This is a genomic window from Brevundimonas sp. EAKA, assembly GCF_000698025.1.
Classification (GTDB): Bacteria; Pseudomonadota; Alphaproteobacteria; order Caulobacterales; family Caulobacteraceae; genus Brevundimonas; species Brevundimonas mediterranea_A.
Window position 1 is genome coordinate 1 of the sequence record NZ_JMQR01000007.1, and the last position, 52,340, is coordinate 52,340.

59 protein-coding genes and 1 other RNA gene are annotated in these 52,340 nt (G+C 66.3%); 38 read left to right on the top strand and 22 right to left on the bottom strand.

All coding sequences use genetic code 11. The annotated features are described in order from the left end of the window. Positions 1-66 precede the first annotated feature (66 nt). The gene (locus ER13_RS19225; RefSeq protein ID WP_052004739.1) at positions 67-528 is read right to left on the bottom strand and encodes a 2-C-methyl-D-erythritol 4-phosphate cytidylyltransferase; all 462 of its coding nucleotides are present in this window, start codon (positions 526-528) and stop codon (positions 67-69) included. A 93-nt stretch (positions 529-621) separates the two neighbouring features. Between ER13_RS19225 and dusB the strand changes: the two genes are divergently transcribed. The 8 genes from dusB (at position 622) to ER13_RS02075 (ending at position 10,353) form a co-directional block, all read left to right on the top strand. Next, positions 622-1,677, top strand: a complete 1,056-nt coding sequence (gene dusB, locus ER13_RS02040) for a tRNA dihydrouridine synthase DusB (RefSeq protein ID WP_035305946.1) — start codon at positions 622-624, stop codon at positions 1,675-1,677. Beyond that, the gene (locus tag ER13_RS02045; protein ID WP_008264243.1) at positions 1,674-3,941 is read left to right on the top strand and encodes a PAS domain-containing sensor histidine kinase; all 2,268 of its coding nucleotides are present in this window, start codon (positions 1,674-1,676) and stop codon (positions 3,939-3,941) included. The genes dusB and ER13_RS02045 overlap by 4 nt, the downstream gene beginning before the upstream one ends. 10 nt (positions 3,942-3,951) lie before the next feature. Beyond that, positions 3,952-5,358: a sigma-54 dependent transcriptional regulator gene (locus tag ER13_RS02050; protein WP_008261747.1), complete on the top strand. Its 1,407-nt coding sequence runs from the start codon at positions 3,952-3,954 to the stop codon at positions 5,356-5,358. Further along, positions 5,358-6,221, top strand: a complete 864-nt coding sequence (locus ER13_RS02055; RefSeq protein ID WP_035305949.1) for a D-amino-acid transaminase — start codon at positions 5,358-5,360, stop codon at positions 6,219-6,221. Before ER13_RS02050 ends, ER13_RS02055 begins: the two co-directional genes overlap by 1 nt. Before the next feature lie 9 nt (positions 6,222-6,230). Continuing rightward, a complete protein-coding gene (locus tag ER13_RS02060; protein ID WP_052004741.1) occupies positions 6,231-6,992 on the top strand; it encodes a trans-aconitate 2-methyltransferase in 762 nt (253 codons plus the stop codon). 157 nt (positions 6,993-7,149) lie between these two features. Beyond that, on the top strand, positions 7,150-7,395 hold the full coding sequence (gene hfq / locus ER13_RS02065; protein WP_003164861.1) for an RNA chaperone Hfq: 246 nt from the start codon (positions 7,150-7,152) through the stop codon (positions 7,393-7,395). Next, positions 7,396-8,709, top strand: coding sequence for a GTPase HflX (gene hflX, locus ER13_RS02070; RefSeq protein ID WP_035305951.1), 1,314 nt, complete (start codon positions 7,396-7,398; stop codon positions 8,707-8,709). A gap of 3 nt (positions 8,710-8,712) precedes the next feature. Continuing rightward, the gene (locus ER13_RS02075; RefSeq protein ID WP_008263971.1) at positions 8,713-10,353 is read left to right on the top strand and encodes a Na+/H+ antiporter; all 1,641 of its coding nucleotides are present in this window, start codon (positions 8,713-8,715) and stop codon (positions 10,351-10,353) included. 3 nt (positions 10,354-10,356) lie between these two features. Here ER13_RS02075 and ER13_RS02080 read toward each other — a convergent pair whose 3' ends face one another. The 3 genes from ER13_RS02080 to ER13_RS02090 are packed head-to-tail and all read right to left on the bottom strand — an operon-like array spanning position 10,357 to position 13,180. Then, entirely contained in the window at positions 10,357-11,013 is a 657-nt protein-coding gene (locus ER13_RS02080) for an HAD family phosphatase (RefSeq protein WP_052004742.1), read from the bottom strand. A gap of 8 nt (positions 11,014-11,021) precedes the next feature. After that, on the bottom strand, positions 11,022-11,816 hold the full coding sequence (mazG, locus tag ER13_RS02085; RefSeq protein ID WP_081836087.1) for a nucleoside triphosphate pyrophosphohydrolase: 795 nt from the start codon (positions 11,814-11,816) through the stop codon (positions 11,022-11,024). Beyond that, entirely contained in the window at positions 11,813-13,180 is a 1,368-nt protein-coding gene (locus tag ER13_RS02090; protein WP_008260614.1) for an MFS transporter, read from the bottom strand. The genes mazG and ER13_RS02090 overlap by 4 nt, the downstream gene beginning before the upstream one ends. 124 nt (positions 13,181-13,304) lie before the next feature. Here ER13_RS02090 and ER13_RS02095 point away from each other — a divergent pair, with 124 nt between their 5' ends. The 4 genes from ER13_RS02095 to ygiD all read left to right on the top strand — a co-directional run bounded on the left by ER13_RS02095 (position 13,305) and on the right by ygiD (position 16,069). After that, positions 13,305-14,174, top strand: coding sequence for a D-alanyl-D-alanine carboxypeptidase family protein (locus ER13_RS02095; protein WP_197019700.1), 870 nt, complete (start codon positions 13,305-13,307; stop codon positions 14,172-14,174). Next, on the top strand, positions 14,150-14,608 hold the full coding sequence (locus tag ER13_RS02100) for a hypothetical protein (RefSeq protein ID WP_035305959.1): 459 nt from the start codon (positions 14,150-14,152) through the stop codon (positions 14,606-14,608). Before ER13_RS02095 ends, ER13_RS02100 begins: the two co-directional genes overlap by 25 nt. A gap of 95 nt (positions 14,609-14,703) precedes the next feature. After that, positions 14,704-15,306: an NAD(P)H:quinone oxidoreductase gene (gene wrbA / locus ER13_RS02105; protein ID WP_008258668.1), complete on the top strand. Its 603-nt coding sequence runs from the start codon at positions 14,704-14,706 to the stop codon at positions 15,304-15,306. A 4-nt stretch (positions 15,307-15,310) separates the two neighbouring features. Then, on the top strand, positions 15,311-16,069 hold the full coding sequence (ygiD, locus tag ER13_RS02110; protein ID WP_081836088.1) for a 4,5-DOPA dioxygenase extradiol: 759 nt from the start codon (positions 15,311-15,313) through the stop codon (positions 16,067-16,069). Positions 16,070-16,074: 5 nt separating this feature from the next. Here the strand turns inward: ygiD and ER13_RS02115 are convergent, their stop codons facing one another. Further along, on the bottom strand, positions 16,075-17,628 hold the full coding sequence (locus tag ER13_RS02115; protein ID WP_052004744.1) for an AMP-binding protein: 1,554 nt from the start codon (positions 17,626-17,628) through the stop codon (positions 16,075-16,077). 171 nt (positions 17,629-17,799) lie between these two features. On the opposite strand from ER13_RS02115, the gene lipA reads away from it, so the two are divergent. The 15 genes from lipA (at position 17,800) to ER13_RS18225 (ending at position 30,970) form a co-directional block, all read left to right on the top strand. Beyond that, positions 17,800-18,762, top strand: coding sequence for a lipoyl synthase (gene lipA, locus ER13_RS02120; protein ID WP_008262283.1), 963 nt, complete (start codon positions 17,800-17,802; stop codon positions 18,760-18,762). 7 nt (positions 18,763-18,769) lie between these two features. Beyond that, entirely contained in the window at positions 18,770-19,222 is a 453-nt protein-coding gene (locus ER13_RS02125; protein WP_008260691.1) for a type II toxin-antitoxin system RatA family toxin, read from the top strand. Further along, the gene (locus ER13_RS02130; RefSeq protein WP_035305962.1) at positions 19,219-20,334 is read left to right on the top strand and encodes an NAD(P)/FAD-dependent oxidoreductase; all 1,116 of its coding nucleotides are present in this window, start codon (positions 19,219-19,221) and stop codon (positions 20,332-20,334) included. Before ER13_RS02125 ends, ER13_RS02130 begins: the two co-directional genes overlap by 4 nt. Continuing rightward, positions 20,331-20,891 (top strand): sugar O-acetyltransferase, encoded by a 561-nt coding sequence (locus ER13_RS02135; RefSeq protein WP_304412771.1) that lies wholly within the window; start codon positions 20,331-20,333, stop codon positions 20,889-20,891. Before ER13_RS02130 ends, ER13_RS02135 begins: the two co-directional genes overlap by 4 nt. Continuing rightward, the gene (locus ER13_RS02140) at positions 20,888-21,412 is read left to right on the top strand and encodes a GNAT family N-acetyltransferase (RefSeq protein WP_035305964.1); all 525 of its coding nucleotides are present in this window, start codon (positions 20,888-20,890) and stop codon (positions 21,410-21,412) included. The genes ER13_RS02135 and ER13_RS02140 overlap by 4 nt, the downstream gene beginning before the upstream one ends. 145 nt (positions 21,413-21,557) lie before the next feature. Then, complete coding sequence (gene rpmF, locus ER13_RS02145; RefSeq protein WP_035305966.1) at positions 21,558-21,740, top strand: 50S ribosomal protein L32; 183 nt, start codon at positions 21,558-21,560, stop codon at positions 21,738-21,740. A gap of 109 nt (positions 21,741-21,849) precedes the next feature. Then, positions 21,850-22,467 carry a hypothetical protein gene (locus ER13_RS02150; protein WP_035305967.1) on the top strand — a complete coding sequence of 206 codons (618 nt, stop codon included), beginning with the start codon at positions 21,850-21,852 and terminating at the stop codon, positions 22,465-22,467. A gap of 89 nt (positions 22,468-22,556) precedes the next feature. Then, positions 22,557-23,834 carry a phosphopyruvate hydratase gene (gene eno / locus ER13_RS02155; protein WP_035305968.1) on the top strand — a complete coding sequence of 426 codons (1,278 nt, stop codon included), beginning with the start codon at positions 22,557-22,559 and terminating at the stop codon, positions 23,832-23,834. Positions 23,835-23,973: 139 nt separating this feature from the next. After that, on the top strand, positions 23,974-24,273 hold the full coding sequence (locus ER13_RS02160) for a septum formation initiator family protein (RefSeq protein WP_035305970.1): 300 nt from the start codon (positions 23,974-23,976) through the stop codon (positions 24,271-24,273). 133 nt (positions 24,274-24,406) lie between these two features. Then, positions 24,407-25,435 carry a pyruvate dehydrogenase (acetyl-transferring) E1 component subunit alpha gene (gene pdhA / locus ER13_RS02165; protein WP_008260859.1) on the top strand — a complete coding sequence of 343 codons (1,029 nt, stop codon included), beginning with the start codon at positions 24,407-24,409 and terminating at the stop codon, positions 25,433-25,435. 3 nt (positions 25,436-25,438) lie between these two features. Next, positions 25,439-26,818, top strand: coding sequence for a pyruvate dehydrogenase complex E1 component subunit beta (locus tag ER13_RS02170; protein WP_035305975.1), 1,380 nt, complete (start codon positions 25,439-25,441; stop codon positions 26,816-26,818). Beyond that, entirely contained in the window at positions 26,815-28,110 is a 1,296-nt protein-coding gene (locus ER13_RS02175; RefSeq protein ID WP_035305978.1) for a pyruvate dehydrogenase complex dihydrolipoamide acetyltransferase, read from the top strand. The genes ER13_RS02170 and ER13_RS02175 overlap by 4 nt, the downstream gene beginning before the upstream one ends. A gap of 15 nt (positions 28,111-28,125) precedes the next feature. Further along, positions 28,126-28,605, top strand: coding sequence for a glutathione peroxidase (locus tag ER13_RS02180; RefSeq protein WP_008258900.1), 480 nt, complete (start codon positions 28,126-28,128; stop codon positions 28,603-28,605). Positions 28,606-28,607: 2 nt separating this feature from the next. Next, on the top strand, positions 28,608-30,014 hold the full coding sequence (gene lpdA, locus ER13_RS02185; RefSeq protein ID WP_035305980.1) for a dihydrolipoyl dehydrogenase: 1,407 nt from the start codon (positions 28,608-28,610) through the stop codon (positions 30,012-30,014). Positions 30,015-30,205: 191 nt separating this feature from the next. Further along, positions 30,206-30,970, top strand: a complete 765-nt coding sequence (locus ER13_RS18225; protein ID WP_155988056.1) for a hypothetical protein — start codon at positions 30,206-30,208, stop codon at positions 30,968-30,970. Positions 30,971-30,976: 6 nt separating this feature from the next. Here ER13_RS18225 and ER13_RS02190 read toward each other — a convergent pair whose 3' ends face one another. The 3 genes from ER13_RS02190 to ER13_RS02200 form a co-directional block, all read right to left on the bottom strand. Next, on the bottom strand, positions 30,977-31,159 hold the full coding sequence (locus tag ER13_RS02190; protein WP_035305982.1) for a DUF3606 domain-containing protein: 183 nt from the start codon (positions 31,157-31,159) through the stop codon (positions 30,977-30,979). A gap of 80 nt (positions 31,160-31,239) precedes the next feature. Continuing rightward, positions 31,240-32,331, bottom strand: a complete 1,092-nt coding sequence (locus ER13_RS02195; protein ID WP_035305984.1) for a PLP-dependent cysteine synthase family protein — start codon at positions 32,329-32,331, stop codon at positions 31,240-31,242. A gap of 81 nt (positions 32,332-32,412) precedes the next feature. Further along, positions 32,413-34,791 (bottom strand): ATP-dependent helicase, encoded by a 2,379-nt coding sequence (locus ER13_RS02200; RefSeq protein ID WP_197019701.1) that lies wholly within the window; start codon positions 34,789-34,791, stop codon positions 32,413-32,415. Between the two features lie 100 nt (positions 34,792-34,891). On the opposite strand from ER13_RS02200, the gene ER13_RS02205 reads away from it, so the two are divergent. Further along, the gene (locus ER13_RS02205) at positions 34,892-35,146 is read left to right on the top strand and encodes a hypothetical protein (protein ID WP_035305990.1); all 255 of its coding nucleotides are present in this window, start codon (positions 34,892-34,894) and stop codon (positions 35,144-35,146) included. On the opposite strand, the gene ER13_RS02210 is transcribed toward ER13_RS02205, so the two are convergent. The 3 genes from ER13_RS02210 to ER13_RS02220 are packed head-to-tail and all read right to left on the bottom strand — an operon-like array spanning position 35,127 to position 36,509. Next, positions 35,127-35,846, bottom strand: coding sequence for an SIMPL domain-containing protein (locus ER13_RS02210; protein WP_035305993.1), 720 nt, complete (start codon positions 35,844-35,846; stop codon positions 35,127-35,129). The two genes, ER13_RS02205 and ER13_RS02210, sit on opposite strands and share 20 nt — an antisense overlap. Positions 35,847-35,871: 25 nt before the next feature. Beyond that, entirely contained in the window at positions 35,872-36,096 is a 225-nt protein-coding gene (locus ER13_RS02215) for a ribbon-helix-helix domain-containing protein (RefSeq protein ID WP_035305995.1), read from the bottom strand. Further along, positions 36,093-36,509, bottom strand: a complete 417-nt coding sequence (locus ER13_RS02220) for a YbaY family lipoprotein (RefSeq protein ID WP_035305998.1) — start codon at positions 36,507-36,509, stop codon at positions 36,093-36,095. The genes ER13_RS02215 and ER13_RS02220 overlap by 4 nt, the downstream gene beginning before the upstream one ends. Positions 36,510-36,616: 107 nt before the next feature. On the opposite strand from ER13_RS02220, the gene ER13_RS02225 reads away from it, so the two are divergent. After that, a complete protein-coding gene (locus ER13_RS02225) occupies positions 36,617-37,507 on the top strand; it encodes a DMT family transporter (protein WP_035306001.1) in 891 nt (296 codons plus the stop codon). A gap of 4 nt (positions 37,508-37,511) precedes the next feature. On the opposite strand, the gene ER13_RS17845 is transcribed toward ER13_RS02225, so the two are convergent. Together ER13_RS17845 and ER13_RS02230 are read right to left on the bottom strand one after the other, a co-directional pair. Beyond that, positions 37,512-37,688, bottom strand: coding sequence for a DUF4169 family protein (locus ER13_RS17845; RefSeq protein ID WP_008264174.1), 177 nt, complete (start codon positions 37,686-37,688; stop codon positions 37,512-37,514). A 2-nt stretch (positions 37,689-37,690) separates the two neighbouring features. Beyond that, the gene (locus ER13_RS02230) at positions 37,691-38,935 is read right to left on the bottom strand and encodes a patatin-like phospholipase family protein (RefSeq protein ID WP_008263692.1); all 1,245 of its coding nucleotides are present in this window, start codon (positions 38,933-38,935) and stop codon (positions 37,691-37,693) included. 229 nt (positions 38,936-39,164) lie between these two features. Here ER13_RS02230 and ER13_RS02235 point away from each other — a divergent pair, with 229 nt between their 5' ends. Beyond that, positions 39,165-39,551, top strand: coding sequence for a YccF domain-containing protein (locus tag ER13_RS02235; RefSeq protein WP_008263259.1), 387 nt, complete (start codon positions 39,165-39,167; stop codon positions 39,549-39,551). Between the two features lie 2 nt (positions 39,552-39,553). Here ER13_RS02235 and ER13_RS02240 read toward each other — a convergent pair whose 3' ends face one another. Both ER13_RS02240 and fumC read right to left on the bottom strand, forming a co-directional pair. After that, a complete protein-coding gene (locus tag ER13_RS02240; protein WP_008259977.1) occupies positions 39,554-40,291 on the bottom strand; it encodes an AAA family ATPase in 738 nt (245 codons plus the stop codon). Positions 40,292-40,295: 4 nt separating this feature from the next. Further along, positions 40,296-41,687, bottom strand: a complete 1,392-nt coding sequence (gene fumC, locus ER13_RS02245; RefSeq protein ID WP_035306008.1) for a class II fumarate hydratase — start codon at positions 41,685-41,687, stop codon at positions 40,296-40,298. A 105-nt stretch (positions 41,688-41,792) separates the two neighbouring features. Between fumC and ER13_RS02250 the strand changes: the two genes are divergently transcribed. Further along, positions 41,793-42,149, top strand: a complete 357-nt coding sequence (locus tag ER13_RS02250; RefSeq protein WP_008262420.1) for a RusA family crossover junction endodeoxyribonuclease — start codon at positions 41,793-41,795, stop codon at positions 42,147-42,149. Positions 42,150-42,153: 4 nt separating this feature from the next. Here ER13_RS02250 and ER13_RS02255 read toward each other — a convergent pair whose 3' ends face one another. The 3 genes from ER13_RS02255 to miaA form a co-directional block, all read right to left on the bottom strand. Beyond that, the gene (locus tag ER13_RS02255) at positions 42,154-42,624 is read right to left on the bottom strand and encodes an SspB family protein (protein WP_008262374.1); all 471 of its coding nucleotides are present in this window, start codon (positions 42,622-42,624) and stop codon (positions 42,154-42,156) included. A gap of 90 nt (positions 42,625-42,714) precedes the next feature. After that, positions 42,715-43,082: a transfer-messenger RNA gene (ssrA, locus tag ER13_RS17850) on the bottom strand. 10 nt (positions 43,083-43,092) lie between these two features. Continuing rightward, positions 43,093-43,965, bottom strand: coding sequence for a tRNA (adenosine(37)-N6)-dimethylallyltransferase MiaA (gene miaA, locus ER13_RS02260; protein ID WP_035306012.1), 873 nt, complete (start codon positions 43,963-43,965; stop codon positions 43,093-43,095). A 74-nt stretch (positions 43,966-44,039) separates the two neighbouring features. On the opposite strand from miaA, the gene ER13_RS02265 reads away from it, so the two are divergent. Both ER13_RS02265 and ER13_RS02270 read left to right on the top strand, forming a co-directional pair. Beyond that, positions 44,040-45,116 (top strand): Mrp/NBP35 family ATP-binding protein, encoded by a 1,077-nt coding sequence (locus tag ER13_RS02265; protein WP_035306015.1) that lies wholly within the window; start codon positions 44,040-44,042, stop codon positions 45,114-45,116. 75 nt (positions 45,117-45,191) lie between these two features. After that, entirely contained in the window at positions 45,192-46,289 is a 1,098-nt protein-coding gene (locus ER13_RS02270) for an NADH:flavin oxidoreductase (RefSeq protein ID WP_035306018.1), read from the top strand. Between the two features lie 34 nt (positions 46,290-46,323). Here the strand turns inward: ER13_RS02270 and ER13_RS02275 are convergent, their stop codons facing one another. From ER13_RS02275 to ER13_RS02290, 4 genes are read right to left on the bottom strand one after another with little or no spacing between them, the layout of a single operon-like run. Continuing rightward, the gene (locus ER13_RS02275; protein ID WP_035306021.1) at positions 46,324-46,644 is read right to left on the bottom strand and encodes a YbjQ family protein; all 321 of its coding nucleotides are present in this window, start codon (positions 46,642-46,644) and stop codon (positions 46,324-46,326) included. Positions 46,645-46,653: 9 nt separating this feature from the next. Further along, on the bottom strand, positions 46,654-47,181 hold the full coding sequence (locus ER13_RS02280) for a dihydrofolate reductase (protein ID WP_035306024.1): 528 nt from the start codon (positions 47,179-47,181) through the stop codon (positions 46,654-46,656). Continuing rightward, on the bottom strand, positions 47,178-47,489 hold the full coding sequence (locus tag ER13_RS02285; RefSeq protein WP_035306028.1) for a phosphoribosyl-ATP pyrophosphohydrolase: 312 nt from the start codon (positions 47,487-47,489) through the stop codon (positions 47,178-47,180). The genes ER13_RS02280 and ER13_RS02285 overlap by 4 nt, the downstream gene beginning before the upstream one ends. Then, positions 47,489-48,334 (bottom strand): thymidylate synthase, encoded by an 846-nt coding sequence (locus ER13_RS02290; RefSeq protein WP_035306049.1) that lies wholly within the window; start codon positions 48,332-48,334, stop codon positions 47,489-47,491. The genes ER13_RS02285 and ER13_RS02290 overlap by 1 nt, the downstream gene beginning before the upstream one ends. 253 nt (positions 48,335-48,587) lie before the next feature. Here ER13_RS02290 and hemA point away from each other — a divergent pair, with 253 nt between their 5' ends. The 5 genes from hemA to ER13_RS02315 form a co-directional block, all read left to right on the top strand. Continuing rightward, a complete protein-coding gene (hemA, locus tag ER13_RS02295) occupies positions 48,588-49,814 on the top strand; it encodes a 5-aminolevulinate synthase (protein ID WP_035306051.1) in 1,227 nt (408 codons plus the stop codon). A gap of 7 nt (positions 49,815-49,821) precedes the next feature. Further along, positions 49,822-50,001, top strand: a complete 180-nt coding sequence (locus ER13_RS02300) for a hypothetical protein (RefSeq protein WP_035306053.1) — start codon at positions 49,822-49,824, stop codon at positions 49,999-50,001. A gap of 83 nt (positions 50,002-50,084) precedes the next feature. Then, positions 50,085-51,368 (top strand): serine hydroxymethyltransferase, encoded by a 1,284-nt coding sequence (gene glyA / locus ER13_RS02305; protein WP_035306030.1) that lies wholly within the window; start codon positions 50,085-50,087, stop codon positions 51,366-51,368. A gap of 8 nt (positions 51,369-51,376) precedes the next feature. After that, the gene (gene nrdR / locus ER13_RS02310; protein ID WP_008264203.1) at positions 51,377-51,862 is read left to right on the top strand and encodes a transcriptional regulator NrdR; all 486 of its coding nucleotides are present in this window, start codon (positions 51,377-51,379) and stop codon (positions 51,860-51,862) included. Further along, on the top strand, positions 51,862-52,340 hold a 479-nt coding region (locus tag ER13_RS02315; protein WP_035306032.1), incomplete at its 3' end, for a RibD family protein. The genes nrdR and ER13_RS02315, both read left to right, overlap by 1 nt.

The window sequence follows — 52,340 nt, forward strand, 5'->3', positions numbered from 1 at the left end:
GCCGCGCGCCTGGAGGGTGCGGAGGAAGTCGGATTTGAAGGCTTGTTCGGTCATGGCGGGGCTCCGCTAGCAGGGATGGCGGCGGGGGGCCTTCCTTTTCCGAGAGGGGCGCGCCCCCGGAGGGGGCGGGCGGGGGCCGGGCGCCCCCCTCCCACCGGGGGGGAGAAAGGCCGGGGGGGGGGGCGGGGGGGGGCACGGGGGGCCCCCGAAAGGGGGGGGGGGGGCGGCGGCATGGATCACCCCCGGCCCGTGGGGGCCGCTGGTGAGGGCCGCAAGACCCGCGCTGACCGACTCGGCTCGGACGGCGCCGCCCGCCACGGTCCGCCAGTTCGACAGGCCGGCAAGGGTTTCGGCCGCGCGGTCTTCGGCGCCGGCAGCCACCACGACCACCAGCTCGTCGGCGCCGGCGTTCAGCAGCGCCTCAGCCGACCAGCGCAGCACGGGCTTGCCGCCCAGGGCGCGCCACTGTTTGTCGCCGCCGGCGCGCGAACCGGATCCGGCCGCGACGATGATGCCCGAGAAACTCATGCCGGCCTTCTAGAGCGCGCCGTCGCGCGACGAAACATCAATCCGCCGCCGTCAGGCTTGACGAGGGGGTGTTGGATGCTGCGAAAGGCGCGAATGGCCAAGACTTTACAGATCGGCGACGTGACCGTGCCCGGCCAGGTGCTGATGGCGCCCATGACGGGCGTGACCGACCTGCCGTTCCGCGTGCTCGCATCGCGGCTGGGCGCGGCCTATGTGGCGACCGAGATGGTGGCGGCCAAGGAGCTGGCGCGCGAACGCCCCGACGTGGTGCGACGCGCGGCGGTGGGCGCCGGCCTGCCGCTGACGGTGATCCAGTTGGTCGGGCGCGATCCGGGCCAGATGGCCGAGGGCGCGCGGATGGCGGAAAAGGCGGGCGCGGACATCGTCGATCTGAACTTCGGCTGTCCGGCCAAGGAGGTCACGGGGTCGGCCGCCGGCTCGGCCCTGATGCGGACCCCGGACCTGGCCTGTCGCATCATGGAGGCGGCGGTCCAGGCGACCAGCCGGCCGGTGACGGTGAAGATGCGGCTGGGCTGGGACGACGACAGCCGCAACGCGGCCGAACTGGCGAAGCGGGCTGAAGAGATCGGGGTCAGGGCGGTGACGGTCCACGGCCGCACGCGCAAGCAGTTCTATACCGGCGTGGCCGACTGGGCGGCGGTGGGCGAGGTCAAGGCGGCGGTCGGCATACCGGTCATCGTCAACGGCGACATCACCACGGCGGAAGCGGCCCGCCAGGCCCTGGCCCAATCGGGCGCCGACGGCCTGATGCTGGGGCGGGGCGTCTATGGACGGCCATGGCTGGCGGCCCACCTGGAGCGGGCGCTGATCGACGGGGTTTCGCTGGATGAGCCGGGGCCAGAGGCGCGACTTGGGATTGTCGTCGAGCATTTGCGGGCGTCGGTGGAATTCTACGGACTCCCGCTGGGGCTGCGTATGTTCCGCAAACACCTGGGCTGGTACATCGAGCAGGCGCCCTGGCCGGCTGATCCGCAACACCGCCGCGAGGCCAAGGCAATAATTTGCCGTCTGGATGAGCCTCTGGCCGTCGAGGCGGCGATGGCGGATCTTTGGCGCGAAATTTTGCCGAAGATGAACAAGTCGGATGTTGAAGATGAGCCACAGTTAGTGGACACTGCTGTGGCATGACGGATACGCCTTCACCTGCGGCCTCTTCAACCGACACCGTGTCGGTGGATGAGTCGTTCTGGGGGCGTTTCGACGCGGAACGGGCCCGGGCGGGGTTCGGTTTCGCCTATTTCATCGCGGTCGTCATCACGGCCGCGGCGGTCTGGCTGGTGGCGGCGGCGCCCGGTGCGACGTCCGGCACGGCGCGGGGATCGACCAGCCAGGCGGTGCTGTTCGTCCTGCTGGCCAATCTGGCGCTGATATCGGGTCTGGCCTTTATCGTCGGGCGACGGGTCCTGGCCCTGGCGCGCAGCACGGGTGACGCGGGGTCGCGGCTGCACCTGAGGTTCGTCGCCCTGTTCTCCATGGTGGCCGTCGTTCCGGCGGTGTTGATCGCCCTGGTGTTCGGCCTGCTGGTGACGCGGGGCGTCGACCAGTGGTTCAGCCAGAATGTCCAGGCTTCGGTCGAGAACGGCGCCGTGGTCGGGCGCGCCTATATCCGGGATGTCGCCACGACGGTGGACGCGGATCTGGTGACGATCTCCGATCAGCTGGATAGCGCACGCGGCCTGTTCGACGACCGGATCCAGTTCAATGACGCCCTCGCCCAGGTCGGGGAGATTTTCGGCTATCCCGCCATCTACATCCTGAATGGCGACGGCCAGGTTCTGGCGCGCGCGGAACGGCCCGACGCGCCGCCTTATCTGGCGCCCCCCCGGACCTATCTGGAGGACGCGGCCCAAGGTGGAGAACCGCCGACCGACGTGACGCAGAACCCCGACACGGTTCGATCCATCATCGCCCTGCCGGCCTATGGCGACGCCTATCTCTATCTGGTGCGGCCCCTGCAAGATGGGCTGGTCGCGCGGATGAACGCCTCCATCCAGTCGATCGAAGCCTATCGCGAGGCCCAGGAAAGCCGGTCGCGGATCCAGTCGGCCTTCATCCTCAGCTATCTGGAGACGGCGCTGCTGGTTCTGGTCGGCGCCGTATGGCTGGGCATGTCGGCGGCCAGCAGCATCTCCGCCCCGATCGGGCGTCTCGTGCAGGCGGCGGACCAGGTGGCGGGCGGCGATTTCAGCGCCCGTGTGGACAGCCAGGGCGCCCCGGCCGAAATCGCTTTGCTTTCCGACGCCTTCAATCGCATGACCGGTGATCTTCAGGCGCAACAGACCGCGTTGAAGGCGGCCAGCGACGACGCCCAGAACCGCAGCCGGTTCATCGAGACCGTGCTGTCGGGCGTCAGCGCCGGGGTTATCGGCCTGGACCGGCGTGGGCGGGTTTCGGCGATCAACGACAGCGCTCTGCAACTGCTGCACATCGAAGAAGACGAGGTTCTGGGCCACGAACTGGCAGCGCTTTCGCCCGAGCTGAGCGACCTGGTCGGCCGGGTCGAGGCCCATATCGAAGAAGACATCGATGTCAGCCGCGGCGGCGAGACCCAGAGACTGCGGGTCCGGATCGAGGGCGGGCAGGGCGGCGAGATGGTCCTGACCTTCGACGACATCACCCGGCTGGTCACCGCTCAACGCAACGCCGCCTGGCGCGACGTGGCCCGTCGTATCGCCCACGAGATCAAGAACCCGCTGACGCCGATCCAGCTCTCGGCCGAACGGCTGAAACGGAAATATCGCGACAAGGTGGACGAGGTCGAGATCTTCGACCGCTGCACCGACACCATCATCCGTCAGGTCGGCGATATCGGCCGGATGGTGGACGAGTTCTCGTCTTTCGCCCGTATGCCGGCGCCGCGCTTCGGCTCGGCCAATCCGGCGGAGATGCTGCGCGAGGCCGTGTTCGCCCAGCGGGTCGCCGCCGCCGACATCGTCGTGGATATGGACGAGCCCCTGCCCAAGGCCACGCTGCGTTGCGACGCCCGCATGGTGGGCCAGGCCCTGATCAATATTCTGAAGAACGCAGGCGAGTCCGTCGCCGCTCGCCGTCTGGCGGCCGGGGAAGACGCGGCGTCAGAGGCCGAGGGCATAATCGCCTCCCTGGTCGTTGAAAACGGCACGGCGACCTTCGTGGTCGAGGACGACGGGGTCGGCCTGCCGGCCAAGGACCGCGACCGTCTGACCGAACCCTATGTCACCACGCGCGAGAAGGGCACGGGCCTGGGCTTGGCCATCGTCAAACGCATTTGCGAGGACCACGGCGGCGAGCTGAAGCTGGCCGACGCCGAGACCCTGCGCGGCGCGCGGGTGTGCCTGATTTTTCCCTTGAAACCCCACGGCAAGACCGGCGACGTGACGGAGCGCAAGCTCCAGACCGTCGTCGCCGAATAAGCGAGGCAAGATGCGACCTACCGGTTCCGACATTCTGGTCGTCGATGACGAGGCGGACATCCGCGATCTGGTTTCGGGCCTGCTCGAGGACGAGGGGCACGCCGTGCGCGTAGCCGCCAACTCCGACGAGGCCCTGGCTGCTATCCGCGCGAGGAAGCCGTCGCTGGCGATCCTCGACATCTGGATGCAGGGCGGCGGTCTGGACGGGCTGGAGCTGCTGGAGGTGGTCAAGGAGATCGACCCCGACCTGCCTGTGGTAATGATCTCGGGGCACGGCAATATCGAGACGGCGGTGACGGCCCTGAAGCGCGGCGCCTATGACTTCATCGAAAAGCCGTTCAAGTCTGACCGACTGGTGGTCGTGGTCGAAAGGGCCATCGAGGCGGCGACGCTGAAGCGCGAGAACCGCCGTCTGCGGGCCCAGACGATGACCCCGTCAGGTCTGATCGGCCGATCCCAGGCGGCCCAGGCGTTACGGGGCACCATCGCCAAGGTGGCCCAGGCCAACAGCCGCGTCCTGATCGCCGGGCCGGCGGGATCGGGCAAGGAACTGGTCGCGCGTCAGATCCACGAGGCCAGCCCGCGCGCCCGGGCCGAGTTTGTCGCCATTTCGGCCGCCGGGATGACGCCGGAGCGGCTGGACGTCGAACTGTTCGGAGAGGAAGGCCAGGACGGCCGTCCGCGCAAGATCGGCGTGTTCGAACGCGCCCACAACGGCACCCTGTATCTGGATGAGATCAGCGACATGCCGCGTGAGAGCCAGAGCCGCATCCTGCGCGTTCTGGTCGATCAGCGGTTCCGTCGCGTCGGCGGCGAACAGGACGTGCAGGTCGATGTGCGGGTCGTGACCTCGACCTCACGCGACCTGAAGATCGAGATCGCCGAGGGTCGGTTCCGCGAGGATCTGTTCCACCGTCTGAACGTGGTGCCGATCCGGGTGCCGGCCTTGTCGGAACGGCGCGAGGACATCACCGAACTGGTGGAATATTTCGTCGATACGATCAGCGCCTCGCAAGGCCTGCCGCGCCGCATCATCGGCGATGACGCCGTGGCGGTTCTGCAAGTCCATCCCTGGCCGGGCAATATCCGTCAGTTGCGCAACAATATCGAACGGCTGCTGATCCTGGCGACCGGTGATCCGAACGAACCGATCACCGCCGACATGCTGCCGCAGGAGGTGGCGACGTCGAACGGAGGCTCCTCGAACCTGGGGGCCGAACGCACCATCGCCCTGCCGCTGCGCGAGGCGCGGGAAGTGTTCGAGCGGGAGTATCTGGCGGCCCAGATCATGCGGTTCGGCGGCAATATCTCGCGCACCGCCGCCTTCATCGGCATGGAACGCTCGGCCCTGCACCGTAAGTTGAAGTCGCTGGGGGTCTCGCCGGCCCGCGGTGGAGAAGAGGAAGATCCAGCCTGATGTCCCGCGTCGCCTATGTCAACGGAACCTACAGCCCGCATGGCCAGGCCGTGGTCCATATCGAGGATCGCGGCTTCCAGTTTGCCGACGGGGTCTATGAGGTCTGGTCGGTGTTCGACGGACGGCTGGCGGACTTCGACGGCCATATGATGCGCCTGCACCGCAGCCTGAACGAACTGCGCATCGACATCCCCATGTCGGTGGCGTCCCTGACGCGGGTGCTGCGCGAAACCGTCCGTCGCAATCGGGTGAGGAACGGCATCGTCTATCTGCAGGTCACGCGCGGCACGGCGCGCCGCGATCACCCATTCCCCACGCCGGGCACGCCGCCCAGCGTCATCGTCACCGCCAAGTCGATCTCGCCGGCGCGCGGAGAGGCGCAGGCGCAGAAAGGGGTCGCCGTCCTGACCCAGCCCGACATCCGTTGGGGGCGGTGCGACATCAAGACGGTCGGGCTTCTGCCCAACATCCTGGCCAAACAGGCCGCGCGCGAGGCCGGCGCCTATGAGGCCTGGCTGGTGGACGATATGGGCCTGGTGACCGAGGGCTCCTCGACCAACGCCTGGATCGTGGATGAGCACGGCAAGCTGCGGACCCGCGACACCCAGGCCAACATCCTCAAAGGCTGCACCCGCACCAGCCTGATGGCGCTGATCAAGGAACATGGGGTCGAACTGGACGAGCGTCCGTTCAGCGTCGAGGAGGCCAAGCGGGCGGGGGAAGCCTTCTTCAGCGCCGCCGGCGCCTTCGTCACCCCGGTGATCTCGATCGACGGAACCAAGATTGGCGACGGCAAACCTGGGCCCATCACGCTGAAGCTGCGCCAACTCTATCTTGATCAGGCGCGCCGAGACGCCTTCTGAGGAACGATCATGTTCAAGACCTTGTTCGGTCGGCGCTCCGCAGATTCGACGCCGCGTGATACGGATGCCGACTGGGAAGAGATCGGTCGCACAAATCCCTACTACGGCGTCCTGACGGATCAGCGCTTCAAATCAGACAATTTGACTGAAGAGGCCTTGGCGGACTTCTTTCGGACCGGTGTGGAAGGGGTCGAGTACGAGGCTAACCGGCTGAGGGCGCGCTATCCCGACTTCGCACCAAAATCCGCGCTTGATTTCGGCTGTGGCGTCGGCCGGCTGACGCGCGCCTTGGCCGTCGTTACAGGCGACACGTTTGGCGTCGATATCTCGGATTCAATGCTGGCTGAGGCGCGTCGCAATGTGCCCGCCGGGGCAACGTTCGGCCGTGATCTGCCCGACCGGGCCTTCGACTGGATCGTCTCACAGATCGTCTTTCAGCACATACCGCCAGAGCGCGGGTACCCTCTGCTGAAGGCTTTGATGGCGCGATTGGCGCCGGGCGGGTTCGTCACGCTTCAGTTCGCTCTCTATCGCGATCCGCGTCATGCGTCCGTTCCCGGGGGGCGCATCGTCATGGGCGAGGACTTCACCACGGTCTCCAATGTCAAAGCTCTGCGCAATCTGGCCAAGGGCGAGATGGTGATGTTCGATTACGATCTGACAGTAATCTCTGCGATCTTGTTCGCCGCAGGGGTGACGGACATTGAACTGTCCCATACGGACCATGGAGGCTTCCATGGGGCGTCCGTTCGCGGCCGTCGCACGGCTTGATCGCTCTTGAAGAGCAGCTGCATAGCGACCAACTAGAAAAACCGGTCCTCGACCGTTGCGGGTGTCGATAGGCGGCGTCTAAGGTCGCCTCCGGCCGCCATCCGGCCCCGACGCCGCTCCCTCGGCGACGAACAACCAAGAACAGGAAAAACCTGCCATGTCGCAAGACAAACGTCAGAACCTTCAGGACACCTTCCTCAACTCGGTCCGCAAGACCAAGACGCCGCTGACCATCTTCCTGGTCAATGGGGTCAAGCTGCAGGGTATCGTGACCTGGTTCGACAACTTCTGTGTGCTGCTGCGCCGTGATGGCCAGTCCCAGCTGGTGTACAAGCACGCCATCTCCACCATCATGCCGTCCGCGCCCGTGCAACTGTACGAGCCCGACGCCGAAGAAGACTGATTGACCAGCAAACTGATCGACCACGCCGTCCCGCTGATCCGGGCGGTCGTCATCCATCCCGACCGACGCTCAGACAGCCCTCGGCTGGCAAGCGAGCGCCTTAAGGAAGCCGTGGGCCTCGCCCGCGCGCTGGACCTTGAGGTGCGCGCTGAAGAGATCGTGCGACTGCGTGGAACCACGCCTGCCACCCTGTTCGGAAGCGGCAAGGTCGAGGAACTGGCCGCCCTGGTCCGCGCGGCCGATGCCGAGGCGGTCATTATCGACGACGCCCTGACGCCGGTGCAGCAACGCAATCTGGAGAAGGCGTGGGAGGTGAAGGTCATCGACCGCACCGGCCTGATCCTGGAAATCTTCGGACGCCGCGCGCGCACCAAGGAAGGCCGGCTTCAGGTCGAACTGGCGCGGCTCGACTATGAGCGGTCGCGCCTGGTGCGGACCTGGACCCACCTGGAGCGACAGCGCGGCGGCACCGGCTCGACCGGCGGTCCCGGCGAAACCCAGATCGAGCTGGACCGGCGTCTGATCGCCGACCGGATCGTGCGGCTGAAGGCCGAGTTGGAAGAGGTGCGTCGCACGCGTGGCCTGCACCGCAAGCAGCGCCAGAAGGTTCCGTTCCCGACCATCGCCCTGGTCGGCTACACCAACGCCGGCAAGTCGACCCTGTTCAACCGGCTGACGGGATCCGAGGTCTTCGCCAAGGACCTGTTGTTCGCCACCCTGGACACGACCCAGCGAACCATCCGCCTGCCGCAGGGCCGGCCGGCCATCGTGGCGGACACCGTCGGCTTCATCTCCGATCTGCCGCATGAACTGGTCGAAAGCTTCCGCGCCACCCTGGAAGAGGTGGGCGAGGCCGATCTGATCCTGCACGTCCGCGACATCGCCTCGGCCGACAGCGACGCCCAGGCCAAGGACGTCGAGACGGTGCTGAAACAGATCGAGACCCCCGAGGGCAAGACCCGACGCGTGCTCGAGGTCTGGAACAAGATCGACCTGCTGGACGAAGAGGCGCGCGAGGCCGTGCTGGGCCAGGCCGAGCGTCTGGCGAAGACGGGCGAGGCGGTCGCCGTCTCGGCCTGGACGGGCGAGGGAATCGAGCCTCTGCGCCAGACCATCGCCGGCCTGATCGACGACGATCCCGAGACCCGGCTGACGCTGGCGCCCGACCAGGGCGAGGCCCTGGCCTGGCTGTATGAACACGGCCGGGTGGTCTTCCGCGACACGGACGACGCCGGCCGCACTCACGTCACGGTCAGGCTTCACCCTGCAGCCTTGGGGCGATTCGAGCGTCTGTATCCCGACCTGGCTGACTGACCTATGCATCTGATCGAGACCGTCCTGCTGCTGCTTCTGGCCGTCGTGGTGTCGGGCTCGGTCGCGCGGATCACGCGCATCGCCTTGCCTTTGGTGCAGATCGGCCTGGGGGCCGCCATCGTGCTGGCGACAGGCACGACGGTGGATCTGGAGCCGGACATCTTCTTCCTCCTGTTCCTGCCGCCCCTGCTGTTTCTGGACGGCTGGCGCATCCCCAAGGAGGCGCTGTTCCGCGACCGGGCGGTGATCCTGGAGCTGGCCCTGGGCCTGGTCCTGTTCACCGTCATCGGTCTGGGCTTCCTGATCTGGTGGATGATCCCGGAGATGCCGCTGGCGGTGGCTTTCGCCCTGGCCGCCATCCTGTCGCCGACCGACCCCATCGCGGTTCAGGCCATCGCCGCCCGGGCGCCGATTCCGAAACGGCTGATGCACATCCTGGAGGGCGAGTCGCTGTTGAACGACGCCACCGGCCTGACCTGCATGCGGATCGCGGTGGTTGCGGCCACGACCGGCGCCTTCTCGATCGGCAGCGCCATCGGATCCTTCGCCTGGCTGGCCCTGGTCGGTGTGGTGACAGGGGTTCTGGTCACCATGGCCATCAGTTACGCCAAGGGTTTCGTCAGTCGCCGCTGGGGCGAGGACGTCGGGGCTCAGATCCTGGTCAGCCTGCTGATCCCCTTCGCCGCCTATCTGGTCGCTGAAGAACTGCACGCTTCCGGCATCCTGGCGGCGGTGGCGGCGGGCGTGACCATGAGCTTCACCGAGCGGGGCGGCGGGATCGGAGGCCAGTCCCTGGCCATGACCCGAATTCGGCGCGGCGTAGTTTGGGACACGGTCCAGTTCGTCGCCAACGGCATCATCTTCGTCATCCTGGGCGAACAGATGCCGTCGATCCTGGCGCGGGCGGCCGAGGTGGTGCGGGGCACCAGCCGGCCGGAAGTCTGGTGGCTGGCCGTCTATGTGTTCGCCATCGTCGCCGCCCTGGCGGTCATGCGGTTTGTCTGGGTCTGGACCTCGCTGAAGCTGACCCTGTTCCGACGGCGCCATCGCGGCCCGCCCGCCAAGGTCGGGTTGCGCCTGACCCTGGTGATGTCGCTGGCGGGCGTGCGCGGGGCCATCACCCTGGCGGGCATATTGACCCTGCCGTTCGTCCTGGGCGACGGATCGCCGATGCCGTCGCGCAACCTGGCCATCTTCCTGGCGGCGGGGGTGATCATTGTTTCTCTGCTGGTGGCGACCTTCGCCCTGCCGCGCCTGATGAAGGGGGTCGAACTGCCGCCCGAACCGTCGCAGGAACGGGAGGAGGACCGGGGCCGTGTCGCCGCCGCCTCCGCCGCCCTGCGCGCCGTCGAGGACGCCTCCCACGCCATGGCCGAGGGCAAGACCAACCCCGATCTCTATTCCGATGTCGCCAGCCGGATCATGGAAGTCTATCGCCGCCGCATCGAGACCCATACCCGCACCGACGAGGACGACGCGGTCGTGGCGCGCAAGATCGACGCTGTGGAACGCCGACTGTGGCTGGCCGGTCTGGCGGCCGAGCGAGAAGAACTGGGGCGGTTGGCGCGGGCGCGTCAACTGGACGAGGTCGCCGCGCGCAAGATGATCCGTGAAGTGGATTTGCAGGAATTGCGGTATCTTTAGCGGTCAGCGATCCATGAACGCCGCGACCGCCGCGTAGCTGTCGGCGATGTGGTGGGCGCCGCGCGCCACCAGGCGGTCGGCGTGGCCGTCGCGGATATGGCCGCCGGCGGTCAGGCCGACCACCGTCATGCCGGCGGCGACGCCCGCTGTGACGCCCGCCTCGCTGTCCTCGATCACCAGGACGCGGGCCGGATCGACGCCCATGCTGTCGGCGGCGTGCAGGAAGATGTCGGGGTGCGGCTTGCCGCGCTCGACCACCAGGCCGGTGAAGACGGCGCCGTCGAAATGATCGGTCAGGCCGAACAGGTCCAGGCCGACGCCGATCCAGTCAGGGCCGCTGGACGAGGCGATGCAGCGGGCCTCGGACCGGGCGGCGACGAAGTCGATCATGCCGGGGACGGGCTTCAGATGGATCGGCGCGCGGGCGCGGCAGGTGGCGAACCAGGTGGTGTGGAAGTCCTCGGGGCAGAGCCGGCCCAAGGCGGCTTCGACCGCCGGCCGGTTGTCGCGCCAGCGCTTGCCCGTATAGGCGGCCAAGACGTCGTCCAGGCTGGTCGGCAGGCCGATGGCGGTCAATTGCTCGGCCATGACGGTGCTGTTCAGCACCTCGCTGTCGGCGACGACGCCGTCATAGTCGAAGATGATCAGGTCGTAGGGCATGCGCGGGCTCAGGATGGGGAGCCGGCCTTCTCGGCGACCTTTGCGGCGTCCCAGAGGCGGTCCATCTCCTCCAGCGTCGATTGGTCGGGCGTGCGGCCGTCCTTGGCCAGTTCCGCCTCGATGAAGCCGAAGCGACGCACGAACTTGGCGTTGGTGGCGCGCAGGGCGTCCTCGGGCTCGACGTCCAGCTTGCGGGCCAGGTTGGCCACGACGAACAGCAGGTCGCCCATCTCCTCGCGCGCCTTGGCCATGTCGCCGGCCGCGATCTCGACGCGCAGTTCCGCCACCTCTTCGGCCAGTTTGTCGAACACCTCGTCGGTCGAGGGCCAGTCGAAGCCGACGCGGCCGGCGCGCTTGGTCAGTTTGGCGGCGCGGGTCAGGGCGGGCAGGCCGACGGGGACGTCGTCGAGGGCGCCGGGCTTCTTGCGGTCCTTGCGCTCGGCGGCCTTGATGGTTTCCCAGGCGACGGTCTGTTCTTTCGAGGTGCGCTGGGCTTCGTCGCCGAAGACGTGGGGGTGGCGGCGTTCCAGCTTGTCGGCGATGGCCGTGACTACGTCGTCGAAGGCGAACAAGCCCTGTTCCTCGGCCATGCGGGCATGGAAGATGACCTGGAACAGCAGATCGCCGAGTTCGCCCTTCAGCTCGTTCAGGTCGTTGCGCTCGATGGCGTCGGCGACCTCATAGGCCTCTTCGATCGTATAGGGGGCGATGGTGGCGAAGGTCTGCTCCACGTCCCAGGGGCAGCCGCCGTCCGGGTCGCGCAGCCGTTCCATGACGCCGAGCAGGCGGTCTATCGGTCTCACAGGCGCACCGCCGTCGGTTCGGCATCGCGCGCATCAAGCTTCTCACGGATGGCGTTGTGGCGGGCCTGGGTCAGCGGATAGTCCTTCAGCACCCAGCCGGCCAGGACGAGCAGTACGCCGGGCACGGCGATGAACAGGATCTGCAGCGTCAGCAGCGCGGTCTCGCTGTTGCCCGCTGGGCCCGGAAGGGCGCGGAAGCCGACCTCCTGAAGGATGAAATAGGGGATCAGAGCGGCGACGTGGCCGATCTTGGTCGTCGCCGACAGGATGGACAGCATCAGGCCGGTGCGATCGACGCCCGTCTTGAACCGCTCCTCGTCGCCGGCGTCGGCCATCATGGCGCGGGTCAGGAACAGGCCGGCGGCATAGGGCAGGCCCGCTATGAACATGACCACGGCCGTCAGGGCGAAGTTGCCGCCGGGGACGAGCGTGGCGCCGACATAGAGGACAGCCGAGACGAGGCTGGCCACGGCCAGGCCTCGGTCCTTGCCGACACGGGTGGCGAACCAGGCCCAGAAGGGCGCGCCGCACAGGCCGGCGATGAAATAGACCAGCATGAACAGACCGGCCTGGGTGTGATCATAGCCCCGGACCTGGCCGAAGAAGAAGAACAGCAGCGAACCGGTGATGCCGGGCGCCACGCCGAGCAGCAGGTCCGAGATGAGAAGTTTCCGCACCGTCTTCTGGCCCAGCAGGGACAGATAGGCGCCGAGGCTTCCATGCGGCTGGTCCCCCTTGGTCACTGGTTCGGGCACCACGAACATGGCCAGGCCGATGGTGACGGGCAGGGCGATGACGATGGCCCAGCCCATGATCCGCACGCCGTCGGCGTAGTCGCCGATGCCCGTCTTCACCACGATGGTCGGCAAGACGAGGATCAGCACGACGCCGATGATGTTGAACACCTGCCACCAGCCGTAGACGCGGCTGCGCTGATCATACTGGGGCGCGAGGACGGCGGCCCAGCCCAGTTGGCCCAGGGTGCCGATGGAGAAGCCGAGGTAGAGGAACAGCAGCCAGCCGAACAGATAGAGAGGCGGCGCGCCGGGCTGGACCACGACGAACATCATGAAGGCGGCTAGCATCAGCATCGGCGTCGAGATCGCCATCCAGGGGCGGTAGCGGCCAAACCGGGTCCTGGTCTTGTCCATGCCCCAGCCGATGAAGGGGTCGAAGACGATGTCGATCAGACGCACGGCCATGAAGACGGCCGCGACCACGCCCAGCTCGAGCCCGACGTAGGTGGCGTAGAATTCCGGCAGAGTGACGGGCAGGGCGACGCCGAAGGCCGCCAGCGGCAGGCAGGGGCCGGAGAAGGCGGCGAGCACGGCGTTGGAGCGACGGGGCGCGGCGGCGACGGTCATGCAGCGGGTCCGGAACAGCCCGGATGAGTCGGGCCGGTTCACCATCGCAGCTTTACGGACGGACGCGGAGTCGGATTTGGGCGCTGCGGTCTCTCTGTGCTTGCTCCAGCGACCGGCTTGGGGCTTGCTGTTCGGCATGTGGCGAAACCTTATTGCCTTTCTGTCGGTCTGTTTCGTCCTGGCTGCGGCCGGCGGCGCGCGTGCGGCTGGACCCTGTCACACCAATGCCGACGTCTGGGGCGGACAGGCCCTGGTCAACGCCGCCTCGGCTTACGCGATGGAATGGACCCCGTTCGGGGCGACCGAATGGGGGTGGCGGACCTATGTTCCCCTGATCCAGCGCGAACTGCACTCGACTTGCGGTCCGGGCACGCCGATCTTCGCCTCGCAACTAGCGGGCTTCCAGCAGACCCATGGCCTAGCGCCGACCGGCCTGTTCGATGCGTCGACCTTTCAGGTCCTGCGGGGGCTGTGGCAGGAGCGTCGACCGTTCGTCATGGCCCGCACCCGCCAGGAATGCCCCGACCCGCCGCCGATCAACCAATTGGGCTATCTGGTCGAATCCGAGGAACACGCTGACCGGCTGACGCGCCTGTTGCGACGCGACGTTCTGGACGCCTATCGCCGGATGGTCGCCGCCGCCCGCGCCGAGGTTCCCGAGGTCGCGGCCGATCCCGAACTGCTGCAAATTTTTTCCGGCTTCCGCGATCCAGAGGCGGACGCCGCGCGCTGCGCCCAGCAGGGCAATTGCGACGGCCTGCGCCGCGCCGTCTGTTCGCCGCATCGGACGGGGACGGCGGTCGATCTCTATGTCGGTCAGGCGCCGGGGCGTGGGGTCGATTCGACCGCGGCCGCCAGCCGCGAACATATGGCGCGGTCGGCGACCTATCGCTGGCTGGTCGCCAACGCCGGGCGGTTCGGGTTCGTACCCTATGTCTATGAGCCCTGGCATTGGGAGTATGTGCGACCGTGGGATCCATCATTCGCGCCTTGACCGAAGGGGAGGCCAGCCTGGCGCGTGAGGCGTTCGGTTCGGCGCTTCGTCTGGATCGAATCCGGTTGATCGCCTGGCCCTTCGGGCGCGCCTTCGTCGCCGGCCGCTGGTTCGGGCGCGACTGGATCGTCTGGCCCAGACGGGCGTTTCAGACGGACTTCGGCCAGGCGTCGCAGCAGATTCAAGGCGTGCTGGTGCACGAACTGACCCATGTCTGGCAGGCGCAGCAGGGGGGGAATCTGCTGTTCGCCAAGCTGAAGGCGGGCGACAGCGCCGCCGCCTACGCCTATTCAGCCGATCCGGACTGCCGCTGGGATTCGCTGAATATCGAGCAGCAGGCCATGGTGATGGAGCATCGTTTTCACGGCCTGCGCGGCGGCGAAACGCCCGGGACCCGCGCATTCTATGATGCGGTTTGTCCCTTCGTGCGGTGAAACCCGCCCGAGGGCTTGCAAGGGCAGGATGGACACGCCAAGTTAGCAACGGTCGTTGTTGCGAATGACGGCCTATCATTCAATGGAGCCTCCCCATGCCCAAGATTCTCGTCCTCTATCACTCCACCTACGGTCATATCGAAGCCATGGCCGAAGCCGTCGCCGAAGGCGCGCGCGAAGTCGAAGGCGCCGTCGTCGACATCAAGCGCGTGCCCGAACTGGTGCCGGACGAACTGGCCAAGGCGTCGGGCTACAAGCTGGATCAGGCGGCCCCCATCGCCAAGGTCGAGGATCTGGCGAACTATGACGCGATCATCATCGGCGCCGGCACCCGCTTCGGCACCGTCGCCTCGCAGATGCGCAACTTCCTCGATCAGACCGGCGGCCTGTGGTTCAACGGCGCCCTGGTGGGCAAGGTCGGCGGCGCCTTCACCTCGACCGCGACCCAGCACGGCGGCCAGGAAACCACCCTGATGGGCCTGGTTCAGACCCTGATGCATCACGGCCTGATCGTGGTCGGCCTGCCCTATGCCTTCCAGGGCCAGATGAATATGGACGAGATCGTCGGCGGCAGCCCCTATGGCGCCACCACCCTGACCAAGGGCGACGGCTCGCGCATGCCCAGCCAGATCGACCTGGACGGCGCCCGCTTCCAGGGCAAGCACATCGCCGAGATCGCCAAGAAGCAGTTCGGCTGATCCGATGCGCCAGCCCGCCGTTTTCTTTGGCCACGGCTCGCCCATGAACGCGCTTGGCGGTCCCTTCGGGGCCGCTTGGCGCGGGTTGGGTGAAGACATCGGCAAGCCCAAGGGGGTGGTGATGATCTCCGCCCATTGGGAGACGCGCGGGCTGGGCGTTACGGCGCAGGAACGGCCCGAAACCATCCATGATTTCGGGAATTTTCCGCCTGAGCTTCACGCGTTTCAGTATCCCGCCCCGGGCTCGCCCGAACTGGCGGCTCGGGTGGCGGAGCTGACGGGGGCAGTCCAGACGCAACAATGGGGCCTGGATCACGGGACCTGGTCGGTGCTGTGCCATGTGTGGCCGGACGCCGACGTGCCGGTGGTGCAGCTGTCTTTGAATCGCGAACTGACGGCGCGCCAGCATTATGAACTGGCCAAGGCCCTGCGGCCGCTGCGGGACGAGGGAATCGTCATCGCCGGCTCGGGCGACTTCGTCCACAATCTGCGGACCTGGAAGCGCCAGCCGGGGGCCGAGCCCTATAGCTGGGCGACAGGGTTCAACGAGGCGGTCAAACAGGCCTTTGTGGTCGGCGACCACGAAGCCCTGATCGACTGGGTCGGCCTGGCCGAGGACGCCCAGCTGAGCGTGCCGACTGACGAACACTACCTGCCGGTGCTCTATATCGCCGCCCAGCAGACGCCGGGCGAGCCGGTGTCCTTCTTCAACGACAGCATCGACGGCGGGTCGATTTCGATGACGGGGGTGCGGATCGGGTAGGGCGGTCAGGCCGCCTTTTCCGCCTCGACCATTTTCTGGATCGCGACATAGTCCGTCTTGCCGCTGCCCAGGACTGGAACCTCGGCGACCTTGACGATCTTCTTGGGCACGATCAGCTCGGGGGCGCCGTTCGTGCGGGCCCATTCGGCCAGGGGCGCGACCTCGGCCTCGGCGTGGTCAGTGACCAGGACCAGTTTTTCGCCCTTGCGGGTGTCGGGAATGGAGACGACGGCGTGGCGCTGGTCGGGCCAGACCGCGCCGGCGATGCCCTCGACCGCCGTCAGCGACACCATTTCGCCGCCGATCTTGGCGAAGCGTTTGGCGCGGCCCTTGATGGTGACATAGCCCTCGGCGTCCACATCGACGATATCGCCGGTGTCCAGCCAGCCGTCCTCGACCGGGGACCATTCCAGGGGCTCGGCCGAGGTGACGTAGCCGCTCATCACATTGGGGCCGCGCAGATACAGGCGGCCGCCGTCCGCGATGCCCTCCACTGGCTCCAGCTTCCAGTCGATGCCGGGCAGAATCTGGCCCACCGTGCCGGGGGCGTTGCGAGCCGGGTGATTGACGGCGACGACCGGCGAGGCTTCGGTCGCGCCATAGCCTTCCAGCAGTTCGACGCCGCCGAATTTTGAGTTGAACAGGTTGCGGGTTTCCTGGCGCACCTTTTCGGCGCCGGCGACTACAAACTTCAGGGTGGCGAAGTCGTCCGCCTCGGCGACGCGACCATACTGGTTCAGGAAGGTGTCGGTCGCGAACAGGATCGAGGCCTTCACCTGGGGCAGCAGGTCGGTGATCTGTTTGGCGTGCAGCGGCGACGGATACTGGAAGGCCTTCAAGCCTTGAAGCAGCGGCAGGATGACCCCGCCGGTCAGCCCAAAACAGTGGAAGGTGGGCAGGGGATTGAACATCACCCATTCCGGCAGCAGGTCGATATGGGCCGCGACCTGTCGGGCGTTGGCGACCAGGTTCCTCTGGCTCAGCACCACGCCCTTGGGCGTTCCGAAACTGCCCGAGGTGAACAGGACCACGCCGGGCGCGTCCGGGTCGGTCTTGACGCGGAACCGCTTGGGCGCAACGCCGGCGCTGAGGCCGTACAGCTTGTCGGCCAGGCCGATGGTCTTGCGCACGTCATCCAGCCAAACGACCTCGGCCACCGTCTTCAGCTCGACGATCAGGTCGTCCAGCTTGGCCTGATCGATGAAGCGTTTGGCGGTCAGGACCTTCTTGACGCCCGAGGCCTTGATCGCCGCCTTCAGATTTGTCTCGCCCGCGGTGAAGTTCAGCATGACCGGTACGCGGCCGTGGGCGTGCAGGCCGAAGAAGGTGACGACCACGCCCATGGACGAGGGCAGCAGGATGGCGACCCGCTCGCCCGGATCGGTCATGTTCGCGATCTTGCGGCCCAGGACGAAGGCGGCGCGGATCAGGCCGGTGTAGGTGAGGGGGTGGCGATCCTGGTCTTCCAGAATTTCCTTGTCCCCGAACCGGGCGCGCGCGTCGATCAGCGCGTCGATCAGCGTGGTGTCGTACAGCGAGGAATCCAGGGCCTGGCGCAAACGCGTCTCCTGCGGAGGGCGCGAGAGGCCCTCTCTGTTGTCGGGCGTCCGTCATTAATGACGCGACGGTGTCTTGAAAAGATAGGTTACGCGGCGTGAGTTCCCAAGCGCGCCATCATCTGTAACCGGCCGTGGCTTGCCATCGCGGCCCGGAAGGTCGAAATACCGGCCATGGTCACCCTGATCGACACCCTTCAGCGCAAGCCGTCGGAGCTGCGCCACCCCGAAAAACAGAACCGCCCGGAGTCGGTGGTTCTGAAAAAGCCCGACTGGCTGCGCGTCAAGGCGCCGGGCTCGGGGGAATACAACGCCACCAAGGACATCGTCCGCTCCAAGGGCCTGCACACGGTCTGCGAAGAGGCGGCCTGTCCGAACATCGGCGAGTGCTGGAGCCAGAAGCAGGCCACCCTGATGATCATGGGCGACACCTGCACGCGGGCCTGCGCCTTCTGCAACGTCAAGACGGGCCTGCCCCAGCCGCTGGACCCGGAGGAGCCGGGCAAGGTCGGGCTTGCGGTGTCGCAGATGGCCCTGAACCATGTGGTGATCACCTCGGTCGATCGCGACGACGTGGCGGACGGCGGCGCGGCCCATTTCGCCGAAGTGGTGCGCCAGATCCGCCTTCAGGCGCCGAAGACGACCATCGAGATCCTGACGCCCGACTTCCTGCGCAAGGACGGCGCCGCCGCGGTGATGATCGACGCCAAGCCCGACGTCTTCAACCACAACCTCGAGACCGTTCCGCGCCTGTATCTGAAAATCCGGCCGGGCGCTCGCTACTTCCATTCCCTGCGCCTGTTGCAGATGGTCAAGGAGCGCGACCCGGAACAGTTCACCAAGTCCGGGATCATGGTCGGCCTGGGCGAGACCAAGGAAGAGGTCATGCAGGTGATGGACGACATGCGGTCCGCCGGCGTCGACTTCATCACCATCGGCCAGTACCTGCAGCCGACGCGCAAACACGCCGCCATCGACCGGTTCGTCACGCCGGAAGAGTTCAAGGCCTATGAGGCGATCGCCCGGGCCAAGGGCTTCCTGATGGTGTCCTCGTCGCCGCTGACGCGCTCGTCGCACCACGCCGGCGACGACTTCGCCCGGCTGAAGGCCGCGCGTGAGGCGCAGCTGCGCCGCTAAGGTTCGAATGGCCGTCCACCGCGTAACGCGCATCCTTCCCTATGCGCCCGAACAGCTTGCCGATCTGGTCGCCGACGTGCGCGCCTATCCCGACTTCGTGCCCTGGGTCACGTCGATGCGGGTCTGGAACGAGCGGGCCGAAGGCGAGGGCGTCTCCGTGCTGGACGCCGAGGCCGGGGTGGGCTTCTCCTTCCTGAAGGAGCGGTTCTCCACCTGGGTCCGGCATGACCGGAACGCGCCCAAGGTCGAGGTCGGCCTGTTGCGCGGGCCGTTCAAACATCTGAAGAACCGGTGGGAGTTTTTCCCGCATCCCGACGGCGCGCGGCTGGAGTTCATGATCGACTTCGCCTTCAAGTCGCGGATGCTGGACCTGATGCTGTCGGCCAATTTCGACCGGGCGGTGGAAAAGCTGATCGGTTGTTTCGAGGGCGAGGCGAAGCGGAGGTACGGCGGCCGATGAGTTTCGATTTCGACGCGACCGTCGTGGGCGCCGGGGCCGTGGGCCTGGCCTGCGGGCGGGCGTTGTCGAAACGAGGGCTGACGGTGCTGGTGCTTGAGAAGGACGGCCACATCGGCCAGGGCGTATCGTCGCGCAATTCCGAGGTCATCCACGGCGGCCTCTATTATCCGTCCGGTTCGCTGAAGGCGCGCTTCTGCGTCGAGGGGCGGCGGGCGCTTTATGACTTCCTGGCCAGCCGCAAGATCGACCATCGGAAGTGCGGCAAGCTGGTCGTGGCCACGCAAGAGGCCGAGGTCCAGCGGATCGAGGCCATCTTCGAACAGGCGACGGCCAACGGGGTCGAGGGACTGGCGCATCTGACCGGCGCCCAGGCGCGGGCGCTGGAGCCCGAGCTGAATGCCCACGCCGCCATCCTGTCGCCCGAGAGCGGTCTGTTCGACAGCCACGGCTATATGCTGGCCCTGCAGGGCGAGATCGAGGACGCGGGCGGATCGGTCGTGGTGTCGGCCCCGTTCGAGGGCGCCGAATCGCTGCTGGGCGGCGGCTTCACGATCCGTGTGGGCGGGGAGGGGGCGATGGAGATCACCAGCCGCCTGCTGGTCACGGCGCCTGGCCTGTCGGCGCAGGCTGTCGCGGCGGCCGTCGAGGGCTATCCGGCTGGCGACATTCCCGCCGGCCATTTCGGCAAGGGCGTCTACTTCCGGCTGGTCGGCAAGGCGCCGTTCGACCGACTGATCTATCCGCCGCCGATTCCCGGCGCCCTGGGCACCCATTATCGCAAGGATCTGGGCGGCCAGGCGGTGTTCGGCCCCGACCTGGCCTATGTCGAGACCGAGGACTATTCGGTCGATCCGGCCAAGGCGGAGGTCTTCGCCGCCTATATTCGCCGCTTCTGGCCCGGCCTGCCCGACGGCGCCCTGACGCCCGACTACGCCGGGATCCGGCCGAAGCTGCATGGTCCGGGCGAACCGCAGCCGGACTTCCAACTGCACGGCGTCGAGCACCACGGGATCGAGGGGCTGATGGCCCTGTTCGGCATAGAAAGCCCCGGCCTGACCAGTTCGCTGGCGATAGGCGAGGCGGTGGCCAAGACCCTGACGAGCCCGTCGTGACCGAGCGCGAGAAGATGCTGGCGGGCCTGCCGTACAATCCGGGCGACCCGGACCTGCGCGACGGCCGCGCCCGCGCCGTGGGCCTGACCATCGCCATCAATACAGAGCCGGATCGCGACAAGCGCCGCGTCCTGGTCAATGAACTGGTGCGTGCCGCCGACGGCAGGGCGATCATCATGCCGGGCTTCTTCTGCGACTATGGCGTCAATATCCATTTCGGAGCGAACGCCTTCGTCAACGCCAACAGCGTCTTTCTGGACTGCGCCGAAATCCGAATCGGCGACAATTTTCAGGCCGGACCAGGGGTGCAGTTGTTGACGCCGGAACATCCGCTGGACGCCGTCGAGCGGCGAGGGCTGGAATCCGCTCGACCGATCACGATCGGCGACGATGTGTGGATCGGCGGCGGGGCGATCGTTCTGGCGGGCGTGACGATCGGCGATCGCGCCGTCGTCGGAGCAGGCAGCGTCGTGACCAGGGACGTGCCGCCCGACGTTGTCGTGGTCGGCAACCCGGCCAAGGTGGTCAAACACCTGACGCGGAACGCCGCGCAATGATCTCTCAACTCGTCACGCCGCGCCTGATTCTGCGACGGGCGAGGCCGGACGATGTCGATGATCTGCATCAGGTCTTTTCATCTCCGGAAGCGATGCGGTGGTGGTCGACCATGCCGCATGCGGCCAGGGAAAAGACGGCGGAGTGGCTGGAGAGCATGATCGCCGCCGCCCCGGAAACCAGCGACGATTTCGTCATTGAGGCGCAAGGCCGAGTCATCGGCAAGGCGGGGTTCTGGCGGCTGCCAGAGATCGGCTACATCCTGCATCCCGACTATTGGGGGCGAGGGCTGGCGAAGGAGGCGCTGACCGCCGTGATCGATCATGTCATGGTCACGCGGGATATCGATGCGATCACCGCCGACGTGGACCCCTCCAATGCGGCGTCCATTCGCCTGCTGGGGCGTTTGGGCTTCGAACAGACGGGGGCCGCCAGCCGGACCTGGCAGGTTGGGGGCGTCTGGATGGACAGTCTTTACTTCGGGCTGGACCGTGATCGCTGGAAGTCGCTCAAGACGCCTTGAAATCGTCGTGCGGTTCATGCATAAGCCGCGCCTCGCGTGGCGGCTCGGCGTTCTTCTCACGAAGGACCGGGGCCACCGCTATCGTTTTCGCGCTTGATCAGGCTTCGGCTCTGGGCGGCGCCCGACTTAGAAGATTGAGACGGACATGGCCGTTCCGAAGCGGAAAGTATCCCCCTCGCGTCGCAACATGCGCCGCGCCCACGACGCCCTGAGCTCGAACGTCTATGTCGAGGACAAGGACACCGGCGAGCTGAAGCGCCCGCACCACATCGACCTGAAGACCGGCACCTATCGCGGTCGCCAGGTCATCACGCCGAAGGAAGACTAGTCTTCCACGGCCCGGTTTCGACCGGACGAAGTTTATTACGGCGCGCGGTCACCCGCGCGCCGTTTTCGTGCGTTCTGTGCTGTGAAGCTTCTCAGAAGGACGCACGCCCATGATCCGTTTCGCCGCCGTCAGCGCACTTGCGCTGCTCACACTCGCCGCCTGTGAACGCCGTGACGACCCCGTGGCCCAGCCGCCTTCCGCTGCGGCTCCTGCGCCGGCCGAAGCGCCGCCGCCGCCGCCGGCCAATGCTTCGACCCTGACGGCCGATGGTCTGGGGGCGGCGCGAATCGGCATGACCCGCGCCGAGCTGGTCCAGGTCTGGGGCGAGGATTCCCAACCAAACGCCGTCGGCGGGGCCGATCCGGAGACCTGCGACGAGTTTCATCCGGTCGATGCGCCCAAGGATGTGCGCGTCATGATCCAGAACGGCGTGCTGACCCGTATCACCGCCGCGCGCGGCGCGACGATCAAGACCGACCGCGGGTTCGGCGTCGGCGACACGGGCATGGCGATCAAACAGGCCTATGGCGGCGCCGTTTTCGCCCAATCGCACAAGTATCAGTCGGCGCCGGCGGAGGACCTGTTCGTCTGGTCGCGCGGCGGATCGACGACCTATGTGACCGATCCGGCCGCGCGCGGGATCCGTTACGAGGTCGGCTCTGACGGCAAGGTGATGATGATCCACGCCGGCGATCCGTCCATTCAACTGGTCGAGGGCTGTTCCTGACGACCAAGGGCGACGCAGGCATTGGCGATTCGCGGGGAGACGTCTAAACCCCTCGGACCTGTTTTCCGCCTGAGCCAAAGAGCCGAGCCATGACCGACATCGCCGACATCGTCGCCCGCCAGATCCTCGACAGCCGGGGCAATCCGACGGTGGAAGTCGACGTGATCCTGGATGACGGCTCATTCGGTCGCGCCTCTGTGCCGTCGGGCGCTTCGACCGGCGCTCACGAAGCCGTCGAACTGCGCGACGGCGACAAGGATCTGTGGGGCGGCAAGGGCGTGCAGAAGGCGGTCGACGCCGTCAACGGCGAGATCTTCGACGCCCTGTCCGGCATGGACGCCGAGGATCAACGCCGTATCGACGAGGCGATGATCGACCTGGACGGCACGCCCAACAAGGCCCGTCTGGGCGCCAACGCCATCCTGGGCGTGTCCCTGGCCGCCGCCAAGGCCAGCGCCATTTCGGCCGGCCTGCCGCTGCACCGCTATGTTGGCGGCGTCTCGGCCCGCGTCCTGCCGACGCCGATGATGAACATCATTAACGGCGGCGCCCATGCCGACAATCCGATCGACATCCAGGAGTTCATGATCCTGCCGACCGGGGCTGAGACCTTCACCGACGCCCTGCGCATGGGCGCGGAAATCTTCCACGCCCTGAAGAAGCAGCTGAAGGACGCCGGCCATAACACCAACGTCGGCGACGAGGGCGGCTTCGCCCCGAACCTGGCCTCGGCCGAAGAAGCCCTGAGCTTCATCACCAAGGCGGGCCAGGCGGCCGGTTATCTGGCCGGCGAGGACTTCCACCTGGGTCTGGACGTCGCCTCGACCGAGTTCTTCAAGGACGGCAAATACGTCATGGCGGGCGAAGGCAAGACCGTCGACGCCGAGGGCATGGCCGCCTATCTGGTGGACCTGTGCGAGCGGTTCCCGATCGTCTCGATCGAGGACGCCATGGCCGAGGACGATTTCGACGGCTGGCGCCTGCTGACCGAGCGGCTCGGCGACCGGGTCCAGTTGGTCGGCGACGACCTGTTCGTGACCAACCCCGCGCGTCTGGCCGCCGGCATCGGCGAGGGCCTGGCCAACTCCATCCTGATCAAGGTCAACCAGATCGGCACCCTGTCCGAGACCCTGGACGCCGTCGATATGGCCCACCGCGCCGGCTATACCGCCGTAATGAGCCACCGTTCGGGCGAGACCGAGGATTCGACCATCGCCGACCTGGCCGTGGCCACCAACTGCGGGCAGATCAAGACCGGCTCGCTGGCCCGCTCGGACCGGGTGGCGAAATACAATCAGCTGCTGCGCCTGGAAGAGATGCTGGGCGACCAGGCCGTCTATTTCGGCGACGGCATGCTGCTGCGCTAAACCTGTGAATTGTCGGCGAAGAATCAGCGTTCTTCGTCGACGTCCTTACGGTCAAGCTACATTTTGTTAGGCATTTTCGGGCACGGTTCCTGAACTGTGTTTTTCGCGCTCAGAAGGAGCGTCGGTCGTGCCTGAACGGATGAAACCTTACCGCCTGTCCCTCGCCCTGTTGTTGCTGCTCGCCTATCTGGGCGTTCAGGCTCTGACGGGCGAACGGGGGCTGCTGAGCGGATCGTCGCGTGACGCCCTGATGGGGCGGCGTGAGAACCAGCTCGCCCATCTCACAGAACAGCGCCGCGACCTTGAGACGCGGGTGCGCTATCTCCGCACCGACAGCCTGTCGAAGGACTTGCTGGAGGAGCGCGCACGCGCCGTTCTCGGCTTTTCGGACCCACGCGACTATGTGATCCGCGTTCCGGCGCAACCCGTTCAGGGATGAAAACCTTCGCCGCTTGAACTATTGTTACAGTCGAGCCCGCACCCCTTTGCGTTCCGGGAAGGAAGGCTGCTAAAGCCCCCTTCCGTAACGATAAGAAGGCGTCGCTTCCCGACGCCTAGCCGGGAGATGCCGGATGGCGAAAGCCCCAGCCAAAGCCGCTCAGACCACTGCGCCTGACAAGCTTTCAAACACGCCTTCGGCGTCCAAGGAGGACCTCCTCCGCTTTTACCGCGAGATGGTTCTCATCCGCCGCTTCGAGGAGCGTGCGGGCCAACTGTACGGCATGGGTCTGATCGGGGGCTTCTGCCACCTGTATATCGGCCAGGAAGCCGTGGCCGTCGGCGTTCAGGAGAGCGTCAGACAGGGCCACGACAAGATCATCACGGGCTACCGCGATCACGGCCACATGCTGGCCGCCGGCATGGACCCCAAGGAAGTCATGGCCGAACTGACCGGCCGCATCGGCGGTTCGTCGCGCGGCAAGGGCGGTTCGATGCACATGTTCGACGTGCCGACCGGCTTCTACGGCGGTCACGGCATCGTCGGCGCCCAGGTGTCGCTGGGCACCGGCCTGGCCTTCGCCGGCAAGTACCGCGGCGATGATTCGGTGGCCTTCGTCTATTTCGGCGACGGCGCCTCGAACCAGGGGCAGGTCTACGAGAGCTTCAACATGGCCCAGCTGTGGAAGCTGCCGGCCATCTACATCATCGAGAACAACCAGTACGCCATGGGTACGAGCATCGAGCGCTCGTCGTCCACGACCCAGCTTAGCCAGCGCGGCGCCAGCTTCGGCATTCCGGGCGAGCAGGTGGACGGGATGGATGTTCTGGCCGTGCGTGATGCGGTCAAGAAGGCTGTCGAGCGCGCCCGCGCCGGCGAGGGGCCCTACATCCTCGAGGTCAAGACCTACCGTTATCGCGGTCACTCGATGTCCGATCCGGCCAAATACCGGACCAAGGAAGAGGTGGACGAGGTCAAGAAGACCCGCGACCCCATCGACCACATCAAGACCCTGCTGGCCGCCGCCAATGCGACGGAAGACGAGCTGAAGGCCATCGATAACGAGATCAAGGCCATCGTCGCCGAGGCCGTTCAATTCGCCCAAGAAAGCCCGGAACCCGATCCGTCCGAGCTCTATACCGACGTCTACGTGGAGGCCTGATCCGTGACCGACATCCTCATGCCGGCGCTGTCCCCCACGATGGAAGAGGGCACGCTGACCAAATGGCACATCAAGGCGGGCGACACCGTGTCGGCCGGCCAGGTGATCGCCGAGATCGAAACCGACAAGGCCACGATGGAAGTCGAGGCCGTGGATGAAGGCGAAGTGCTGGAAATCCTGGTCGCCGAGGGCTCCGAGAACGTGAAGGTCAATACGCCCATCGCGCGTCTGGCCGGCGAAGACGGCGCGGCTGCGCCCGCGCCGAAGGCCGAGTCCGACAAGGCCCAGGCCGATACGCCCAAGGCGACGGCCGAAGGCAAGACCGGCGATCCCGAGAAGGCGCCGACCCAGACCTCGACCCCCAAGGTCGAGCTGCGCGATCCGGAAATCCCGGCCGACGCCAAACTGGTCAAGACCACCATCCGCGACGCCCTGCGCGACGCCATGGCCGAAGAGATGCGCCGCGACGACAAGGTCTTCCTGATCGGCGAGGAAGTCGCCCAGTATCAGGGCGCCTACAAGGTCAGCCGCGAACTGCTGCAGGAGTTCGGCGACCAGCGCGTCGTCGACACCCCGATCACCGAGCACGGCTTCGCCGGCCTGGGCGTCGGCGCGGCCATGGCGGGCCTGAAGCCCATCGTCGAGTTCATGACGTTCAATTTCGCCATGCAGGCGATCGACCACATCATCAACTCGGCCGCCAAGACCCTGTACATGTCGGGCGGTCAGATCCGCGCGCCCATCGTCTTCCGCGGCCCGAACGGCGCCGCCTCGCGCGTCGGCGCCCAGCACAGCCAGGACTATTCGGCCTGGTACGCCCAGGTGCCGGGCCTGAAGGTCGTCGCGCCCTATGACGCGGCCGACGCCAAGGGCCTGCTGAAGGCTGCGATCCGCGATCCGAACCCCGTCGTCTTCCTCGAACACGAGATGATGTACGGCCTCGAGTTCGACGTGCCGGAGATCGAGGACTATGTCGTGCCGATCGGCAAGGCCAAGGTCCGTCGCGAAGGCAAGGACGTCACCATCACGGCGCACAGCCGCATGGTCGGCTTCGCCCTCCAGGCCGCCGAGAAACTGGCCGAGGAAGGCATCGAGTGCGAGGTCGTGGACCTGCGCACCCTGCGTCCGCTGGATCACGAGACCATCGTCGAGAGCGTCAAGAAGACCAGCCGTCTGGTCTCGGCCGAAGAGGGCTGGGGTCCGATGGGCGTCGGCGCCGAGGTCGTGGCGCGGGTGATCGAACACGCCTTCGACTATCTGGATGCGCCGCCGCTGCGGGTGCACCAGGAAGACGTGCCGCTGCCTTACGCCGCCAATCTGGAAGCCCTGTCGCTGCCGGGCGTGGACAAGATCATCGCGGCCGTGAAGCAGGTGATGGCATGACTGATATCCTGATGCCCGCCCTGTCTCCGACCATGGAAGAGGGCGTCCTGGCCAAGTGGCACGTCAAGGTGGGCGATGTCGTCTCCGCCGGCGACGTGATCGCCGAGATCGAAACCGACAAGGCCACGATGGAAGTCGAGGCCGTGGATGAGGGCGAGATCACCGACATCCTGGTCGCCGAAGGTACCGAAGGCGTGAAGGTCAACACCCCGATCGCCCGTCTGAAGGACGAGGGCGGGGCCGCTGCGCCCCAGAAATCTGAAAAACCGGCCGCCAAGGCTGAGGAGACCCCGAAGGCCGCACCCGCCGCCGTCGAGGCGCCCAAGGCGTCCGCACCGGTCGCGCCGGCTCCGGCCGCCCCGAAGTCGGACAATGGCGACCGCATCTTCTCGTCGCCTCTGGCGCGTCGCATCGCCGCCCAGAACGGCGTCGATCTGAAGTCGATCAAGGGCACCGGCCCGCACGGCCGGATCGTCAAGCGCGACGTCGAAGCCGCCGGCAAGGGCGCGGCCCAACCCGCCGCCGCGACGACCGCCGCGGCCGCGATTTCGGGCATTGCGCCGCGTCAGGTGCAGTCGCTGGCCCAGATGGGAATACCGGACGGCAGCTACGACCTGATCCCGCTGGACGGGATGAAGAAGGCCGTGGCGCGTCGCATGGTCGACAGCATCCAGAACGTGCCGCACTTCCCACTGTTCATCGACTGCGAGATCGACCAGCTGATGGCGGTTCGCGCCAAGGTGAACAAGATGCTGGAGCCGCAGGGGATCAAGGTCTCGGTCAACGACTTCATCATCAAGGCTGCGGCCCTGGCGCTGAAGATGGTGCCGGAGGCGAACGCCTCCTACACCCCCGAAGGCATCGCCATGCACCACAACGCCGACGTCTCGATGGCGGTGGCGATCGACGGCGGCCTGATCACCCCGATCATTCGCAAGGCCGAGACCAAGGGCCTGGCGCAGATCGCGACCGAGTCCAAGGACCTGGCCAAGCGCGCCCGCGAACGCAAGCTGAAGCCCGAAGAGTTCCAGGGCGGCACCTTCTCGGTGTCCAACCTGGGCATGTTCGGCATCAAGCAGTTCACCTCGATCATCAATGAGCCCCAGGGCTGTATCATGAGCGTGGGCGCGGGCGAGCAGCGCGCGGTCGTCAAGAACGGACAGATCGTGCCGGCCACGGTCATGACCGTGACCCTGACCTGCGATCACCGCGTTGTGGACGGCGCGACCGGCGCCCGTTTCCTGCAGGCGTTCAAGCCGCTGATCGAAGATCCCGTCGCGATGCTGGCGTAAGGGGAGGGTGAGGTCATGACCTCGGTCTATGACTTCTCCGCCCGCGCCATCGACGGCACGGAGGTTTCGCTGGACCGTTTTCGCGGTCAGGCGCTGCTGATCGTCAATACGGCGTCCAAGTGCGGCTTCACCGGCCAGTATGACGGGCTGGAAAAGCTGCACCGGACGTTCGCTGACCGGCCGTTCGAGGTGCTGGGCTTTCCCTGCAACCAGTTCGGGGAGCAGGAGCCGGGGCGGGCGGCGGAGATCGCCGCCTTCTGCGCCACCAGTTTCGACGTGACCTTCCCCCTGTTCGACAAGGTGGAGGTCAATGGGCCGAACCGGCATCCGCTGTACGCTTGGCTGACGCAGCAGAAGCGCGGCTTCCTCGGCTCGCAATCCATCAAGTGGAACTTCACCAAGTTCCTGACCGACCGCGAGGGCAGGGTGGTCGCCCGCTACGCCCCGCAAACAGAACCCGAGGCCATCAAGGCCGACATCGAGAAGTTGATCTGATCATGGCTGCTGAATTCGATCTCGTCGTCATCGGCTCGGGCCCCGGCGGTTACGTCGCGGCTATCCGCGCCAGCCAACTGGGCCAGAAGGTCGCCATCGTCGAGCGCGAGAACCTGGGCGGGATCTGCCTGAACTGGGGCTGTATCCCGACCAAGGCCCTGCTGAAGTCGGGCGAGAAGTTCGAGAGCCTGAGCCATCTGAAGGACTACGGCCTGTCGGCCTCCGGCGCGTCGTTCGACTTCGACGCCATCATCCAGCGCTCGCGCGGCGTCGCGGCGACGATGAACAAGGGCGTCGCCTTCCTGATGAAGAAGAACAAGATCGAGGTCATCGAAGGCACGGCCAAGCTGGAGAAGGGCGCTGCGGCGCCCAAGGTCGTGATTGCGCTGAAGGCCGGCGGTTCGCGCACGGTCGAGGCCAAGGCGGTCATGCTGGCCGTCGGCGCGCGGGCGCGCGCCCTGCCGCAGATCGGTCTGGAGGCTGACGGCGACAAGATCTGGGCCTATCGCGACGCCCTGGCGCCAAAGAAGCTGCCCAAGTCCTTCGTGGTCATCGGCTCGGGCGCCATCGGCATCGAGTTCGCCAGCTTCTATCGCGCCCTGGGCGCCGAGGTGACGGTCGTCGAGGCGGTCGAGCGCATCATGCCGGTCGAGGACGAGGAGGTCTCCAAGGCCGCCCAGAAGTCGTTCGAGAAGCGCGGCATCAAGTTCAAGCTGGGCGCCAAGGTGACCAAGGTCTCCAAGACCGGCGCGGGCGTGAAGGTGGACATCGAGGCCGGCGGCAAGGCCGAGTCGCTCGAGGCCGAGGTCTGCATCTCGGCCGTGGGCATCACCGCCAACACCGACGGCATCGGCCTGGAGGCGCTGGGCGTCGAACTGGACCGCGGCCACATCAAGACCGACAGCCACTGCCAGACCAACGTCAAGGGCCTGTTCGCCATCGGCGACTGCGCCGGCGCGCCCTGGCTGGCGCACAAGGCGTCGCATGAAGGCATCCACGCCGCCGAATTCATCGCCGGCTACAAGACCCCGAACGTCCATTCGCCCATCGCCGGCTGCACCTACGCCCAGCCGCAGGTCGCCTCGGTCGGCGTCACCGAACAGGCCGCCCGCACCGAGAAGCGCGAGGTCAAGATCGGTCGCTTCCCGTTCCGCGTGAACGGCAAGGCCGTGGCCGCCGGCGAGATCGACGGCTTCGTCAAGGTGATCTTCGACGCCAAGACCGGCGCCCTGATCGGCGCCCATATGATCGGCCACGAAGTGACCGAGATGATCCAGGGCTATGTCACCGCCATCACCATGGAGGCGACGGAAGAAGACATTCACGGCATCGTCTATCCGCACCCGACCATGTCGGAAGCCATGCACGAGGCGGCGCTGGACGCCTACGGGCGGGTGCTGCACATCTGATGGACGTAAGTCTGCCCTTAAACTGAATGACACAGTCGACGAACGTCGATTTTTAGTTTCAACGTTGAGAGATGTGGCCAAACCCGTATCTCTCACGACTTAAACAGCGATTGCTTCACCGTTTTCTGCCGTCTGTGGTGGATTGGCTTACATGGCTAGCAACTTTTGAGGCGCGACGGCGGCTAAAGAAGATGCCGCGAATTCGGCTTCTGGTCGATAATTCTGTCTTGGCGCATGCTGTAACTCACGAGACGGCTACCATATCCACAGGGGTGGAGCTCTGGGGCGGCGTTGTTCCGTTCGATACCGGGTATTCAGCTCGTATTCCGGTCCATCTGGTAGATGATGCAACGGAAACCTATAAAAATATCTGTTTTATTCCCGGTATCGCTTATCTGGCCCGTAAAGGGTTGATCGACTTGTGTCAGTCAGCAGAGCTGCGGGCGGAGACATACTATCAGCCTGTAGGACGATTTAAAGGGTATGGATATTTAGACTACAGTTTGTTGAGCGGTGTTCATATGGACAGCGTTGATGGTACTGTGTTTCCGACGCTTGGGCCTCGATGGATGGGATTGCCTTCGGCAAAGGAGCAGCAGGGACGTCGGATCAGCGGATACGGTGATCCGTTGCATGTCTCTTTGGTAGCAGAACTTGGCTCTAAACACTCACAAGACGCTTGGCATTTATGCACCGCAGAAAACAAGAATCTCTACGCGTTCCTAACTACTGATTTTAAGTTTAGAAGGCAGGTAAGGGCGCGGAGCCGCCGTGAGCCGTTGATCTCCATGAATGCTCGTGTTTTAACCCCAAAGGAATTTGGTGAAGAACTAAGCATTGCTCCACTTCCTCCTATTTTTTTCAGCTATCACAACGCATCCTTTTTTGTGAGGACCGATGTGACGATGCCAAATGGCAGAAGGCGGCCTGTTACAGCTTATCGGTCAAGGGAATAGCAGGCGTCAGCGCTTCTTGCCCAGCTCCGCTGCGATGTCCTTGGTCATGCGGCCGACCTTGCGGTGGGCGGCGGTGATCTGGTCCTTGGTTACGCCCCAGCGCTTCATCCAGTATTCGACCGACTGGCGCTCGGTCAGGTCGATGCGCTCCTTGTCGATGAAGCCGCGCTTGTCCTTGAGGCCCGCCATGGTCGGCTCCTGTTGAGGTGTTGACCGTTTCTGATCGTTCCGGCCTTCTTAGACCTGTCCGCCCCGGCGAAACAGGCGGTTCAGGCGTCGGGTAAGACGCCCGTTTTGAAGAAGGCGTCCAGGCGGGCTTCCCACGGGGCGGTGTCCAGGCCCTGGGCGGCGATCCAGGCGTCGTCGAAATAGGTGGAGGCGTAGCGGTCGCCGTGGTCGCACAGGATGGACACGATCGAGCCGCACTCGCCCGCGCGCGCCATTTCCTGAACCAACTGAACACAGGCCCACAGGTTGGTGCCGGTCGATCCGCCGCAGGGGCGGCCGAGACGCCGGCTCAGCACGCGCGTGGCGGCGATGGAGGCGACGTCGGGCACGACGATCATCCGATCCACCAAGCTGGGGATGAAGGAGGGTTCAACCCGCGCCCGGCCGATGCCCTCGATCAGGGACGGACGGTCGAGGCTGGTCTGGACCGTCGCATCGGCCCAGTGACGGTGAAAGACGGAGGCTTCCGGATCGGCCACGCAGATCCGGGTGTCGTGGCGGTTGAAGCGGGCGAACCGGCCGATGGTCGCCGAGGTGCCGCCGGTGCCCGCGCCGCACACGATCCAGCGCGGGACGGGGCAGGGCTCGCGTCGCATCTGGGCGAAGATGGACTCGGCGATATTGTTGTTGCCGCGCCAGTCCGTCGCCCGTTCCGCATAGGTGAACTGGTCCATGTAGTGGCCGCCCAGTTCGTCGGCGAGCCGCTGGCTTTCCGAATAGGCCTGGCCCGGAACGTCCACGAAATGGCAGCGGCCGCCATAGAATTCGATGGCGGCGATCTTCTCCTGAGCGGTGGAGCGCGGCACCACGGCGATGAAGGGCAGGTTCAGCATCCGGGCGAAATAGGCTTCGGACACGGCTGTCGAACCGCTGGACGCCTCGACAATGGTCATGCCCTCGCCGATCCAGCCGTTGCTGAGGGAATAGAGGAACAGCGACCGCGCCAGACGGTGCTTCAGGCTGCCGGTCGGGTGGCTGGATTCGTCCTTCAGATACAGGGCGATGTCCGACAGGGCCGGCATGTCCACCGGGATCAGATGGGTGTCGGCCGAGCGGTTGTAGTCCGCCTCGATCCGCCGCATGGCCCAGCTCAGCCAGGCGCGATCGACGGTAGGGCGGGCAGGGGCGGACATGGCGGACTCGGTCGTAGACGGGAAGGCGATGGCTTAGGCCAAAGCTTGGCCGGCGGCAAAGGCGGATGACGCCCGCCCCTTTTAGCCCGCCTTCTCCACGAAACTGTCGATCACCCGTTTCTCGCCGGCCTTTTCGAAATCGACCAGCAGTTTATTGCCCTCGATGACGCGGACGTGGCCGTAGCCGAACTTCTGGTGGAAGACGCGTTCGCCCTTTTTCCAGCCGGAGCCGGACTTGGGATCGGCGGTGGCGATCAGGCGGCCGTCGCCCTCGATCACGGCCTTGCGGGCGGGGATCTTGTTCGGCGTCTGGGCGGCGGTGAAGCTTTGGGCGCGTTTCCAGCCGGGCGAGGAATAGCCGCTGCCGAAGCTGGGTGCGTCGTCCCAGCGGCTCTTGGCCTCCTTCATCCCGGCGGAGGCGCCGTAGTAGCCGGTGTCGGACTGGGGATCGACGTGGGCGATCGGCAGTTCGTCAACGAAGCGGCTGGGCAGTTGCGAGGTCCAACGGCCATAGACCAGACGATTGGCGGCGAAGGATATGCGGGCGTCCTGTTTGGCGCGGGTGACGCCGACATAGGCCAGGCGGCGTTCCTCCTCGAGGCCCTTCTCGCCTTTTTCATCGATGCTGCGCTGGCTGGGGAAGACGCCTTCCTCCCAGCCCGGCAGGAAGACCAAGGGGAACTCCAGCCCCTTGGCGCCGTGAAGGGTCATGATCTGGACCGCGCCGTCGCCGTTCGGATCGTCGCTGGTCGCGCGCTCCAGATCCATGACCAGGGAGACGTGTTCCAGATAGGCCTGCAGCGTCTCGAACTGCTGCATCGACTGGGTCAGTTCCTTCAGGTTGTCCAACCGGGTCTGACCGCTGGTCCGGTCGGCCTTCTGCATATCGGTGTAGCCGCTCTCCTCCAGCACCGTTTCCATGACCTCCCAATGGGGCGTGGTCTCGGACAGGGCGCGCCAGCGGTCGAGGTCGCGCACGAAGTTGGACAGGGCGGTGCGGGTGCGGGCCTGAAGCTCGTCGGTGTTGATCAGGCCGCGCACCGCCGTCAGGGCCGACAGGTCGTGTTGGCGGGCCAGTTGTAGGATCTTCTGTACGCTGGTGTCGCCGATGCCGCGCTTGGGCACATTGACGATCCGCTCGAAGGCCAGATCGTCGTCCTCGGACTGGATCAGCCGCATATAGGCGTGGGCGTCGCGGATCTCGGCCCGTTCGAAGAAGCGCGGGCCGCCGATGACGGCATAGGGGATGGCCAGCATGACCAGCCGTTCCTCGAAAGCCCGCATCTGGAACGAGGCGCGGACCAGGATGGCCATGTCCTTGTATTTCAGCCCCGGTTCGCCGGCATGGGGACGACGCGCAGTCTCGATCTCGTCGGCGATCAGCCGGGCCTCGGCCTCGCCGTCCCAGACGCCGCGCACCCGCACCTTGTCGCCGCTGTCGTCCTCGGTCCACAGGGTCTTGCCCAGCCGGTCGCGGTTGGCGGCGATCAGGCCCGAGGCGGCGCCCAGGATATGGCTGGTCGAGCGATAGTTGCGCTCCAGCTTGACGATCTTGGCGCCGGGGAAGTCGCGCTCGAAGCGCAGGATGTTGTCCACCTCGGCCCCGCGCCAGCCGTAGATCGACTGGTCGTCGTCGCCGACACAGCAGACATTGCCGGTCGAGGCCGTCAGCAGCCGCAGCCACAGATACTGGGCGACGTTGGTGTCCTGATATTCGTCCACCAGAATGTAGCGAAACCGGCGACGATATTCGTCCGCCAGGTCCGCATGTTTGGACAGGATGGTGATGTTGTGCAGCAGCAGGTCGCCGAAGTCGCAGGCGTTCAGGCTGCGCAGGCGGGCCTGATAGGCGGCGTACAGGCCCTGGCCCTTGCCGTTGGCGAAATCCTCGCCGGGGGGCAATTTCTCAGGCGTCCAGCCGCGGTTCTTCCAGTGGTCGATCAGGCCGGACAGCGACTTGGGCGTCCAGCGCTTGGTGTCGATATTGGCGGCTTCCAGCAGCTGTTTCAGCACCCGTTCCTGGTCGTCGGTGTCCAGGATGGTGAAGCTGGACTTCAGCCCGACCAGTTCGGCGTGACGGCGCAGGATCTGGGCGGCGATGGAGTGGAAGGTGCCCAGCCAGCGCAGGCCCTCGGCCGAGGGACCGATCAGATGGGTGATCCGCTCGCGCATCTCGCGGGCGGCCTTGTTGGTGAAGGTGACGACCAGCAACTCCCACGGCCTGGCCCGGCCGGTCGCCAGGATGTGCGCCAGCCGCGTGGTCAGCACCCGCGTCTTGCCGGTGCCGGCGCCGGCCAGAACCAGGACCGGCCCCTCGGTCGCTTCCACCGCCTCGCGTTGTTCCGGATTCAGCCCTTCGAGATAGTCGCGCGGTCCCGCCCCGTCGGGCGCTCGTGCGCGGGCCAGGTCGGAGATGCGGGGGGCGGGAAGATCGGTCACAGGCTTTGAGACATCCGGCAGGCAGAATCAAAACCGGAACATAAGGGGACCGGAGGGCGATGTCAGGGCCGTCGCCCAAATGAAACCTTGGAACTGGCTTCGGCGCAGGCCGGTTCCTTGGATGATGAGACGAGACGACCAGAAGATCGAGGAGACGCCGGATCGCACCCCCAAGGCTGCGAAGGCGGGTTGGCGCGCCTTCGCCTTGGGCATGATCGGCATGTTCGCGCTCATCATCCTGTGGATCGTCATGGCCGAAGCGGCAGACGATCCCCACGGCGACGCGGCGTTGATCGAACGGCCGCAATCCGCCGAGGAGAGGACGCTGGAACGCCGCGAGGCGCGGGCCGACCGGCCTATTTCAGACCATAGGTGATGGTGGTCACGACCCGGACCTTCTTGTCGATCGAGGCGGCTTCGTCTCCGCCTGCGCCGTCACGCGGCAGGATTTCGAAAGAGCCCTGTGTGGCCTGACGGATCGGGCCAAGCGGGGTGCCGGAATCCTTGGCGAACTGTTCGGCCCCGGTTCGCGCCGCCGCCGTGCCCTCTGCGATCATCTGGGGCCGAACATCGTTCAGCTTGGTGAAGACATAGGAGGGACCCTGGAAGTCCTGCAACACCACGCCCTGGCGCACCAGATCGTTCAGGGCGCGGGTCGTCGTCTGAACCCGGGCGACGTCGTTCGTGCGGACGATGACCGTCTGGGCCAGGATGAAGCGCGGCCCGCCGTTCTGGGCGGCGTATTCGCGCGACCGGGTGTCGGCCACCTCCAGCCGGCCCAGATCGACGGCGTCGGCCGGATAACCCTGAGCCGTCAGGAACTGCCGCACCAGGGACAGGTCGCCGTCGATGCGTGTCTGAACTTCAGACAGAACATCGCCCGATGCGGTGAAGCGCAGCGGCAGGACCGCCAGATCGGCCTTCACATTGCGTTCCGACAGGCCGCGAACCGTCACGGTCCGGTCCCCGGCCCGCGCATGGATCACGCCCTGACCGACCAGGGCGCCGGCGCCGATGAGCCCCAGGGCCAGAAGGCTCCCGATGACGGTGGCGGGAATGAGACGGCTATTGTCCATGGCGGCTTCCTTTTATGCTCAAGGTTTACGCTTTTACACCATGCTCCGCCACCCAGTTCAGCGCCAGCAGGCGGCATGCTGAAGCCAGGGGACGGCGTCCCCGGCCGGCGTCGATGTCGGCCAGAAGCTGGGCCTTGCTGAGGCTGCGGGTCTGGGCAATCCGGTCCAGAACCGCCCAGAACTCGGGCTCCAGCGCGACCGAGGTGGCGTGGCCCGCCAGAACGACGGACCGTTTGGCCAGGCCGCTCACCGCGCGGACTTCAGCACGATCTCGGCGAAGGCCGGAGCGCCCTGGGTCAGGACCGCGTGACGGGTGTCGGTGACGAAGACCAGGGCGCCGGCGGCGTCGCGGATCTCGGCGCGCGCGGCATAGGCATGGCGCGGGTCGATCTGGGCCGTGGGGAGGCCCAGGCTGACGCGATAGGGCGGGGCGCCGGTCAGGGGCTCGCGGGCCTCGGCCAGGGCCAGGGCCGGGGCGTCGGCCCGGCTGACGTCCTCGACCCGCACCGTCAGCACATGGCCGGGCGGCAGCATGATTCGCTCGCGATACAGGGCGGTGACCGTCACGACGGTCGTGCCTGCGCTCATCTCCGGACCGGTCGGCGCGACGGCGCAGGCGGCCAGCACCAGACCGGCGGGCAGGATCAGGGGGGCGTAACGCATGGCGGTCTCCTCTAGAGGACAATCAGTCTGTCATACTCGGGCGCAAGACGTGAGCGGCGCTTTCGCGACGTCGATGATAAGCGGGCTTCGCCCGTCGGAGCCTGTCCATGAGTCGCCCCATCACCATTCTCGCCATCGCCGTCTGCGCCCTGATCTGGGGCACGACCTGGTTCGCCATCACCCTGCAGCTGGGCGTGGTGGATCCGATCGTCTCCATCGTCTGGCGGTTCGGACTGGCGGCGGTCGTTCTGTTCGCCTTCTGCGCCCTGACGCGGCGTCCGCTGCGCCTGACCCGCGCCCAGCATCTGGCCGCCGTGGGGCAGGGCGCCTTCGTCTTCGCCGTCAGCTACGGCTTCGTCTATGCGGCGGAGGAACGCGTGGCCTCGGCCGTCGTCGCCGTCATCTTCGCCGCCCTGGCCTTCGTGAACCTGATCCTGTTTCGGGTTATGGAGCGCCAGAAGGCCGCCGCCGGCGCCTGGCAGGGGGCGATCCTGGGGGTGTGCGGGGTCGCCGTCCTGTCGTTCGGACAGTTGTCGGGGGCAGGCGTCTCCGCGGGCGTGGCGCCCGTTCTGGGCGTGGTCTTCGCCTTGATCGCCGTCCTCGCCTCTGCCTTCGGCAATTGGTTCGCCTGGCGCGGCCAACAGGCCGGCGCGCCGGTCATGGCCGCGACCGCCTGGGCCATGGCCTATGGCACGGCCATGGTGGCGGTCTATGGGTTCGCGACCGGCGTGGAATGGCGGATCGAGCCGACCCCGGCCTATATTCTGTCTCTGCTGCACCTGTCCCTGTTTGGATCGGTGATCGCCTTCGGGCTGTATTTCACCTTGGCGCGGCAACGCGGCTATGCCCTGGCCAGCTATATTTCGGCCCTGACCCCGCCGATCGCCGTCATCATGTCGGTCCTGTTCGAGGGCGCCCATGTCGGCGTGACCATGCTGATCGGCCTGATCCTGGTGCTGGGCGGCCAGGTCCTGTTGATCCGCGCGCCGAAGGCCTAGGGGATCAGTCGTCCAGCTTCTGTCCATCGAGCTGCCGGGCGGCGCGCTCGCGCTCCTTGTCCGCAGACTGTTTCTGAGCCTTGGTGCGGCCATGGGCGGCGCGGTTGGCGGCGGCGCGGGTCTTGTCCTCGGCCTTGGTCCGCGCCTTTCGCGCCCGGTTCAGATTGATGATCTCGGCCATGTCTAGGGCTGCGGCGCGGCGGAAGTCGGCGTCTCCGGCTCCTTGGGCCTTAGGGCCTCGGGCACTTGATCCTCCGGAAGGACAGCGGGGGGAATGAAAACGGGACCCGACGCGGCCTGGTCGAGCCGGGTCCAGCCGTCCGCTGACCGGCCCCGCTCGCGACCCAGGTTGAACAGGGCGGTCATGGTCGGCTGGTCGAATTTCAGACTGGACGCCTCGACGTTGTCGGGGATGGCCGCCAGCGACATGGTCATGCCGTTGCGCTGGGCGAAAGCCGCCGTGGTCGCCAGATGGGTTCGCAGCGAGGCCTTGCTCATACTGTCGTAGCTTCGCATCAGAATGGCCGTCAGCCGGCCCGAGGTGACCCCGTCATTGCGACCGACCTGTCCATTGACGACGACGTACAGGCTGCCGACGCCCCGCTCTTCGCGCTTGCGGGTCCATAGGGTCAGGTTCTCCGGAATGGCGAGGAAAGGGGTGTTCACGCCGCCGTCGGCGTGCATCTCCATCACCACGGTTTGGTCCGGTTGCAGCCCCGCGATGAGGACCGGCGGGAAGACGCCGGGAATACTGGCCGAGGCCACCAGCACTTCCTTGAACAGGGCGCGCGAATTCTCGTCGTTCTGGCTGGCCAGCAGGCCCATGTCCCAGATGACGGTCTCCTCGCTGTCGAGGTTCGTCGTGGCCACCAGCAGGCGGCGGCCCTTGGCGTGTTCACGGGCGATGGCCTGCAACAGGTCCAGCGTGACGTTCTCGTCCACCAGCTTGCGCAGGGCGCCGGCGCTGAACAGGCTGGGGTAGAGGAAGATCGCCAGACTGCGCCAGCTCAACAGGCTGCTGGCGCCCCCTCCCGTATAGGCATAGCCCAGTTGCGGATCCCATTCGGACCCGGCGAAGGCGAAGGGCGCGGCGAGAGCGCCCGTGCTGACCCCCGTGACGATGTCGAAGACCGGACGGTCGCCCCGCTCGGTCCAGCCCACCAGAAGCCCGGCGCCATAGGCTCCGTTGGCGCCGCCGCCGGACAGGGCCAGGATCGAAAGGGGCCGCCCCGTCGACAGCCGCTCGCCCACTTCCTGGGAGAAAGCCGCCAGCCGGGCCGCGTCATTGGCGCGAATGCGCGGATCCCGCGCCGGTATCAGCGAGCCGTCCGCGATGCGCAGCGGTCCTGTCGGCCGGTCCAAGGTGCCGCATGACGCCACCGACAAGGCCATGACGACCGCCAGCAGACTCGAACAGATTCGTCTCATCCGATGCGTTCTCATTGAAAATCCCCGTCAGCGTTCATACCGCTGCGACGGGCCCCTTGTCATCACCGGGGGGTGCAAGGGCGGTCTCTAAGCACTGCGTTTTGACGTCGAGCGGGTGACCGGTCCCCCTGAGCCAGGAGAGCCGGGTGAAAGCGAATTAACGAATGCCCCGCTGTCGCAGGCGGGGCGTTTTGGCTATCTGTATGGCCACGCCTGCCGGAGAGCTGAGATGGTCCGCCTGATCCTGAATATCCTGTGGTTCATTTTTGGCGGCTGGCTGTCGGGTCTGCTGTGGTTGCTGGGCGGTGCGATCCTGGCCCTGACCATCGTCGGCTTGCCGTGGAGTTTCGCGGCCTGGCGGATCGCCAGCTATTCCTTCTGGCCGTTCGGGCGGGAGATCGTCTGGCAGGACACCCATCCGGTGGCGGGCTGCTTGGGACTGGTGCTGAACGTCGTCTGGTTCGTCGTGGCCGGCTGGTACATCGCCCTCTCGCACCTGATCATCGCGGTGGCCGAGTTCGTATCCATCATCGGCATCCCCTTCGCCCTGAAGGACCTGGAGCTGGCCAAGCTGGCCCTGGCGCCGGTGGGACGAACGATCCGCGACAAGCCCTGAGCTCAATCGAGTTCCAGCAAGATGTCCAACATCATCTCGCGACGAGTAAGGAAGTTGCGAGTGACCTGATAATGGTCGGTATCCTCGTACTCGATCCGTTCGAGCCCATGGTCTGACGCCTGATAGATCCAGGCGTTGGGATAGCCGAGCAGGATGGGCGAATGGGTGGCGATGATCAACTGCGACCGCGCCATCACCAGTTCGTGCAGACGCGAGAGGAAGGACAGTTGCCGGCTAGGCGACAGGGCGGCCTCCGGTTCGTCGAGAATGTAAAGGCCGTCGCCGATGAAGCGGTTATCGAACAGGGCGAAGAAGGACTCGCCGTGGGACTGCTCATGCAGTCGGCGGGCGCCGTATCGTTCGCCTCTGACCTCGGGGTCTTCCAGATAGGAGGCGACCGTGAAGAAGCTCTCCGCCCTCAGGAAGAAGCCGTCCTGAACCCGCTGCGCCGATCGAACGGGCCGGACGAACCGGTGCAGCGGGGAATGGCTGTCGCGCGTGCCAAAGCGATGTTCGCGGCCGCCGCCTTCGGCATTGAACCCCCAGGCCACCGCCAGGGCCTCGATCAGCGTGGACTTTCCCGAGCCGTTCTCACCGACCAGAAAGGTCACGTTCGGATGGAAGGCCAGCCGGTCGAGCGTGCGCACGACCGGCAGGTTGAAAGGATAGACGGAAGCGTCCCAGCCGTCTCGGCGCTCGAAAAGGGCCTCGATCCAGTAGGGACGCTCCAGCGCGGTCATCGCATCAGCCCGGCGAGATCATCTTCTCGGGGCGGACCGCTTCGTCGAATTCGGCGTCGGTCAGATAGCCGCCTCCGACGGCTTCCTCGCGCAGGGTGGTGCCGTTCTTGTGCGCGGTCTTGGCGATCTTGGCGCAGAGGTCGTAACCCAGCTTGCCGTTCAGGGCGGTGACCAGCATCAGCGAGTTGTTCAGGCCGCGCGCGATGTTGTCTTCGCGGGCCTCGATGCCGACGACGCAGTTGTCGGTAAAGCTGATGGCCGCGTCGGCGACCAGGCGGACCGACTGCAGGAAGTTGTAGGCCATGACGGGGTTGTAGACGTTCAGCTCGAAATGCCCCTGCGAGCCGGCGAAGGTCAGGGCGGCGTTGTTGCCGAACACCTGGACGCAGACCTGGGTCAGGGCTTCGCACTGGGTCGGATTGACCTTGCCCGGCATGATCGACGAGCCGGGCTCGTTCTCCGGCAGGGCCAGTTCGCCCAGGCCCGAACGCGGGCCGGAACCCAGGAAGCGGATGTCGTTGGCGATCTTGAACAGCGAGGCGGCGACGGTGTTGATCGCGCCGTGGCTGAAGACCATGGCGTCATGGGCGGCCAGGGCTTCGAACTTGTTCGGCGCCGTGGTGAAGGCAAGCCCGGTGATCTCGGCGATCTGGGCGGCGACCTTTTCCGCGAAACCGATAGGGGCGTTCAGGCCGGTGCCGACCGCGGTGCCGCCCTGGGCCAGTTCCATCAGCTTAGGCAGGGTCTGTTCGATCCGCTCGATGCCGTTGGCGACCTGCTGCGCATAGCCGCCGAACTCCTGACCCAGGGTCAGGGGGGTGGCGTCCTGGGTATGGGTGCGGCCGATCTTGATGATGTGGGCCCAGGCCTTGGCCTTGGCGTCCAGGGCGGCGTGCAGGTGCTTCAGCGCCGGGATCAGGTCGTTGACCACCTGTTCCGCGCAGGCCACGTGCATGGCCGTCGGATAGGTGTCGTTCGACGACTGGCTCATATTGACGTGGTCGTTGGGGTGGACCGGCTTTTTGGAGCCCATCTCGCCGCCCAGGATTTCGATGGCGCGGTTCGAGATCACCTCATTGGCGTTCATGTTCGACTGGGTGCCCGACCCCGTCTGCCAGACGACCAGGGGGAAGTGGTCGTTCAGCCTGCCTTCGATGACCTCGTTGGCGGCCTTGATGATGGCGTCAGCCAGGGCCGGATCCAGCTTGCCCAGGTCGCGGTTGGTCTCGGCGGCGGCGCGCTTGACGATGCCCAGGGCGCGCACGACGGGCAGGGGCTGCTTCTCCCAGCCGATCTTGAAATTGCCCAGCGACCGCTGCGCCTGGGCCCCCCAGTAGCGGTCGGCGGCGACCTCGATGGGGCCGAAGGTGTCGGTTTCGATACGGACGTTGCTCATGGGCGGACTCGTCTCTCAGGCGTGGCGATTGTGTGCGCGCGGGTGTAGCACGGCGGTCATGCAGGGCAAGAAGAGCGCGGACATCCTCACATCGGCAGACGTGGCATGACCGCCGGCTGGATAGGGACGGGCAAGGTGCGGGCGCGCGAGGACGGCGAGGCGGTCGAGATCGTCATCGACGGCCTGACCACCCAGGCCAAATACTACAAGCCGCTGGTCTATGAGTTCATGCGCAAGGAATGGGCGTCACGCCCGTCCTGGGGCGATCATGTCGTCGAGATCCGAATGGAGCATGTGGGCGAGCCGCCGTGGATGGATCTGGACAACCTGGCCAAGGCCCTGCTCGATTCCATCAAGGGCTATCTGTTCCACGACGACGCCCAGGTCGCCCGCCTGCTGGTCGAGCGACGCGAGGGCGAGAGGGAGCGGATCATGATCCGCTCCTATCCCCGTCGAGACTGAGCCGTCACTTTTTCCGGAACTGGTCCAGCGACACGACCTTGGGGCCGTCGGAGCCCGGCGTTGGATCCTCGGGCGGCGTCGCTTCTTCGACCGCCTCGACGATCTCGGGTTCATCGAACTGAAGCAGGAACTGGACGCTGGGGTCGTAGAATCGGGTCACGGCCGAATAGGGCATGGCCAGGGTGCGCGGCACGCCGCCGAACCGCAGCTTGACCGAGAACCGGTCGGCTTCGACCTGCAGGTCCTCGTACTGGTGTTGCAGCACCACCGTCATCTCGTCCGGGTATTTGGCCAGCATGTCCGGCGGGATGCTGACCCCGGCGGCGCGGGTCTTGAAAGTGATGTAGAAGTGGTGCGCGCCCGGCAGGCCTTCGGCCAGAACATGGTCGAGTGCAGAACGGATCACGCCGCGCAACGCCTCGTGCGCCAGCCGCTCATACTGCATCTCGTCGACCGGAGGGGTCTGGTCGGTCATCGTCACCTCGCAATTGAGCGCGACTGATAGCGGCGCAGGCGCGAGCGCGAAAGATGCGAAAGAGGTAAACGAACAGGATATGAAGGATTAAGCGCCGGGATTCTGTTGCCAGGCTCCCGACAGGCCCCGCCCAAGGATCTGAACCCCTAGGACTTAAGATTCGAAATCACCCGAACCGCATTACGCGGCGAGAGCGACTTCTCCAGCGAAGTTATCGTTCGCAGTTAGAAAATGGCCCGATACGGTGGGCCAGGACGAGCGAAAGCAATCCTCTTTACACGTCCGTCGATGCTAGTCGGCCCCATGACGCCTCCGCCGATAACGCGGGGAGAAGGTTGGTGGAGCCGCCGGGAATCGCACCCGGGTCCGGTCCGCTTATTACAAGCGCGTTTATCGCTATAGTCCGGCCGAAACCGGACAGGTCCAATATAGGCGTTGCGCGGACGCTTTCCAAGCGCCGCGTGCGTTTCAAACCCGCGCCCAGCCCGGGGTCTGGTTCCTGAACCAGGTCAGCTGGCGTTTGGCGTAGTTTCGGGTCGCCTGTTTCAGGGCGTCGATCGCTTCATCCCGACCGATCTCTCCGGCCAGATACGCCGCCAATTCGCGCACCCCGACCGCCTTCATGGCCGGCAGGGCCGGGGACAGATTCCGCGCGGTCAGGGCGCGCACCTCGTCGAGCGCGCCGTTCTCCATCATCAGGTCCACACGCCGGTCGCAGTTGGCGTAGAGGTCCGCACGGTCCGGTTCGATGACCCGTCCCCTCCATGACCCCGGCGACAGCAGGGGGCGAGTGTCCGCCTTCCAGTCGCTCAAGGCGCGGCCGCTGGCCGAATGGACGCTCATGGCGCGGACCAGCCGTTGGCGGTCGCCCTGTTCGATGGAACGGGCGGCTTCGGCGTCGATTTCAGCGAGACGGGCGCGGAATGCGGCTTCGCCCTGCGCCATATAGTCCGCCTCGACCGCGTCGCGGACGCTCTGAGGCACAGGGGGAATCTCCGCCAGTCCGCGGGTCAGGGCGGTGAAATAGAGACCGGTGCCGCCGACCAGGATCGCCGGCCGCCCGTCGGCGCGTGCGATATCCAGCAGATTCAGGGCCGCACGGCTCCATTTCCCCACCGACCAGGCGTCAGCCGCATCGGCGACGCCATACAGCCGGTGATCGGCCTGGGCCTCGTCTTCAGGCGACGGGCGGGCGGTCAGGACGCGCAGGTCGGCGTATAACTGCTGACTGTCGGCGTTGATGATCAACGCCCCGGTCTCGCGCGCCAGCTTCAACGCCAGGGCCGACTTGCCCGAGGCGGTCGGACCCGCGATCAGGGTGACTGAAGGCGGCTGGGACAAATGGAGGCTCGCAGGCGACATCCATGGGCGATAGAACGCGGCCCTTGTCGCCTGCAAGTCTTCTGGAGACCGCCTTGGTCGAACGTTCCGCCGTCATCGCCGCCCTCGACGCCGTCATGGACCCGGTCTCCGGTCAGGGCCTGTTCGCCTCGGGCCTCGTGCAGGGACTGGTGGTCGCTGAGGACCGCGCCGGCTTCGCTCTTGAGGTGGATCGCAGTCTGGTCGCGACCTATGCGCCCGTTCGCGACGCGGCCGAGGCCGCGCTGAAGATCCTTCCCGGCATGAACCGCGTGTCGGTGATCCTGACGGCCGAAGCCAAACCCGGACTCGCCAAGCCGGCGGCGCGCACCGCAGGCCTTTCGAAGGCCGCTGTGGATCAGGGGCGCGCCAAGGCGCCGGTCCCCACCGATCGTCCGGCCCATGTCCGTCGCGTCCTGGCCGTCGCCAGCGGCAAGGGCGGGGTGGGCAAGTCAACCGTGGCGGTGAACCTGGCCGCCGCCCTGGCCGCACGCGGCCTGTCGGTCGGGATCCTCGACGCCGACGTCTATGGGCCGTCGCTGCCCACCATGCTGGGCATCAGCGGCCAGCCCGCCTATGAGGACGGCGCCATCGTTCCGCATCAGGCGCACGGGCTGAAGGCCATGTCGGTCGGCCTGCTGACCAGGATGGACGACGCCATGATCTGGCGCGGCCCCATGGCGTCGCAGGCCATCACCCAGATGCTGACCCAGACCCGCTGGGGCGTGGCCGAGGCGCCGCTGGACGTGCTGGTGGTCGATCTGCCGCCGGGCACCGGCGATGTGCAGTTGACCCTGATCCAGAAGACGCCGCTGGATGGCGCCGTCATCGTCTCGACGCCGCAGGAGGTGGCCCTGGCCGACGCGCGGCGGGCGCACACCCTGTTCCAGCGCGTGAACGTGCCGACCCTGGGCCTGATCGAGAACATGACCGGACCGATCTTCGGCCAGGGCGGGGCGAAAGCCGAGGCCGAACGTCTGTCGATTCCCTTCCTCGGCGACCTGCCCCTGGACGCCGGCCTGCGCGAAGGGGGGGACGCCGGTCGTCCTCCTGTCGCAGCCGATCCCTCGGGGCCGATCGCGGGCCGGTTCGCGGCGATCGCTGAACAGGTCGCCACGGCGCTGGGCCTCTAGAAATCGTCAGGACGGGGGTTTTCAAACGCAACCCTATTCGCCACCTTGGGGCTTACATATCACCGAGGAGTTCCGATGAGCGTCGACGCCCTGTTCCGCCCGTTCACCGTCAAGGGTCTGACCCTGCCCAACCGGATCGTCATGGCCCCCATGACCCGGTCCTTCTCTCCGAACGGGATTCCGACGTCCGACGTCGCCGGCTATTATCGCCGCCGGGCCGAGGGCGGGGTCGGGCTGATCGTCACCGAAGGGACGGTCGTCGAACGGCCCGCCGCCCGCAACGACGCCAATGTGCCGGTCTTCCACGGCGAGGCCCTGCCGCACTGGAAGACGGTGGTGGACGAGGTCCACGCCGCCGGGGGGCTGATCGCGCCGCAGATCTGGCACGTCGGATCGGCGCGGGGCCAGGGCGCCGACTGGACGCCGCTGGGCAAGGTGGACAGTCCGTCGGGCCTGACGGGGCCGGGCAAGGCCAAGTACGAACCCATGACCGAAGAGGACATCGCCGACACCATCGCCGCCTTCGGCCGGTCGGCGCGCGCGGCGCGCGACCTGGGCTTCGACGCCGTCGAGATCCACGGCGCCCACGGCTATCTGATCGACCAGTTCTTCTGGAGCGGCGTCAATGTGCGCGAGGATCGCTGGGGCGGCCCGACCATCGCCGAGCGGGCGCGCTTCGGCGCCGAGGTGGTCAAGGCGGTGCGCGAAGGCGTGGGCGACGACATCCCCGTCATCCTGCGCCTGTCGCAATGGAAGCAGCAGGACTTCGCCGCCCGCATCGCCGAGACGCCGGACCAGATGGTCGAATGGCTGACGCCGCTGTCGGACGCCGGGGTCGACGTCTTCCACTGTTCGCAGCGCCGCTTCTGGGAGCCGGAGTTCGAGGGATCGGACCTGAACTTCGCCGGCTGGGCCAAGAAGCTGATGAACAAGCCCACCATCACCGTCGGCTCGGTCGGCCTGGACGGCGAGTTCATCGCGGCCTTCGGCGGCGAAGGATCCAAGCCCGCATCCCTGGACGGCCTGCTGCGCCGGCTGGAGAACGAGGAGTTCGATCTGGTGGCTGTCGGCCGCGCCCTTCTGGCCGATCCGCACTGGGTGCAGAAGATCCGCGACGGGCGCACCGACGAGCTGCGCAACTTCGAGCGCTCGGACCTGATGACCCTGTCGTGACGCGATTGGTCGAGTCGGTCCGTCTCTGCGGAGGTCAGGCCGGCTCGACGATCACGGCCGTGCCGTAGCACAGCACCTCGGTCACGCCGGGCATGATCTCGGTGGCGTCGTAGCGGACGGCCAGGATGGCGTTGGCGCCGTGTTCCTGGGCATGTTTGACCAGTTCGTCATAGGCTTCCTGACGTCCGGCCTCAGCCAGTTTCACATAGGCGCCGACACGTCCGCCCAGCATCGACTGGACCCCGCCTATGGCGTCGGAAATGGCGTTGCGGGACCGCACCGTCACGCCGCGCGCCAGGCCGATATGGCGGGTGACGCGGAAACCGGGCAGGTCGTTGGTGGTCGTGACGTACATGGACTTCTCCTAGCGACGTTCCAGCACACGGAAGGTGAAGGCATGGTCATCCTTCTCGGCCGCCGCGTGGACTTCTGACGATACCTCGGTCCAGACCGTTTCGTCGAACGGTGGAAAGACCGCGTCTCCTTCGGGGGCGGCGTCCACCTCGGTGATATAGAGGCGACGCGCGCGGGGCAGGGCGGCGGCGAACAGGGCGGTGCCGCCGATGACGCAGATCTCGTCCACGCCGTCCTCCTCGGCCGTCTCCCGCGCGATCTCGATCGCCTCATCCAGGGTGGCGCAGACCAGGGCGCCCTTGGACATGCCGTCGGCCTCGTAGGATTCGTCCTTGGTCAGCACCAGGTTCAGCCGGCCGGGCAGGGGTCTCAGCGGCAGGCTCTCCCAGGTCTTGCGTCCCATCAGGCAGGGCTTGCCCACGGTGATGGCCTTGAACCGCTGCAGGTCCGAGCGCAGCCGCCACGGCAGGTCGCCGTCGCGGCCGATGACGCCGTTGCGTCCGCGCGCGACGACCAGGGAGATCAGGGGAATGCTCATGGCGTGTCTTCCGTCTGGGGTTCGAGCCATTTGAGCCATTTGCGCCGCATGGCCGTTTCCAGATCAACGCCTGCGCCCGCGCAATAGATCAGCAGCATGCCCAGAACGTCGGCCGCTTCGTCGCTCAAGGCGTTAGCGTCGGGCGTTCCGCGCGCCCGTCCGGATAGACGCAGATGCTCGGCCGTCAGTTCGCCCAGCTCTTCCTGGAGCTTCAACAGAGCCCAGTCGCGATCGCGGTCGATCTGGTGTTCGGCGGCGTAGATGTCGGAGATGCGCAGGACGTCGGCCTGCAAAGATCTGAGGTCCATCAGACGGCTACGGCCGCCTTGATGTGCGGCCAGGCTTCGTAAGCCTCAAGCGTGAAGTCCGACAGTTCGAAGGCGAACAGGTCGGTCTTGGGCGCGATGCGCATGACCGGCAGGGGCAGGGGCTCGCGCGTCAGCTGAAGCTCGGCCTGCTCGAGGTGGTTCAGATACAGATGAGCGTCGCCGAAGGTATGGACGAAGTCGCCGGGCTCCAGCCCCACGACCTGGGCCAGCATCATCGTCAGCAGGGCGTAGGAGGCGATATTGAACGGCACGCCCAGGAAGACGTCGGCGCTGCGCTGATACAGCTGGCAGCTCAGTTTTCCGTCTGCGACGAAGAACTGGAACAGGCAGTGGCAGGGCGGCAGGGCCATGTCGTCGACGTCGGCCGGGTTCCAGGCCGTGACGATGTGGCGGCGGCTGTTGGGGTTGGTCTTCAGGCCGTGGACCAGTTTCTCGATCTGGTCGATGACGCGGCCGTCGGGCGCGGTCCACGACCGCCACTGCTTGCCGTAGACCGGGCCCAGTTCGCCCTCGGCGTCGGCCCATTCGTCCCAGATGCGGACGCCGTTGTCCTTGAGCCAGCCGATATTGGTCTCGCCGCGCAGGAACCACAGCAGTTCGACGATGATCGATCGCAGGTGCAGCTTCTTGGTCGTCAGGACCGGGAAGCCCTTGGACAGGTCGAACCGCATCTGACGGCCAAAGACGCCCAGGGTGCCGGTGCCGGTGCGGTCGTCGCGGCGCACGCCATTGTCCAGAATGTCGCGCAGCAGGTTCAGATACTGCCGCTCCGGATGGTCGGCGGGCGCGGCCGCGCTGCGCGCCTGGAGGTCGGCTTGGATCATCTGAACGGTCATGACCTCAAACTGCCCCAGAATTCGATTCGTGACCGGGCAAATCGGTTGCGGCGGTCGGGCGTCCACAGGAATCGAATCGGTCGCTGGACGGCTTCAAATGTCGAACACCCTGCCGACGAAACCTGAGAACCGTTATCAATGAAGGTTTTAGGTCGTTTTGTCCATGTTCGGGACATGGACAAGCTTCGGTGTCGGGCGCAAAGAAAAGATAGAGATCGCCATAAGCGAAAGAACGAATATCGTGTTCGACTATAAGGCCGCCTTTGAAAACTCGGTGGAGCAGGTGCGCAGCGAAGGACGGTATCGCGTCTTCGCCGACCTGAAGCGCGTTCGCGGGCAATTCCCGCAGGCTGTGCGCCGCCGCGAGGACGGGTCCGAACAGGACGTCGTCATCTGGTGCTCGAACGACTATCTGGGCATGGGCCAGCACCCGGTCGTGCTGAAGGCCATGCAGGACGAGATCGACGCCGTGGGCGCGGGCGCCGGCGGCACGCGCAATATCTCGGGCACGACGCGCTCGGCGGTGGATCTGGAGGCCGAGCTGGCCGACTGGCACCAGAAGGAGGCGGCGCTGCTGTTCACCTCGGGCTATGTCGGCAACGAGGCGACCCTGTCGACCCTGCAGAAGATCCTGCCCGGTCTGATCACCTTCTCGGACGCGCTGAACCACGCCTCGATGATCGCCGGCATCCGCCAGGGCGGAGGCGAGCGGCATATCTTCAAGCACAACGACCTGGCCCATCTGGAGGCCCTGCTGGCCGCCGCCCCGGCCGGGGCGCCCAAGCTGGTCGCTTTCGAGAGCGTCTATTCGATGGACGGCGACATCGCCGACCTGGCCGGGACCATCGCCCTGGCCAGGAAATACGGCGCCATGACCTATCTGGACGAGGTTCACGCGGTCGGCCTGTACGGCCAGACGGGCGCCGGCGTGGCCGAGCGTGACGGCGTGCTGGACCAGATCGACATCATCGAATGCACCCTGGGCAAGGCCATCGGGGTCATGGGCGGCTATATCGCGGCCGACGCCGTGATTATCGACGCGGTGCGCAGCTGGGCCTCGGGCTTCATCTTCACCACCAGCCTGCCGCCCGCCCTGACGGCGGGGGCCCTGGCGTCAGTGCGGCACCTGAAGACCCATCCCGAACTGCGCGAACAGCATCAGGAACGGGCGGCGACGCTGAAGGCGCGGTTCGCCGCCGCCGGGATTCCGGTGATGGACAGCGAAAGCCATATCGTGCCGGTGCACGTCGGCGATCCGGTCCACTGCAAGATGATCTCGGACATGCTGCTGGACGAGTACGGCGTCTATGTTCAGCCGATCAACTATCCGACCGTGCCCAAGGGGACCGAGCGGCTGCGCTTTACGCCCTCGCCGAACCACACGGACGAGATGATGGACCATGTCGTCCAGGCGATGGACCGCCTGTTCGCCCACTGCAATGTGGCGCGCCGGTCGGTGGCGGCCTGAGACAGACGTGGCGGACGACGACCTCGGCGAGGTGATCGTCGAGACCGTGCGCAACGGCCCCTATATCAAATGCTCGGCCATCCATGTGGCCACCGGCCGCGAGGTCAGCGCCATGGGACCGGTCAACGAGCCCAAGGCCGTCGAGCGCGTAGCGATCGCGAAGTTGAGGCGGGCGCTGGGGCTTTAGAAGGCTTGGGTCGGACACAAGATATTGTGGTTCGGCGCGCTGCGGCCTAGATAGGCGGCCTTCTCAGACGCGGGGATTCCGACGTGACCGCCTTCACCCATGACGCCTATTTCACCAAGACCCTGGCCGACGCCGATCCGGACGTCTTCAAGGCCATTCAGGGCGAGATGGGGCGGCAGAAGGAACAGATCGAACTGATCGCGTCGGAGAACATCGTCTCCCAGGCGGTGCTGGACGCGCAGGGCTCGGTTCTGACGAACAAATACGCCGAGGGCTATCCTGGTCGTCGCTATTACGGCGGCTGCGAATTCGTCGATGTGACCGAGGATCTGGCGCGCGAACGGGCCAAGAAACTGTTCGGCGCGGCCTTCGCCAATGTGCAGCCCCACTCGGGCGCCCAGGCCAACCAGGCGGTCTTCTTCACCCTGCTGCAGCCCGGAGACACATTCCTGGGCATGGACCTGGCCTGCGGCGGGCACCTGACGCACGGGTCGCCGGCGAACCAGTCGGGCAAGTGGTTCCGGCCCGTGACCTACAAGGTCCGCGAAGACACCCATCTGATCGACTATGACCATGTGGCGGAGATGGCGCAGAAGGAGAAGCCGAAGCTGATCCTGGCCGGCGCCAGCGCCTATAGCCGCCACATCGACTTCAAGCGGTTCCGCGAGATCGCCGACAGCGTCGGCGCCTATCTGATGGTGGACATGGCCCACTACGCCGGCCTGGTCGCCGGCGGCGCCTATCCCGATCCGATCCCGCACGCCCATGTCGTGACCACGACGACGCACAAGACCCTGCGCGGTCCGCGCGGCGGCATGATCCTGTCCAACGACGTCGAGCTGGGCAAGAAGATCAACTCGGCCGTCTTCCCCGGCCTGCAGGGCGGGCCGCTGGAGCATGTGATCGCGGCCAAGGCCGTGGCCTTCGGCGAGGCGCTGCAGCCCGAGTTCAAACTGTACGCCCATCAGGTGGTCAAGAACGCCCAGGCCCTGGCCGGCGTCCTGGTCGAGCGCGGCCTGGCCATCGTCTCGGGCGGCACCGACAGCCACCTGGCCCTGGTCGATCTGCGGCCCAAGGGCGTGACCGGCAAGGCGACCGAGCACGAGCTCGAGAAGGCGCTGATGACCTGCAACAAGAACGGCGTGCCGTTCGACACCGCCCCCTTCACCGTCACCTCGGGCGTTCGCCTAGGCACGCCGGCGGGCACGACGCGCGGCTTCGGCGAGGACGAGTTCAAGCAGATCGGCCACTGGATCGCCGACGTCGTCTCGTCGATGAACGGCGGCGATGAAGCCGATCCGGCCGTGGTCGCGGGCGTGGCGGCCCAGGTGCGGGAGCTGACCAACCGCTTCCCCATCTACCGATGATCTGACCGATGAAGTGCCCCTTCTGCGGTCATCAGGACACCCAGGTTAAGGACAGCCGGCCGTCGGACGACGGCTCGGCGATCCGACGCCGTCGATCCTGTCCGAACTGCAACGGGCGCTTCACCACCTTCGAACGGGTGCAACTGCGCGAACTGGTGATCCTGAAGCGCAACGGGCGGCGCACGCCGTTCGACCGCGACAAGCTGGAGCGGTCGCTGGGCGTGGCCCTGCGCAAACGGCCGGTCCAGCCCGAACAGGTCGAGCAGATGGTCAACCGGATCGTGCGCCAGCTGGAGAGCCTGGGCGAGACCGAGGTGCCGTCGAGCACGGTCGGGGACTTCATCATGAAGGCCCTGAAGGGCGTGGATGAGGTGGCCTATGTCCGCTACGCCTCGGTCTACAAGGACTTCCGCCATACCGGCGATTTCGCCAAATTCCTGGGCGCGGAAGGTTTTGCCGATGGGGGCTTCGACGAGCCCTCCGACAAGGCCTGATGCGCGTCACCCTGAAGCTGGCCACGTCGCTGGACGGGCGTATCGCCACGGCCACGGGCGAAAGCCGGTGGATCACCGGCGAGGCGGCGCGGCTGGAAGGCCATCGGCTGCGCGCCGGCCATGACGCCATTCTGGTGGGCGTCGAGACGGTGCTGAAGGACGACCCCGAACTGACCGCGCGTCTGCCGGGGCGCAGCGTGGACCAGCCGCTGCGGGTGGTCCTGGACAGTCGGCTGCGCACGCCGACGACGGCGAAACTGGCGGGCGAGAACACCCTGATCCTGACGACGGCCGAGCCGAAGCCCGTCGGCGCAGCCCAGGTGCGGCGGGTCGAGGCCGAGGACGAGGACGAGCGGCCGGCGATCCCGGCGGTGCTGAAGGCGTTGAAGGCGGCGGGCGTGGACTCGGTGCTGATCGAGGGCGGGGGGCAGGTCGCGGCCGCCTTCCTGCGCGCGGGGGCTGTGGACCGGCTGGAGTG

Bases quoted from the DNA above. Each gene is read 5' to 3' on its own strand.
- ER13_RS19225 (WP_052004739.1), bottom strand. From the start codon at position 528: ATGAGTTTCTCGGGCATCATCGTCGCGGCCGGATCCGGTTCGCGCGCC.
- dusB (WP_035305946.1), top strand. From the start codon at position 622: ATGGCCAAGACTTTACAGATCGGCGACGTGACCGTGCCCGGCCAGGTG.
- ER13_RS02045 (WP_008264243.1), top strand. From the start codon at position 1,674: ATGACGGATACGCCTTCACCTGCGGCCTCTTCAACCGACACCGTGTCG.
- ER13_RS02050 (WP_008261747.1), top strand. From the start codon at position 3,952: ATGCGACCTACCGGTTCCGACATTCTGGTCGTCGATGACGAGGCGGAC.
- ER13_RS02055 (WP_035305949.1), top strand. From the start codon at position 5,358: ATGTCCCGCGTCGCCTATGTCAACGGAACCTACAGCCCGCATGGCCAG.
- ER13_RS02060 (WP_052004741.1), top strand. From the start codon at position 6,231: ATGTTCAAGACCTTGTTCGGTCGGCGCTCCGCAGATTCGACGCCGCGT.
- hfq (WP_003164861.1), top strand. From the start codon at position 7,150: ATGTCGCAAGACAAACGTCAGAACCTTCAGGACACCTTCCTCAACTCG.
- ER13_RS02075 (WP_008263971.1), top strand. From the start codon at position 8,713: ATGCATCTGATCGAGACCGTCCTGCTGCTGCTTCTGGCCGTCGTGGTG.
- ER13_RS02080 (WP_052004742.1), bottom strand. From the start codon at position 11,013: ATGCCCTACGACCTGATCATCTTCGACTATGACGGCGTCGTCGCCGAC.
- ER13_RS02090 (WP_008260614.1), bottom strand. From the start codon at position 13,180: ATGACCGTCGCCGCCGCGCCCCGTCGCTCCAACGCCGTGCTCGCCGCC.
- wrbA (WP_008258668.1), top strand. From the start codon at position 14,704: ATGCCCAAGATTCTCGTCCTCTATCACTCCACCTACGGTCATATCGAA.
- ygiD (WP_081836088.1), top strand. From the start codon at position 15,311: ATGCGCCAGCCCGCCGTTTTCTTTGGCCACGGCTCGCCCATGAACGCG.
- lipA (WP_008262283.1), top strand. From the start codon at position 17,800: ATGGTCACCCTGATCGACACCCTTCAGCGCAAGCCGTCGGAGCTGCGC.
- ER13_RS02125 (WP_008260691.1), top strand. From the start codon at position 18,770: ATGGCCGTCCACCGCGTAACGCGCATCCTTCCCTATGCGCCCGAACAG.
- ER13_RS02130 (WP_035305962.1), top strand. From the start codon at position 19,219: ATGAGTTTCGATTTCGACGCGACCGTCGTGGGCGCCGGGGCCGTGGGC.
- ER13_RS02140 (WP_035305964.1), top strand. From the start codon at position 20,888: ATGATCTCTCAACTCGTCACGCCGCGCCTGATTCTGCGACGGGCGAGG.
- rpmF (WP_035305966.1), top strand. From the start codon at position 21,558: ATGGCCGTTCCGAAGCGGAAAGTATCCCCCTCGCGTCGCAACATGCGC.
- ER13_RS02150 (WP_035305967.1), top strand. From the start codon at position 21,850: ATGATCCGTTTCGCCGCCGTCAGCGCACTTGCGCTGCTCACACTCGCC.
- eno (WP_035305968.1), top strand. From the start codon at position 22,557: ATGACCGACATCGCCGACATCGTCGCCCGCCAGATCCTCGACAGCCGG.
- ER13_RS02160 (WP_035305970.1), top strand. From the start codon at position 23,974: ATGAAACCTTACCGCCTGTCCCTCGCCCTGTTGTTGCTGCTCGCCTAT.
- pdhA (WP_008260859.1), top strand. From the start codon at position 24,407: ATGGCGAAAGCCCCAGCCAAAGCCGCTCAGACCACTGCGCCTGACAAG.
- ER13_RS02175 (WP_035305978.1), top strand. From the start codon at position 26,815: ATGACTGATATCCTGATGCCCGCCCTGTCTCCGACCATGGAAGAGGGC.
- ER13_RS02180 (WP_008258900.1), top strand. From the start codon at position 28,126: ATGACCTCGGTCTATGACTTCTCCGCCCGCGCCATCGACGGCACGGAG.
- lpdA (WP_035305980.1), top strand. From the start codon at position 28,608: ATGGCTGCTGAATTCGATCTCGTCGTCATCGGCTCGGGCCCCGGCGGT.
- ER13_RS18225 (WP_155988056.1), top strand. From the start codon at position 30,206: ATGCCGCGAATTCGGCTTCTGGTCGATAATTCTGTCTTGGCGCATGCT.
- ER13_RS02190 (WP_035305982.1), bottom strand. From the start codon at position 31,159: ATGGCGGGCCTCAAGGACAAGCGCGGCTTCATCGACAAGGAGCGCATC.
- ER13_RS02195 (WP_035305984.1), bottom strand. From the start codon at position 32,331: ATGTCCGCCCCTGCCCGCCCTACCGTCGATCGCGCCTGGCTGAGCTGG.
- ER13_RS02205 (WP_035305990.1), top strand. From the start codon at position 34,892: ATGATGAGACGAGACGACCAGAAGATCGAGGAGACGCCGGATCGCACC.
- ER13_RS02210 (WP_035305993.1), bottom strand. From the start codon at position 35,846: ATGGACAATAGCCGTCTCATTCCCGCCACCGTCATCGGGAGCCTTCTG.
- ER13_RS02220 (WP_035305998.1), bottom strand. From the start codon at position 36,509: ATGCGTTACGCCCCCCTGATCCTGCCCGCCGGTCTGGTGCTGGCCGCC.
- ER13_RS02225 (WP_035306001.1), top strand. From the start codon at position 36,617: ATGAGTCGCCCCATCACCATTCTCGCCATCGCCGTCTGCGCCCTGATC.
- ER13_RS17845 (WP_008264174.1), bottom strand. From the start codon at position 37,688: ATGGCCGAGATCATCAATCTGAACCGGGCGCGAAAGGCGCGGACCAAG.
- ER13_RS02230 (WP_008263692.1), bottom strand. From the start codon at position 38,935: ATGAGACGAATCTGTTCGAGTCTGCTGGCGGTCGTCATGGCCTTGTCG.
- ER13_RS02235 (WP_008263259.1), top strand. From the start codon at position 39,165: ATGGTCCGCCTGATCCTGAATATCCTGTGGTTCATTTTTGGCGGCTGG.
- ER13_RS02240 (WP_008259977.1), bottom strand. From the start codon at position 40,291: ATGACCGCGCTGGAGCGTCCCTACTGGATCGAGGCCCTTTTCGAGCGC.
- fumC (WP_035306008.1), bottom strand. From the start codon at position 41,687: ATGAGCAACGTCCGTATCGAAACCGACACCTTCGGCCCCATCGAGGTC.
- ER13_RS02250 (WP_008262420.1), top strand. From the start codon at position 41,793: ATGACCGCCGGCTGGATAGGGACGGGCAAGGTGCGGGCGCGCGAGGAC.
- ER13_RS02255 (WP_008262374.1), bottom strand. From the start codon at position 42,624: ATGACCGACCAGACCCCTCCGGTCGACGAGATGCAGTATGAGCGGCTG.
- ER13_RS02270 (WP_035306018.1), top strand. From the start codon at position 45,192: ATGAGCGTCGACGCCCTGTTCCGCCCGTTCACCGTCAAGGGTCTGACC.
- ER13_RS02275 (WP_035306021.1), bottom strand. From the start codon at position 46,644: ATGTACGTCACGACCACCAACGACCTGCCCGGTTTCCGCGTCACCCGC.
- ER13_RS02280 (WP_035306024.1), bottom strand. From the start codon at position 47,181: ATGAGCATTCCCCTGATCTCCCTGGTCGTCGCGCGCGGACGCAACGGC.
- ER13_RS02285 (WP_035306028.1), bottom strand. From the start codon at position 47,489: ATGGACCTCAGATCTTTGCAGGCCGACGTCCTGCGCATCTCCGACATC.
- ER13_RS02290 (WP_035306049.1), bottom strand. From the start codon at position 48,334: ATGATCCAAGCCGACCTCCAGGCGCGCAGCGCGGCCGCGCCCGCCGAC.
- nrdR (WP_008264203.1), top strand. From the start codon at position 51,377: ATGAAGTGCCCCTTCTGCGGTCATCAGGACACCCAGGTTAAGGACAGC.